General features: G+C 60.1%; 37 protein-coding genes and 1 pseudogene. 19 read left to right on the forward strand and 19 right to left on the reverse strand.

Going from position 1 to position 45,016, the window contains the following annotated elements; translation table 11 throughout:
- Positions 1–153 precede the first annotated feature (153 nt).
- The 6 genes from ACR0BK_RS18575 to ACR0BK_RS18600 form a co-directional block, all read right to left on the reverse strand.
- A complete protein-coding gene (locus ACR0BK_RS18575; RefSeq protein WP_480555872.1) occupies positions 154–1,557 on the reverse strand; it encodes an NAD(P)/FAD-dependent oxidoreductase in 1,404 nt (467 codons plus the stop codon).
- A 37-nt stretch (positions 1,558–1,594) separates the two neighbouring features.
- Entirely contained in the window at positions 1,595–1,981 is a 387-nt protein-coding gene (locus ACR0BK_RS18580) for a nuclear transport factor 2 family protein (protein ID WP_480555873.1), read from the reverse strand.
- A gap of 26 nt (positions 1,982–2,007) precedes the next feature.
- Entirely contained in the window at positions 2,008–2,502 is a 495-nt protein-coding gene (locus ACR0BK_RS18585; protein ID WP_480496051.1) for a universal stress protein, read from the reverse strand.
- A 17-nt stretch (positions 2,503–2,519) separates the two neighbouring features.
- Complete coding sequence (locus ACR0BK_RS18590) at positions 2,520–3,860, reverse strand: TRAP transporter large permease (protein WP_480496053.1); 1,341 nt, start codon at positions 3,858–3,860, stop codon at positions 2,520–2,522.
- A 17-nt stretch (positions 3,861–3,877) separates the two neighbouring features.
- Complete coding sequence (locus tag ACR0BK_RS18595) at positions 3,878–4,414, reverse strand: TRAP transporter small permease (protein ID WP_480496055.1); 537 nt, start codon at positions 4,412–4,414, stop codon at positions 3,878–3,880.
- A 67-nt stretch (positions 4,415–4,481) separates the two neighbouring features.
- Positions 4,482–5,498, reverse strand: a complete 1,017-nt coding sequence (locus ACR0BK_RS18600) for a TRAP transporter substrate-binding protein (protein WP_480496057.1) — start codon at positions 5,496–5,498, stop codon at positions 4,482–4,484.
- Between the two features lie 157 nt (positions 5,499–5,655).
- On the opposite strand from ACR0BK_RS18600, the gene ACR0BK_RS18605 reads away from it, so the two are divergent.
- From ACR0BK_RS18605 to ACR0BK_RS18615, 3 genes are all read left to right on the forward strand, one after another.
- Positions 5,656–6,582, forward strand: coding sequence for a LysR family transcriptional regulator (locus tag ACR0BK_RS18605; RefSeq protein WP_480496059.1), 927 nt, complete (start codon positions 5,656–5,658; stop codon positions 6,580–6,582).
- A 279-nt stretch (positions 6,583–6,861) separates the two neighbouring features.
- The gene (locus tag ACR0BK_RS18610; protein ID WP_480555874.1) at positions 6,862–8,901 is read left to right on the forward strand and encodes an oxidoreductase; all 2,040 of its coding nucleotides are present in this window, start codon (positions 6,862–6,864) and stop codon (positions 8,899–8,901) included.
- A gap of 73 nt (positions 8,902–8,974) precedes the next feature.
- Positions 8,975–10,993: a CocE/NonD family hydrolase gene (locus tag ACR0BK_RS18615; protein WP_480555875.1), complete on the forward strand. Its 2,019-nt coding sequence runs from the start codon at positions 8,975–8,977 to the stop codon at positions 10,991–10,993.
- A gap of 81 nt (positions 10,994–11,074) precedes the next feature.
- Here the strand turns inward: ACR0BK_RS18615 and ACR0BK_RS18620 are convergent, their stop codons facing one another.
- Positions 11,075–11,305 (reverse strand): hypothetical protein, encoded by a 231-nt coding sequence (locus tag ACR0BK_RS18620; RefSeq protein ID WP_480555876.1) that lies wholly within the window; start codon positions 11,303–11,305, stop codon positions 11,075–11,077.
- Here ACR0BK_RS18620 and ACR0BK_RS18625 point away from each other — a divergent pair.
- Positions 11,204–12,316: an amidohydrolase gene (locus tag ACR0BK_RS18625; RefSeq protein ID WP_480555891.1), complete on the forward strand. Its 1,113-nt coding sequence runs from the start codon at positions 11,204–11,206 to the stop codon at positions 12,314–12,316. The two genes, ACR0BK_RS18620 and ACR0BK_RS18625, sit on opposite strands and share 102 nt — an antisense overlap.
- A gap of 88 nt (positions 12,317–12,404) precedes the next feature.
- Here the strand turns inward: ACR0BK_RS18625 and ubiV are convergent, their stop codons facing one another.
- From ubiV to ubiT, 3 genes are read right to left on the reverse strand one after another with little or no spacing between them, the layout of a single operon-like run.
- Positions 12,405–13,325, reverse strand: coding sequence for a ubiquinone anaerobic biosynthesis protein UbiV (gene ubiV / locus ACR0BK_RS18630; RefSeq protein ID WP_480555877.1), 921 nt, complete (start codon positions 13,323–13,325; stop codon positions 12,405–12,407).
- A gap of 4 nt (positions 13,326–13,329) precedes the next feature.
- Entirely contained in the window at positions 13,330–14,307 is a 978-nt protein-coding gene (gene ubiU, locus ACR0BK_RS18635; protein WP_480496099.1) for a ubiquinone anaerobic biosynthesis protein UbiU, read from the reverse strand.
- On the reverse strand, positions 14,307–14,849 hold the full coding sequence (gene ubiT, locus ACR0BK_RS18640; protein WP_480555878.1) for a ubiquinone anaerobic biosynthesis accessory factor UbiT: 543 nt from the start codon (positions 14,847–14,849) through the stop codon (positions 14,307–14,309). Before ubiT ends, ubiU begins: the two co-directional genes overlap by 1 nt.
- Positions 14,850–14,985: 136 nt before the next feature.
- Between ubiT and ACR0BK_RS18645 the strand changes: the two genes are divergently transcribed.
- Both ACR0BK_RS18645 and ACR0BK_RS18650 read left to right on the forward strand, forming a co-directional pair.
- Positions 14,986–16,494, forward strand: a complete 1,509-nt coding sequence (locus ACR0BK_RS18645; protein WP_480555892.1) for a UbiD family decarboxylase — start codon at positions 14,986–14,988, stop codon at positions 16,492–16,494.
- Positions 16,491–17,072, forward strand: coding sequence for a UbiX family flavin prenyltransferase (locus tag ACR0BK_RS18650; protein ID WP_480477519.1), 582 nt, complete (start codon positions 16,491–16,493; stop codon positions 17,070–17,072). The genes ACR0BK_RS18645 and ACR0BK_RS18650 overlap by 4 nt, the downstream gene beginning before the upstream one ends.
- A gap of 117 nt (positions 17,073–17,189) precedes the next feature.
- Here the strand turns inward: ACR0BK_RS18650 and ACR0BK_RS18655 are convergent, their stop codons facing one another.
- From ACR0BK_RS18655 to ACR0BK_RS18690, 8 genes are all read right to left on the reverse strand, one after another.
- Positions 17,190–19,607 (reverse strand): GcvT family protein, encoded by a 2,418-nt coding sequence (locus tag ACR0BK_RS18655; RefSeq protein WP_480555879.1) that lies wholly within the window; start codon positions 19,605–19,607, stop codon positions 17,190–17,192.
- Between the two features lie 28 nt (positions 19,608–19,635).
- Positions 19,636–20,886 (reverse strand): aminotransferase class V-fold PLP-dependent enzyme, encoded by a 1,251-nt coding sequence (locus ACR0BK_RS18660; protein ID WP_480477523.1) that lies wholly within the window; start codon positions 20,884–20,886, stop codon positions 19,636–19,638.
- A 310-nt stretch (positions 20,887–21,196) separates the two neighbouring features.
- Positions 21,197–21,937 (reverse strand): maleate cis-trans isomerase family protein, encoded by a 741-nt coding sequence (locus ACR0BK_RS18665; RefSeq protein WP_480555880.1) that lies wholly within the window; start codon positions 21,935–21,937, stop codon positions 21,197–21,199.
- Entirely contained in the window at positions 21,934–23,001 is a 1,068-nt protein-coding gene (locus tag ACR0BK_RS18670) for a pyridoxal phosphate-dependent aminotransferase (RefSeq protein WP_480555881.1), read from the reverse strand. Before ACR0BK_RS18670 ends, ACR0BK_RS18665 begins: the two co-directional genes overlap by 4 nt.
- Positions 22,998–24,650 carry a hydantoinase B/oxoprolinase family protein gene (locus tag ACR0BK_RS18675; RefSeq protein WP_480555882.1) on the reverse strand — a complete coding sequence of 551 codons (1,653 nt, stop codon included), beginning with the start codon at positions 24,648–24,650 and terminating at the stop codon, positions 22,998–23,000. The genes ACR0BK_RS18670 and ACR0BK_RS18675 overlap by 4 nt, the downstream gene beginning before the upstream one ends.
- On the reverse strand, positions 24,650–26,743 hold the full coding sequence (locus ACR0BK_RS18680; protein WP_480555883.1) for a hydantoinase/oxoprolinase family protein: 2,094 nt from the start codon (positions 26,741–26,743) through the stop codon (positions 24,650–24,652). The genes ACR0BK_RS18675 and ACR0BK_RS18680 overlap by 1 nt, the downstream gene beginning before the upstream one ends.
- 243 nt (positions 26,744–26,986) lie before the next feature.
- A complete protein-coding gene (locus ACR0BK_RS18685) occupies positions 26,987–28,087 on the reverse strand; it encodes a Gfo/Idh/MocA family protein (RefSeq protein ID WP_480555884.1) in 1,101 nt (366 codons plus the stop codon).
- Between the two features lie 12 nt (positions 28,088–28,099).
- Complete coding sequence (locus tag ACR0BK_RS18690; protein ID WP_480477535.1) at positions 28,100–28,810, reverse strand: GntR family transcriptional regulator; 711 nt, start codon at positions 28,808–28,810, stop codon at positions 28,100–28,102.
- A gap of 105 nt (positions 28,811–28,915) precedes the next feature.
- Between ACR0BK_RS18690 and ACR0BK_RS18695 the strand changes: the two genes are divergently transcribed.
- From ACR0BK_RS18695 to ACR0BK_RS18720, 6 genes are read left to right on the forward strand one after another with little or no spacing between them, the layout of a single operon-like run.
- Positions 28,916–30,070 carry an LLM class flavin-dependent oxidoreductase gene (locus tag ACR0BK_RS18695; protein ID WP_480555885.1) on the forward strand — a complete coding sequence of 385 codons (1,155 nt, stop codon included), beginning with the start codon at positions 28,916–28,918 and terminating at the stop codon, positions 30,068–30,070.
- The gene (locus ACR0BK_RS18700) at positions 30,070–30,960 is read left to right on the forward strand and encodes an aldo/keto reductase (RefSeq protein ID WP_480555886.1); all 891 of its coding nucleotides are present in this window, start codon (positions 30,070–30,072) and stop codon (positions 30,958–30,960) included. The genes ACR0BK_RS18695 and ACR0BK_RS18700 overlap by 1 nt, the downstream gene beginning before the upstream one ends.
- Positions 30,960–31,475, forward strand: coding sequence for a flavin reductase family protein (locus tag ACR0BK_RS18705; RefSeq protein ID WP_480477541.1), 516 nt, complete (start codon positions 30,960–30,962; stop codon positions 31,473–31,475). Before ACR0BK_RS18700 ends, ACR0BK_RS18705 begins: the two co-directional genes overlap by 1 nt.
- A gap of 53 nt (positions 31,476–31,528) precedes the next feature.
- Entirely contained in the window at positions 31,529–32,116 is a 588-nt protein-coding gene (locus tag ACR0BK_RS18710) for a TRAP transporter small permease (RefSeq protein ID WP_480521092.1), read from the forward strand.
- On the forward strand, positions 32,117–33,406 hold the full coding sequence (locus ACR0BK_RS18715; protein WP_480477545.1) for a TRAP transporter large permease: 1,290 nt from the start codon (positions 32,117–32,119) through the stop codon (positions 33,404–33,406).
- A 24-nt stretch (positions 33,407–33,430) separates the two neighbouring features.
- Entirely contained in the window at positions 33,431–34,492 is a 1,062-nt protein-coding gene (locus tag ACR0BK_RS18720; RefSeq protein WP_480555887.1) for a TRAP transporter substrate-binding protein, read from the forward strand.
- A 30-nt stretch (positions 34,493–34,522) separates the two neighbouring features.
- Here ACR0BK_RS18720 and ACR0BK_RS18725 read toward each other — a convergent pair whose 3' ends face one another.
- Positions 34,523–34,993: a tetratricopeptide repeat protein gene (locus ACR0BK_RS18725; RefSeq protein ID WP_480477549.1), complete on the reverse strand. Its 471-nt coding sequence runs from the start codon at positions 34,991–34,993 to the stop codon at positions 34,523–34,525.
- Positions 34,994–35,026: 33 nt separating this feature from the next.
- Between ACR0BK_RS18725 and ACR0BK_RS18730 the strand changes: the two genes are divergently transcribed.
- The 7 genes and pseudogenes from ACR0BK_RS18730 to ACR0BK_RS18760 all read left to right on the forward strand — a co-directional run.
- Positions 35,027–36,280, forward strand: coding sequence for a cytochrome-c peroxidase (locus tag ACR0BK_RS18730; protein WP_480555888.1), 1,254 nt, complete (start codon positions 35,027–35,029; stop codon positions 36,278–36,280).
- Positions 36,281–36,414: 134 nt separating this feature from the next.
- A complete protein-coding gene (locus ACR0BK_RS18735; RefSeq protein ID WP_480496091.1) occupies positions 36,415–37,521 on the forward strand; it encodes a saccharopine dehydrogenase family protein in 1,107 nt (368 codons plus the stop codon).
- A gap of 3 nt (positions 37,522–37,524) precedes the next feature.
- A complete protein-coding gene (gene amaB / locus ACR0BK_RS18740; protein ID WP_480496093.1) occupies positions 37,525–39,036 on the forward strand; it encodes an L-piperidine-6-carboxylate dehydrogenase in 1,512 nt (503 codons plus the stop codon).
- Positions 39,037–39,308: 272 nt separating this feature from the next.
- Positions 39,309–40,202 carry a cyanophycinase gene (locus tag ACR0BK_RS18745; protein WP_480555889.1) on the forward strand — a complete coding sequence of 298 codons (894 nt, stop codon included), beginning with the start codon at positions 39,309–39,311 and terminating at the stop codon, positions 40,200–40,202.
- A gap of 15 nt (positions 40,203–40,217) precedes the next feature.
- Positions 40,218–43,019 carry a cyanophycin synthetase gene (gene cphA, locus ACR0BK_RS18750; RefSeq protein WP_480477559.1) on the forward strand — a complete coding sequence of 934 codons (2,802 nt, stop codon included), beginning with the start codon at positions 40,218–40,220 and terminating at the stop codon, positions 43,017–43,019.
- Positions 43,016–44,779, forward strand: coding sequence for a Mur ligase family protein (locus ACR0BK_RS18755; protein ID WP_480555890.1), 1,764 nt, complete (start codon positions 43,016–43,018; stop codon positions 44,777–44,779). The genes cphA and ACR0BK_RS18755 overlap by 4 nt, the downstream gene beginning before the upstream one ends.
- Positions 44,780–44,921: 142 nt before the next feature.
- A pseudogene (locus ACR0BK_RS18760) lies at positions 44,922–45,016 on the forward strand (dTDP-4-dehydrorhamnose 3,5-epimerase); the annotation flags it as partial.

The raw sequence follows: 45,016 nt of genomic DNA on the forward strand, positions 1-45,016 counted from the left end.
CGGAAACAGGTCCGAAATCGGCATCATCGCCGAGCCAATGATCCCAAACGCATGCTCAATACCATGCATCTGCAAAACCTTAACAAAGGCCTCTTCCGTCGTCATCTTCATCGCGGTGTTTCCTTATCTTCAAAACGCTAAAGCGTTGGTAAATTACAGTATTTCGTCTCTGAGGTAATAGCCGACATACGCCATGCGCTGACCCAGACGGCGGAAGGGTGTCAGGATGCCGTGACTCGGCAGCGGGGACGTGAAGATCGGCAGGGCAAAGGCCTTGTCTTTCTTGCCCGCGATCAGCTGTGCCATACGACGCCCGGCCTGAGCCGAGTACATCACGCCGTTGCCCCCATATCCCATCGCGTAGAACACGCGCTGTTGCGGGTCCGGCTGGAAGATACGCGGCATCATATCGTGGCTGACATCGACCCAGCCCCACCACGAGTAATCGAGGTTGATATCCGTCAGCGCCGGAAACTTTCGGGCGAGGCCCTTTTTCAGAAGCTCCAAATGTTTTTCGTTCTCGGCGTCTCGTCCTGTTACCGCGCTGCGGCTGCCGATCTGCATCCGGTTGTCAGGCAATAAACGATAATAATGGCGCAGGGTGCGCGTGTCCGTCAGGGGCGATTTGGTCTGAATGCCACACTCATCCAGCTCGGCCTGGGTCAGGGGCCGTGTCACCATCGAGTTGGACAGGATGGGCATAAGGCGGTGCTTTGTGCGCGTGTTCAGGCCCGGTGGGGTATAGCCCGCGGTTGCCAAGGCCACCGTTTTGGCGCGGACGATGCCGCCCGGTGTGCGCAGGTGATGCACGCCGTTCTTCGTCTGCCATCCCATAACCGGGCTGCCGGTGTGAATTTTCACCCCCAGACGACGCGCCATGTTGACGTAGCCGAACGCCAGTTTACCCGCATGGATGCAGGTCCCGTCAGGTTCCCACATGGCACCTGCGGCCTCCATATCGCGCACGTGCTTTTCATGCAGCTCTTCCCGAGAGAGGATGCGCGAGCCGTAGCCGAACACATCGTTGAGCAGCTTGCTCTCTTTCTTGAGGGACGGCATGACCTTGTCGCGATGCGCGATGTAGTAGTGGCCGCCTGGCTGCGGGTCGCAATCGATATCATCCGACGCAATCAGATCGTTGAACAGCTGAAACGCTTCTGTGACCTCGGCATGCATGCGCTTGGCCACGTCCGTTCCCCACCGTTCGATCCATTGCGACCGCTTGAGCCGCCCGGATGAGATCTGGGCCTGCCCGCCATTGCGGGTGGAGCAGCCCCATGAGACGGTATTTGCTTCTAAAACAACAGCTTGAATGCCGTGTTCCTTGGCAAGATGAATGGCGGTCGACAGACCGGTATACCCCGATCCGATCACCACCACATCCGCATCCATATCGCTGGACACAGGTCCATCATCGGCCGGAGGTGTTCCGGCCGTTCCAATCCAATACGTGGGCGCGTGGTCGCGATTGTGACCCGGACCCGCATCAATGATCGGGTCATATTTGGGGTCATAACTGGCCTTAGGCCAGTGACGCGGGATGCTGTTATCCACCATTCTTGTTTTTCTCCGAGGCTGCGCGCAGGGCGGCGGATCAGGCTTTGAACATTGGGCGCGCTTTGCGAAGCGCCTGTTTTACAATGATTTTACCGTCACGAACGGTGAACAGATCCGCACCTTCGGCTTCGATCCGCATTCCGTTTGCGTCGGTTCCCGTGAAGGTCCACTCGGATACAGCACGATCACCGTGGACAAAGTGGCTGTGATGGTCCCAATGGGCGTCTTTCATGCCTGCCCAGACGCCCGAAAACGCGGCGGCGATGGCTTCGGCACCTTCAACCTTGTTGCCGTATTTCTCGTCACCGGCCACGGTGTAGAACACGCAGTCGTCGGCGAAGTGGGTCATCACGCCGTCGATGTCGTGGCGGTTGAACGCGTCGAACGTGTCCGCCAGGTCCTGCGCGGTCAGGGTTTTGTTCATTTTGTACTTCCTTGTCAGTGGGGTTGTTACATTTCGTCCGGGTTCGGAACGATCAGTGTCGGGATCCTGGAGCGCCGCAAAACGCGTTTTGCGACCGTGCCCAGGAAGGTGTGCGAAAAGCCGTGATCATGCGCCCCCAATACGATCAGGTCGCAACCCAGTTCGACCGAGCGGCGCAGGATCACTTCTGCCGGATGGCCGTCAGTCACCTCGACCGAGGTGACCTGATCGCGAATTTTCCCGTCGTCGCCGTCGAACTGCGCCCAGAACTTGGCTTGCCGCTCGGCCAGAACCTTGCGCACCATCTCGTGACGACGCTCAATGGCGGTCTTGCGGGTCTCTTCGTTCATAATGAAGATTTCCATCGTGATCTTGGCGTCGTCCGACAAGGGTTCATTCACGTGCAACACGTGAATCTCCGCCCCGGTGGCCTGCGCGATGCTGGCGGCATGGCGCATGGCGTGACCCGAGTTTTCGGACAGGTCGGTGGCAAACAGGATGTTGGAGACCATCTGTTTCATGTCGTCATCCTTTCAGATCAGTAGCCAAACAGCCGTGGGAGCCACAGCGACAGTTCAGGGAAGAAGGCGATTATGAAGATCGCCACCGTGTTTGCCGCCGCAAAAGGCAGCGCGCGCAACGAGATCTGTTCGATCGAGATGTTCGAGATACCCGATGCGATGAACAGGTTCTCGCCCAGCGGCGGGGTCTGGAACCCGATGCCCAGCGTACAGACCATCACCACGCCAAAGTGGATCGGATCGATACCAACCGAATACGCTACCGGCAGCATTACCGGAACAAGGATCAGGATGGTGGCCAGTGTTTCCATGAACATGCCGACGAACAGCAGGAAGAAGATGATCAGCGCCCAAATTACATAGAGGTTGTCGGTGAAGCTGAGCATCGAATCTGCGATGATCGCCGGGATCTGGTTTTCCACCAAAAGACGTCCGAACACCGTAGCGGTGAACAGGATCAGCAGGACGCGACCGGTCAGCCATGTGGTGGCTTCAAGCGACTGGAACAGCGACTGCCAGGTCAGTTCGCGATAGATGACTACCCCCACGAACAGGGTATAGAAGATCGCGACGATTGCTGCCTCGGTCGGGGTGAAGAAGCCGGTATAGATACCACCCAAGATCACCAGCGGCGCCATCAAAGACCAGAACCCGCGATACATTTCGCAGCCCACATGGCGGATCGACCAGCCTTCGGCGACGCCTTTGTAGCCGCGCTTTTTCGACATGAAGTAGTTCAGGATCAAAAGGCTGGTGGCGATCAGGAAGGCGGGTACAAACCCGGCAATGAACAGTTTCGAAATCGAAACCGACTGGAAGGTGCCGAATTTCTCGACCGCTTCGGGTGGCGGGGCCATACCGAGCGCGGCAATGCCGAAGATCACCATCGGGATGGAGGGAGGAATGATAATCCCGAGGCCGCCAGAGGACGCAGTGATCGCCGAGGCATAGCCGCGCTCATAGCCGCGGTCGATCATTGCCGGGATCATCAGCATCCCAACAGCCGCGGTTGTTGCCGGGCCCGAGCCCGAAATTGCACCAAAGAACAGACAGGCCATGACCGTTGCGGCCGAAATACCACCGGTGAAAGGACCGGCCAGACTTTCGGCAACGTTGATCAGGCGTTTTGAGATACCGGCAGCCTCCATCAGGGCCCCGGCGAGGATAAAGGCTGGCAGCGCCATCAGCGGGAACGAGCCCACGGATGTAAAGGCGATCTGCACGAATTTTATCGGGTTATCGCCCAGATAGAGAAACGAGATCAGCGACGCGACACCCAGCGCCACCGTGATCGGCGCGCCAATGAGCAGCAAGAACAGAAATGATCCAAACAGGACCGTGACGATTTCGGATTCCATGATTTAACCCCCTGCCCTTAGGATTTCTTTGCTGCTTCGGTCGCAGCTTTGATTTCGTCGAGGTCGATCTGATCGGGATCGTGAATGTCCTCGCCTTTGACAAGGCGTAGGTAATTCACCTGAATGATGCGGACGGTCATCAGCGCAAACGCGATGGGCAGCACCATGTAGATATACTTCATCTCGACACCCAGGGTCTGGGATTTCCAGAACTTGTTCATCTTGTTGAAGACAAAATCTGTCGCCAGATAGAGGAAGTAGACATTGAAGAAGAGCCAGAAGAGATCGGCGAAGGCTTCGATGTACTTGATCGCCCCCTCAGGCAGGAACTTGAACTGGAATGTCACGCGGTTATGCGCCCCTTTCAAGGCGGCGTAACTTGCGCCGAAATAGACGAACCATACGAACATGTAGACCGAGAGTTCTTCGATCCAGCTGACCGAAAAGCCGAAGACTTCGCGCGCGATGATCTGCACGAATAAAAGGCAGACAAAGCCGGATAAGAGTATCCGGCAGATGACACTTTCTATGTTGTCCAGAAATTTCCAGAACATGTGGTTTCACTCCTCCCTGAGATGAGAAGAGCGCCGTGGCGCTCTTCCCGGTATCGCTCTGCGGCGATTATTGCTGCACCGGCTCGCGGCCAATGGCTTCCAGAACGGTGTTCAGTTTTTCGACGCCACCGATGGAGTCGTAGAACTGGGGCCATACGGCACCTGTCGCCAGTTCGATGAACTCGGCTTCGTCGTTTTCGGGATCGATGATCTCCATACCTTTGGCGGTCAGCTCTTCCTTTATGGCGGCTTCGGAATCCCGCAGGAACTGTGCGGATGCCAGGGTGGCTTCCTGTCCCGCTTCAAGGATAATTGCCTGATCTTCTGCGGACAGGTCCTGGAAGACCGCTTCTGAAACGATGAGCGGTTCGATCGAGAAGATGTAACGCAGGTTGGTGACGTGGTCCTGAACCTCGTAGAACTTCATCGCGTTGATGGTCAGGTAAGGGTTGTCCTGCCCGTCAACCACCTTGGTTTGCAGACCAGTGAAGGTTTCCGACCAGGCCATTGGCGTCGGGTTGATGCCCCATGCCTTGTAGGTTTCGATCATGATCTCGTTCTTGGGAACGCGGATGACCAGATCCTGAAGGTCGGCAACCGATTTGACCGGCTTTTTCGAGTTGGTCAAGCGACGGAAACCGGTATAGGTCCAGCCGATGATGCGCACGCCGGCATCACGGATGGTGTTTTCGACCAGTTCCTGACCGATTGGGCCCTGAGTCAGCTTTTCGGCATCTTCCAGGCTGAGGATCACGTAAGGCAGCGTGAAAACACCGACCGAGGGCGAGAACGGCGTGATGTTATTGATCGCCAGCAGCGACATATCCAGCGTGCCGATCGCCGCCTCGTTCACGGTGTCCTGTTCGGACCCCAGCTGACCGTTCAGGAACAGCGTGGCGGTGTGGGCACCGCCCGATTTCTCTTCCAGCGCCTTGACGAAGGCGATGCCCAGAGCTTCCTGTGCGCTTCCTGCGCTATCGCCCACCGCGATCTTGAAGTTCTTCGCATCAGCCGTGCCTGCAACCATCAGTGCAGCAACGGAAACGGCGGCGCTGATGGTGCCAAGCTTTTTGATAAATGACATGGATGTCCTCCCATTTGTCGTGTTTCGAGGTGCGCGATGGCCTGGGGAGAAGGTGGCCAGTCCGATTCTGCCTCGGCCACAAGAGGCTATCTTGCCAACATGGTTTCGTCGTTGTTAATATTTGCGCGAAAGGTTTCACAAATGTCGAACTTATAATATGAGACAGAACCCACTGGCCACCCGCATCGGGGACACGGACATTCGCCTTCTTCGGGTTTTCAAAACCGTTGCGGAAAGCGGAGGGTTTTCGGCAGCAGAAATTGAGCTCAACATCGGGAAATCAACAATCTCGAAACACATATCGGATCTGGAGCTTCGGCTGGATCTGAAGCTGTGCAACCGTGGCCCGGCGGGTTTTTCCCTGACTGAAGACGGCGAGAAAGTGCTGGCCGCGACAGAAGACCTGCTGATTTCGGTTTCGCAGTTCAGAACCGAAGTCAACGAGATCAAGCAGCAACTGGCAGGAAGTATCCGCGTGGCGCTGTTCGATCAATGCACCACGAACCCCGAAGCGCGCCTTGCGCGCGCCATTCACAGCTTCAACGAAGCCGCCCCTGCCATCCAGATCGAGTTGTCGATTGAACCGCCTAACGTCATTGAGACCATGGTTATCAGCGGGCAGCTGGATGTCGGGATCATCGCCCTGCACCGCCCCTCGGCAAGCCTGCATTATGCGCCGCTTTATGGGGAAAACATGTTTCTGTATTGCGGGCAGGCCAATCCGTTGTTCAGCCAGTCCGCTGACACGCTGAGCTTGCGGGACATTCAGGCGTTCAACTATGCGGGTCTGAACGTGAACTCGCCCAACCTGATCTACGGCCAGCAACTGGGGTTTCGGCGCGCCGCCAAAGTGCAGAACGAACAAGCCCTTGCAATACTTATTCTGTCGGGCAGCTATCTGGGCTTTCTTCCGGACCATCTGGCGCAGGAATTTGTTGATAAGGGGCTTATGAGGCAGGTGATGCCGCAGGAAATCAAATACAGAACGCGCTTTGCGGCGGTGACGCGGAAACAGCCGGATCCGACACGCGCGGCCAAACTGTTTCTGGAAACCCTGCTGAGCGTCCATTCCGAAGTGCCCTGAGCCCGGCCTCGTCGCCTGTTTGCGCGAGGGCACCCCGTTTATTAACCGAAGACATGCGCCAGCCGGGGGCGCACGGCCGCGCTTGTCGTGTCCACTAGGGCGAAAGGCACGGGGAAAATTGGTCGAAAACGTCTGATTGAAAACAAATTTGACTTGGCAATTCCAGTTTGATTTCAATCGGCGAAGACCATCACCTCTTGCCCCCAGATAACCGGAGAGCTGCATGTCATCCGACCCTGTTGCCGCCTTGCGCAATCAAACTGATCACGAGGCGCAATCATGAGCCGCGATGCCTTGCTGCAACCTTATCAGCTAAAGCACCTGACGCTGAAAAACCGGATCATGACAACCAGTCATGAACCCGCCTATCCCGAAGGTGGGATGCCGACGGAACGCTATCGTGCCTATCACGAGGTGCGGGCCAAAGCGGGGGTTGCGATGACCATGACGGCGGGGTCGGCCGTTGTCAGCCGCGACAGCCCGCCTGCGTTCAACAATATCCTGGCATACAAGGACGAGGTGGTCCGCTGGATGGCGGAGCTGACGGATGCCTGCCATGCCCATGGCTGTGCGGTGATGATCCAGCTGACCCATTTGGGGCGGCGCACGGGCTGGAACAAGGGTGACTGGCTGCCGTCCCTGTCGCCGTCGCACGACCGGGAACCAGCGCACCGGGCCTTTGCCAAGAAGATGGAAGATTTCGACATCGCGCGGATCGTGACCGATTACGCCGATGCCGCCGAACGGATGCAGGCCGCCGGGCTGGATGGAATTGAATTGCAGGCCTACGGTCATCTGATCGATCAGTTCTGGTCGCCGATGACCAATCGGATGGAGGCGCCCTTTGGAGGCAATCTGGACAACCGGATGCGCTTTGGTTTCATGGTTCTGGACGCAATCCGCGACCGCGTCGGGAGCGATTTCATCATAGGGGTCCGTTACACCGCCGATGAGGTGGAAAAGGGCGGCATAACCGAAGCGGAAGGGCTGGAGATTGCCCGAAGGCTGCGCGACAGCGGTCAGGTCGATTTCCTGAACATCATTCGCGGGCGTATTCATACCGACCCGGCCATGACGGACGTGATCCCGGTTCAGGGCATGAAAAGCGCACCCCATCTGGATTTTGCCGGGCGGGTTCGGGCCGAGGTTGGGATGCCGACCTTTCACGCCGCGCGCATTCCCGATGTGGCGACGGCGCGGCATGCGGTGGCCTCGGGCCTGCTGGACATGGTCGGCATGACCCGCGCGCATATGGCAGATCCGATGATCGTTGCCAAAATCCGGGCTGGACGGGAAGAGGACATCCGGCCCTGTGTCGGTGCCACTTACTGTCTTGACCGCATTTATCAGGCGGGTGAGGCGCTGTGTGTCCACAACCCGGCCACCGGGCGCGAATTGTCGATGCCGCATCTGATCCCCGCCGCTGAAACGCGCCGCCGCGCGGTGATTGTGGGCGCAGGCCCCGGCGGGCTTGAGGCGGCGCGGGTCGCGGCCGAGCGCGGGCATGACGTCACCGTTATTGAGGCCGCCCCCGCACCCGGCGGTCAGGTGCGGCTGACCGCGCAATCCCCGCGCCGGGCCGAGATGATCGGGATCATCGACTGGCGCATGGCCCAATGCGCCGCACGCGACGTGACATTTTGTTTCAACACCTTTGCGGACGCCGATGCTGTAACTGCGCTTGCGCCGGACATGGTGGTGATCGCAACCGGCGGATTGCCCGAGGTGACGGTTCTGGAAACGGGTAACGATCTGGCGGTTACTGCCTGGGATATCCTGACCGGTGATGTGCGCCCCGGCGACAATGTCCTTATCTATGACGATGCAGGGGATCACCCGGCCCTGATGGCGGCTGAGGCTATCGCGCAAGCGGGGGGGCGGGTAGAAATCATGACCCGAGACCGCAGTTTTGCCCCCGAAATCATGGGGATGAACCTGGTGCCCTACATGCGCGCCCTGCAAAAGACCGGTGCCGAGTTCACAGTCGCCCGGACGCTGAAATCATTGGTGCGATCAGGCAATCAGCTGGAGGCAGCCATTGGTACGGATTACTCGGACCTGATAGAAAAGCGCCTGTATGATCAGGTGGTTGTCAATCAGGGTGTTTTGCCGCTGGATGATCTGTACTTCGATCTGAAACCGCTGTCGCGAAACTTGGGCGCCGTGGATTATGAAGCGCTGGTCGGCGGGTCCGGCCCCGTGTTTCCGCAATCGGTCCCAGAGGCGGGGTTTGATCTGTACCGGATCGGCGATGCCATTTCATCACGCAACACGCATGCCGCCATTTATGATGCGCTGCGCTTGGGGCTTCGATGGTGAGGCCATTGAAAAACCCCCCGGCCAAGCACGCCACAAACAGCTTTTCACCTGACAGTCAGTCAAAGGACCGGACATGAGCAACACAGAGGTCATCGAAACCGTTTGGATTCCCATGCCGGACGGCGCAAAACTTGCGGCACGGCTTTGGCTGCCCGGCTCGGCCCGAGCAACGCCCGTTCCCTGTGTTTTGGAATACATCCCCTATCGCCGCCGGGATCGCACCCGGATGCGGGATGAAAGCATGCATCCGCATTTCGCCGCTGCAGGCTATGCGTCGATCCGGGTGGACATCCGCGGCTATGGCGACAGCGACGGGATCCCCGAGGATGAGTATTCGCATCAGGAGATTCAGGACGGGCACGACATCATCCAGTGGATTGCCGATCAGGACTGGTGCGACGGAAATGTCGGAATGTTTGGCAAAAGCTGGGGGGCGTATAACGCCTTTCAGGTGGCCGCTACCCGCCCGCCTGCGCTGAAGGCGATTGCGCCGGTGATGGGAACGGATGACCGCTGGCGCGAGGATATTCACTTTTACGGCGGCTGTCTGGCCAATGACAATTTCTGGTGGGGCTCGATCATGCAGCTGTACAATGCCATGCCACCCGACCCCGAGATTGTGGGCAAAGATCGCTGGATCGACATGTGGCGCGCACGGTTGGAGGGGGCTGAATTCTGGCCCGCCATGTGGCTGGAACATCAGACCCATGACGACATATGGCGGCGCGGTTCGATCTGCGAAAACTACGCGGATGTCGATGTGCCGGTGTATTTCTTTGGCGGATGGATGGACCTGTATCGCGACACTCCTTTCCGCATCGCGGAACACCTGAGCGGGCCGGTCAAGATCCTGATGGGCCCCTGGGCGCATCTGTACCCGCAAGAAGGGGTGCCGGGGCCCCGGGTCGATTTCGTCGGCGAGGTGATCCGGTTCTGGGACCATTGGCTGAAGGGGATCGACACGGGCCTGATGGACGAGCCGCCCTTGCGGTTTTTCCTGCAGGACAGTGCCGCCCCGTCCGGAACACATGTGCACCGCGACGGGCAGTGGATCGAGGAGCCAAGCTGGCCATCGCCACATGTCAAGGACCAGCCCTTGTGGCTAAATGACGGAACGCTGGACGCCTCCGCCGGGTCGGGCGGGGAGATGTCGGTTTGTTCGCCGCAGAATTTCGGGGCCGCAGCGGGCGATATGTGTTCCTTTGCAATACCCGGAGATATGGCGGCAGATTGCCGGATCGAAGCCGCAGGGGCGCTGCAGTTCAAAGCAGAGCCACTTGGAGAGCCGATCGATATTCTGGGCCAGCCCTCGGTAGACCTGACAGTTTCTGCCGATCGGGCGCAGGGTTTTGTTGCGGCCTTGCTGGTGGATGAGGCCCCGGATGGCGCGCAGACATTGATTGCACGCGGGTTCTGCAATCTGACCCACCGGATCAGCGACACTGAACCGACACCGATCACACCCGGCGAAGACATGCACGTGACTGTCCCGCTTTATGGAACCGGTTATCGGGTGTTGGCGGGTCATCGCATCGTTCTGCAAATCGCGTCCGCCTATTGGCCGGTCCTGTGGCCAGCGCCCGAGCCGGTTACGCTGACGATCCGGCCCGGCACATCGCGGCTGATCCTGCCCGTGCGCAGCCAGCGAGATGACACGCCAGCCCCACGCCCCTTGCCCGAACCTCGGGGTCCCGACGTCGCCCCGCGGAAGACGAACGTTCGCTCCGGTTCGATGGAGCGTTCGGTCCACACCGATCTGACAAATGGCGAGGTGACACACAGGTATTTCCTTGACGGGGGTGTCTTTGGGCCGGTGGGCGATATTCGCCTCGACGATATCGGCACGGTGCTGAGCGATATGTCGGATCGACGCTATACCATCCAGCCGGATGATCCGTTGTCGGCAGTAGCCACAATGGAGCAAACCGCCGGTTTCGACCGCGAGGGGTGGTCCGCCAAGATCTGGACCTGTTCCGAACAAAGGGCGACTGCGACCGAATTTCACCTGACCGCTCGCCTAAAGGCGTGGTCGGGTGACGACCTGATCTTTGAGGAAGAACAGTCTTTTGTCATCCCCCGCAACGGGATGTAGGCGCAGAATGGTTTACAGACCTGCCGTCTTGTGATGCGTGGGCTGGTGTTCCCCTCGCGGGATCGAAATTGTTCAGGGCTCTCATCCGGGGGCAACGTGCATCAATCGGAACCTATCTTTGAGCGGGATTGCAAAACCCTGTAGCAATGACGAAAGAAAGCAGGACGAAGGAGAGTTGCCATTACGAGTTTTTCTGAGAACCTGCGCGCCCTGCGGCATGAGTTTCACCGCAACCCCGAGCTTGGCTTTCAGGAGGACTGGACCAAGGCCCGGATCGCCGATCACCTGAGAAGCCTTGGCATCGAAGTGCATGAGGGTGTCGGCGTTGTTGGTGTTCTACGAGCGGGCCATGGCAACCGGTCCATCGGTCTGCGCGCGGATTTCGACGCCCTGCCCATTACCGAGGCCAACAGCTTTGCCTACAAGTCTCAGAATCCGGGCGTGATGCACGCCTGCGGCCATGACGGCCATACGGCGATGCTGCTGGGCGCGGCCGAGCTTTTGGCCAGGGAACAGGGCTTTGACGGCACCGTTGTCTTCCTGTTCCAGCCCAATGAGGAGCACGGGCTGGGTGCGCGGGCGATGATTGATGAAGGCGTCCTGCGGGATTTTCCGATTGACGAAGTCTATGGCGCGCACAATCTGCCGGGCGAACCCGTTGGGCGGGTTTCAACCCGCGCCGGTGTCATTTGTTGCAGCGAAAGCCTGTTCGAGATCACCATCACCGGTCAGGGCGGTCATGCTTCGATGCCCCATGTCGGGCGCGAGACACTTACGCCCGCAGCAGAGCTTGTTCTGGCCTTGCAAACCATCGTTTCGCGTAAGCTTGCCCCGGCGTCTGGCGCGGTCGTTTCCGTGACCGAGTTCATCACCGATGGGCAGCGCAACGTCCTGCCAAGCCGAACGGTGTTGAAAGGGGACGCACGGGCGATGTCCCCCGACGACCGCGCGCGGATTGAACATCACATGCGGCAGATTGCAGCAGGCGTGGCGGAAAGCCACGGTGTCGCGGTGACGGTGGAGTTCCAGACCGAATTCATCGAGGCAATCAACGATGCCGACGCCGCAACCCATGTGGTTTCAGCAGCAAAAACGCTGGGTTTGGAGGTTGACGGCGACCGGACCGCCATGTCGTTTTCCGAGGATTTCGCGGAATTTGCGGCAGCGGTTCCGGGGTGTTTTCTGCTGATCGGCAATGGAACCGAGGGGTCGAATGGCCGCCCCCTGCACGCGAATGACTATGATTTCAACGACGCGCTGCTGCCATTGGGAGCAAACCTGTGGGCCGAACTGGTGCGGCAACGCCTGCCTGTGACCACCTGACTGTGCAGGACGATCCATAGATTTTCCGGATCGCCCGCTCAGGTCGTGCTGAAAATTCGCTATCGGATGCCGGTCTTTTCCAGAATGATCAGCGTGCTGCTTCGGTGGGCGCGCATGCCGAACCCGACCATTCAGCGCCGGATGCGCCGGTCAGGAACCCGTCGCTTAGCTTTATACCGGGATCGGCGGCGCGCAGCGCATGTTCCAGATCGCCCCGGTCAAGTTGCCCATCCAGCCGCTGTCGGTAGAGCGCGCAGAGCCTTGGGAACCCCTGAGATTGCGGCGACAGGCGCAGGGCCGCGACGCCAGCACTTTGCAGCAACTCGATCTGATGATCCGTGCAGGCATAGCTGTCTGACAGGGTCTGCACACCGTTCATGGCCATGAACGGCTGTCCATCGCCGGTCAGCACTTCCAGCCCGTCGGGATCGTTTTCGCAGGCAAACTGGCAATTATCCTTGCTGCGCCCATGCAGGCGCGCGTGGTAACACCGGCCGGAGATGGCCAGCGGCAGGCGACCGTGGCCCCAAACCTCGACCGCGACACCCAGACCAGCGGCGGCTTGTGCCAGAACCCTGACCGAGGCGATTGGCAGTTCCGGCGGCAGGCATATGCGACGCGCCCCACGTGACGCCAGCCATGCCAATGTGCCTTCGTTATAGACATTGATCAGCGGTCCGACATCGAAATCGGTGTTTTCGGGCAGATGCGCCAGCGCAGTCAGATCGTTGATCTCGACCGTGACCCCCAGATCCGCCAGATCGGCGGTCAGCTTGCGTTCACGCTTGAGCGTCACCAGTGCAAGACTGGTCAGCGCAACCTGTTTGCCTGCCTCAACCAGCCGGGCAATCGCGTCGGGAATCCGGTCCTGATAAAACGGCAGGCGCTTGGAACAAACCAGCTCGCCCAGCACGATGCGGTCGACGGGGGTTTGGGCCAAATCCTCGTAAAAGGATGTCCAGCTATCGGCGGGCCAGAAAAACTGGTTGGGGCCAACGGTCAGTTCCATCGCGCTATCTCCAGGTTTTTTTGTATGCGCCGGTTGTCATGGCCTGCCCTTCGGACAAACGGGCCAGCATCCCCTCGGGCAGAGGGCGCCCGGCCTCAAGCGCGTCGACAGCGGCACGGAAGTTCCGAACCACCTGCGCAACGTAGGATTTCGAGCGCTGGCGCCCTTCGATTTTCAGCGCGGTGACACCGGCCTTCTGCAATTGCGGGATCAGCCGTTCCGCATTCAGGCTGACGGGGTCTTCGAACAAATGGCCCGTCTTTTCACCTGCGGAAAAGCACCCTTTGCACAATGTCGGATAGGGTGCAGGCTGATTTCGTTCGACCCGGTGGATCAGGTAACCGCCCAGGCGCGTGTTCAACGCGCCCTGATCGTTCTGGTATTCGACATGGCTGGCGGGCGAACAGACGCCGTTCATGTTCGGAGACAGCCCGGTGGCGTAAGAGGACAGTGAACAGCGACCTTCGGCCATCACGCAGAGCCCGCCGAACACAAATACCTCAGTCTCGACTTCTGTTTCGGCGTTGATGGCGGCGATTTCGGGAACCGACAGCACGCGCGGCAGGACCACACGTTTGACGCCGAAGGTTTCGGCATAGAAGTTGATCACATCGGCATTCGCCGCCGCGGCCTGCACGGACAGGTGCCTGCGCAGCCCCGGATGGTTGCGCGCGGCATAATCCAGCAGCCCAATATCGGCGAGGATCACGGCATCCGCGCCGCAGGTTTCCGCGTCGGCCACCGCGCGATGCCAGATTGCTTCGCTGCCGGCGCGGGGAAACGTGTTGATCGCAACCAGTACCTTGGCCCCGTGGTCATGGGCAAAGGCAACACCCGCGCGCATTTCGGCCCGGTCGAAGTTCAGGCCCGGAAAGTTGCGCGCGTTGGTTTCGTCATTGAAGCCGCAATAGACTGTATGCGCCCCGGCCTTGACGGCTGCGCGCAAGGCGGCGGGCGTTCCTGCCGGGCAGACGATTTCCATCACCATAGTACAGCATCTTCCGGTCGAGTCAGGTACAGGCCGGTTCGACGTTCCACCAACGCGATCAGCTGCTTCAGCGGGCGCGCAAGCGGGCCGGAGAGGGCTGCGGCCTCGTGCGCGAGGTCCAGTTCCGCGTCGTCTATTGCGTTGCGCAGGGCCAGCGCCGCGGCCGTATCGCCCTCGATCACCAGATCACGTGAGAAGAACAGTGCATCGCCGTCAAATGCACCGTGAACCAGCCCAAGAAGGGCCGCCAGAGGGCCGGAAATACGCGCAACCCCTGACCCGCTGCGCCGGGTCAGTGTCACCTTTGGGGCACCGCCATTCGGATCAAGCAGCAGGACAACAGGCAAATCCGTCGGATCAAGAACGAAAACTGATCTTCCGTATGCGCCAAGCCGTTGAAACATTTCCGGGTTTTTCTTTGCGACCCGGCGCGTGAAGACCGTCAGCGACAGCGACAAGGGGGCAAGCGGCACTATCCGAAGCATGGCCGCCAAAGCCGCCGGGCAGCGCGGTATCGTATTCTGAGGAACCGGCAATGAGACCTCCTGCTGTCTCAACATTATGACCTTGGATGCCTTCCTAGGGCGATCGCGGCTGGGGTGACTTGACGGTTGTCAATTCGACCCCTCGCTTTCGTTGCTAGAGGGTGGAAACCACCGTCGGAGCAGTCCCATTCGCACCCTGCCGCAATATCCCAGCCTTCGGCATTTTCTGAAATGGTGCGAGGACACCGGACAGTTCAGGCGCATCCCTGATCCGGTTTCCGTACGCCATCAGATGACCGCCGTTCACCGCGCCGTGCTTGAGGCGGGCGGACCGGTTCTGCAATTTGACCACCCGACAGACGTGTCCACTGATCGGTTCGATACCCCCGTCGTCGTCAACCTGTTCGGAACAGCGGAACGGGTTGCTGCCGGGCTGGGTGTCACACCCGCCGGGCTGGACGATCTGGGGGCCTTTCTGGCCGCGCTGCGGTCCCCGACGCCGCCGGACGGAGTGCGGGACGCGCTGGCCAGATGGCCGATGCTGAAGGCGGCCCTGTCGACCCGACCGAAACTGGTCAGAACCGCCCCGGTGCAAAGCCTCTGCCACAGCGGAGCGGATGTGGATCTGACCGCGCTGCCAATCCAGACCCACTGGCCCGGCGATGCGGGGCCGCTGATCACGTGGCCCGTGGTTCTTACCCGGCCCTACGGCAGCGATGCAAACGCGGCGCAAGGCTATAACGCGGGGGTTTACCGTGTTCAGGTGCTGGACCGGAACCGTGTCATCATGCGCTGGCTGCCTCATCGCGGCGGCGCGGCGCATCACAGGAGCTGGGCGAGGTGCGCCGAAAAGATGCCCGTCGCCATTGTACTGGGCGCAAACCCCGCGACTTTGTTATCGGCGGCCTTGCCCTTGCCAGAAACGGTATCCGAGCTGACATTTGCCGGTGCCCTGAACCAGAAGCGCCCACATCTGATCCCGGCCAGAACCATCCCCATGTTGGTCCCTGCTGACGCCGAGATTGTTCTGGAAGGTTGGGTTTCACCAAGCGAGACCGCCCCCGAGGGGCCTTTTGGGGATCACACCGGCTATTACAACCCGGCTGAACCCTTTCCGGTGATGCAGGTCAGCGCTGTCACCCATCGGGACGCGCCGCTGTATCTTTCGACCTATACCGGGCGGCCACCGGACGAACCGTCAATCATTGGCGAGGTGTTTAACCGCCTGGCCCTGCCGACCATCCGCGCGCAGATCCCCGAAATCCACGATCTTTGGCTGCCGCCCGCCGCCTGTTCCTATCGAATGGCAATCGTTGCCATCGACAAACGGTATCCGGGGCAGGCCCGGCGCGTGATGATGGCCCTGTGGGGAATGCTGCCGCAATTCAGCTATACGAAAATGATCATCGCGGTCGATGCCGATATCGATCCCCGAAACTGGGAGGATATTGCTTGGGCGCTTGCCACTCGCATGGACCCGGGCCGGGACGTGATGGTGCTGGACAGGACACCTATGGATTATCTGGATTTTGCATCACCCGAACCCGGTCTGGCCGGAAAAATCGGCATCGACGCGACGACGAAACTGGGCAGTGAAACGCTGCGGGAATGGGGGACTGTGATGCACACCGCGGATGGAGATCACGCCTTTGCGGAAAACCTTGTAAACCGATTGATGCCGGAGCTGAGAGCATGACAAACGCCCGTGTTGTTTTGGGGGTATCCGGTGCGTCAGGCGCGGCGTTGAGCCTTGCCGTGGCCCGGTGCCTGGCGTCATCGGATATCGAGGCCGATCTTGTGGTCAGCGCAGCCGGGATGCGGACACTTGCGCAGGAATGCGGCCCGGACGCTTTGCAAAACCTGCGGCAACTGGTGACGCGGCATCACCCGAGCGCCGATATCGGTGCCAGCATTGCGTCCGGGTCGGTTCCGGTATCCGGCATGATCGTTGCGCCCTGTTCCATGCGAACGCTTGCCGCGATTGCGCATGGGCTGGACGATAACCTGCTGACGCGCGCCGCCAGTGTTCAGCTCAAGGAACGCAGGCCGTTGGTTTTACTGACACGAGAAGCACCGCTGACCCTGGCCCATCTGCGCAACATGACGGCGGCGGCAGAAATGGGGGCCATCATCCTGCCCCCGGTTCCTGCGTTTTATCTGAAGCCTGACACCCTGATGGATATCGTGTCCCAGGTCGCTGCACGCGCGGTGGACTGCCTGCGCATTTGTGACCCGGTGGCGCAGCAATGGCGCCCGCAATGCGCAGGTGAGTGAGTTCGGACGCCTCCGGCGGGAGTATTTGGAAAAAGATGAAGTCGCCTGAAGTGCCGAGACGAGACATCTTTTGGAGCGTCTTATTGGCCTTGCCTGCCTGTAGACGGGTTTTGAGCGTTAACACCGCAGTCTGGCGCCTGTCGGGTCAAACGGTGCCTCGGCCAGTACGCGCGCCTTGTGCGGTTTGCCGATGACCTGAATGACAACCTCATCGCCCGGCAGCGCGGTGTTTGGGTTGCGGAACCCCAGCGCCAGCGATTTCCCGACCGAATAGCCGTATGCCCCTGAAGTGACACGGCCCAGGGGCGTGCCATCGGGGGTAAAGATCGGCTCACCCCCGGTTGCGTCGGCATCTTCGGTCACATCCAGCTCGAAGACGGACAGCACCTCGCGCGCGGGGTTGTCCTTGACGGACAGGTAGGCGTCTTTGTGCAGGAAATCCTTGTCCAGTTTGATCAGACCCGCCAGCCCGACCTCTTGCGGCCAGTATTCCTGAGAATACTCGCGCCCCCACGAGCCATAGCCCTTTTCGATCCGCAGCGCCCCCAGCGCGCGCCCGCCCACCGGACCGCCACCACAGTCTTTGGCGGCCTCAAGCAGGGCGGTGTAGAGCTCCACCTGATCCCCCTCGGCGCAGTGCAGTTCCCAGCCCAGATCGCCGGTAAAGCTGACCCGGATGGCCACGCATTCGACGCCAGCGACCGTGATTTTCTGCGACCGCATGAAGCGGAACGCCTCGTTCGACAGATCGGCATTGGTCAGGCGTGCCAGCGCTTCGCGTGACCTGGGGCCTGCGATGTTGAACCCTGCGATGCGGTCGGTGGCGACCTCAAGCGTGGTGCCTTTGGGCATTTCGACCATGTTGAAGAAGCGCTGATGATAGCGTTCGGCCATGCCGGAGCCGACCATCATGTATTCATCCTCGGTCAGCTTGGTGATAGTGAAATCGCCCGCCACGCCACCGCGAACCGAGATCAGCGGCGTCAGGCAGCTGCGCCCCACTTCGGTGGGCACCCGATTGGCCACCAGACGGTCCAGCCAGTCATGAGCATCGGGGCCCTTGATCACGTAATTGGCGAAGTTCGAGATGTCGATCACGCCCACGCTGTCGCGCAGCATCTGCACCTCACGGCCCACGGGCACCCACCAGTTCTGGCGGGTAAAGCCGGTGGTCTCTTCCACCTCGGGCTCATCGGCGAACCAGAGCGGATGTTCCCAGCCGCAATTGAGGCCAAAGACGCACCCCATCTGTTTCTGCATCTCATAGGTGGGGCGCACACGGGCCGGACGGCCTGCGCTGCGTTCCTCGTTGGGGAAATGGATCTTGAAGCGGTGGGTATAGGCATCCTGAACGCGGGCCTTGGTGAATTTCTTGTCGGCCCAGTCGCCAAAGCGGGCCAGATCCCAGGCGAACATGTCATATTGCGGCTCGCCCTCGATCATCCATTGCGCCGCCAGCAGACCCAACCCACCGGATTGCGAGAAACCGGGGATCAAACCACCGCAGAGGAAATAGTTCTTCAGCTCAGGCACCGGCCCCCAGAGCATGTTGGCGTCGGGCGACCAGATCATCGGCCCGTTGATCACGCGTTTAACCCCGGCTGTGGCCGCGACCGGCACGCGTTCGGTGGCGCGGATCACGTTTTCCATGATCCGGTCCAGATCGTCGGGGAACAGATCATGGGCAAAATCCAGCGGCGTGCCGTCTTCGGCCCAGAATTTCATGTCTTTCTCATAAGCCCCGATCAGCAGGCCGTTGCCTTCCTGCCGGAAGTAGTATTCGCCGTCGCGGTCAGCGATCGAGGGCAGACGGCGCCCCAGGCTGGCGACCTCGTCGATGCTTTCGGTCACGAAATACTGATGCTCGGTCGGTTGCAGCGGCAGGGTCAGACCCGCCAGCGCCGCCACCTCACGCCCCCAGAGACCGGCGGCGTTGACAACCCATTGGGTGTGAATCTCGCCTTCGGGCGTGCGCACGATCCAGCTGCCGTCGGGCTGTTGTTCGGTTCCTGTCACCGGGCAGAACCGTTCGATGGTGGCCCCCATGGCGCGGGCCCCGGCGGCATAGGCGTGCGGCACGCCCGACGGGTCGACATTGCCGCCATCGGGTTCGTACATGATGCAGCGGATGTCATCGAACTGCGCCAGCGGATGCAGTTCCTTGGCTTCTTCACGGCTGACTTCGTAGAAGTTCAGACCATAGAACCGGGCCTTGGCCTCTTGCAGGCGCAACTGTTGCTCACGCTCTTCGGTCTGGGCCAGATAGAGCGAGCCGGGCTGGAATACGCCGCAGCTTTGGCCGGTTTCCTGTTCCAGCTGTTTATACAGATTCATCGTATAGTGCTGGATGCGGGTGATGTTGTTGTTATCGTGCAGCCCGTGAATATTCGCCGCTGCGTGCCAGGTCGAACCGGAGGTCAACTCGTTCCGTTCCAGCAGGACAACGTCGGTCCAGCCAAGTTTGGCTAGATGGTACAGGATCGAACAGCCGGCAAGGCCCCCTCCGATCACTACAGCTTGTGCATGGGTTTTCATGAGTGCTTGTCCCTTGGTCCGCCGCAGCTCAGGCGGCGATTTCTTTCATGACAGCCAGAAATTTGGCGACTTCGCCGATTGAGTTGTAGTGGCACATCGAGACCCGGACGCAGGCGTCATAACCCAGCGGCGTCAATATGTTGCCAGAATAGTGGTCGGCCTTGCGCAAATGGGTGCGAATACCTTCATCGTTCAGCCGTTTGACGACATCCGCCGAGGCCACGCCCTGTACGCGCAGCGACACCAGCCCTTCGCGTGCGGGGTTGTCGGCACCGCCCAGAATGGTGACCTTCTCCATCTCGGCCAGACCGCTCAGGTTGCCGGTGCCGTGGATCATCGCGTCGGTCAGTGCCTTTTCCTGCGCGTGAATGGCGTCACCCGCTGCCAGAAATCTGGCACGCCGGTCGGTGGCGTCGCTGACCTGACTGCCAAGCCATTCGAAATAAGACACAACGTCGGACATGGTCGCATAAGCCCCGGTGTCGCGCGTGCCCATTTCCCAGTTATCTGCCGGGCCGTCCAACAGGGCATTGTGTTCAAGCCGCGTCAGCCGGTCGGAAATCCACGCCACGCCGTAGCCATGGCGCGAAAACACCTTGTAGGGCGAGATCACGTAGCCGTCGACGTCATACGCGCTGAGATCGATCCGGCCATGGGCGGCGTGCTGGATGCCATCGACAATTATGAAACAATCTGGCGCCACGGCGCGGATCGCTTGTGAAACTGCGGCCACATCAACGCCCATGCCCGTCACGGGTGAGGTGTGCAGGATTGTCGCCACTTTGGTGTCGGGTGTAACAGCTGCGGCATAGGCCCCGGCTGTCACGGTGCCGGTGTTGTCATCGTGGGGCACCAGCACATGGGTCTGCCCGGCAATACGGGCCCAGCGATCACAGGCTGAGCGTGTGGCGGGGTGTTCCAGTGTCGACCCCAGCACAATCCCCGGACCGGTTCCGAGACAGGCGTTCATGATCAGCCGGAACAGAAGTTCTGTGCCGCTTTCACCCACAAAGAACTGACCACCGGGTGCATTCATGAAATCCCGCATATCGGCCTTGGCCGCGTTGATCGTGGATACCAGAGCATGAGACCCCGGATTGTCACGCCCCTGATTGTCGGGAATTGCGGCGTGACGCGCCGAGCTGTCCAGCACGGATTTCAGTGTCAAAGCCCCACCGGCGTTTTCGAAAAATATCCGCTCGCCCTGTTCGGGGCAGTGATCGATCTGGGCAAAACGGTTGCGGATCTGGTTCAGCAGGTTTTCCGAAATTTGACTCATGAAAAGCGGCACCTTTGTGTTTTGTGAACGTATGATGTTTCAGACAAGCCTAAGATGGTTTCCCCGCAGGGCTGGCCAAATCTCCCGTAACCGTGCGGATGGTTCAACATGTGCTTCATTCCCGAGCGGCCCTTATTCCGACTATGGCGTCGAGGGCGCGGTATCTTGTTCTTTTGCGACGTAAATACAGTCACGTCTGCGACACGGCGTGTTGAGTAGGCCAGAATACCCGCCCCATGTGTCGGGGCGAACCTGCCTTTGAGGCAGGCAGCCATCCGACGTGGGTTCCATGCTTTTGCCTGATCCGCGGCTATAGCAGATCAAACAACCGCCCCGGAACATTTCTGTGCCTTGGCAGGTCAAGCGCCCGCATTAGGGCAAACATCATGGCCTGATTGGACGTCACAACAGGTTTATCAAGGGCCGCTTCGATCCGGTCTATGGCCTCGACCGCGCGCATGTCGGTGCAGCTGAGTATGATGGCCTCGGCCTTTGGGTGGTCGGCCTGCATGGCAAGGTCTAAAACCTCGTCCGGGGTCAGTTCTCCCTGCCCGTAATTGCCCAGCTCGCGGCCGATATCGGCGCATTTCACCGTTGTGATCTGGTTTTGCGTCAGAAAATCCATGGCCTGCGTGTTGATCTCGCCCAGATAGGGTGAAGAAAAACCGACGCTGGACACGCCGAGCGCATGGATCGCACCAACCAGCGCCCCTGCGGCGGTAATACACACGGCCCCCGACGCAGCCCTGATGTCCTGCGCCAGCTGGTGATCAAAGAACGGGCCATGGGTCAGCGTGGCCGAGGTACAGCCATAGAGCACCACATCGGGCCGAACGCCCGAGATCATCTTGAGGTCATGGCTGATATCCGAGGCCCCCAGACCCGCCATCTGATCCGAGCCGGGGATCTCATCCACGTCATAGCCACCCATTCGCTGAAAATGCACCGTCGTGTCCGGGCAGCGCATCAGCATCATGTCAGCTTCGAGATTGGTGTTGGTAAAGGGCACCAGCACCCCGATTTTGGCCCGTGTCCGGGTTTCAAAGGTCATGACGTCACCTCTTTCAGAACAGTCAGGCAGCGCTCCATCACTGCCGTGTCGCAGATCGTGGCGCGCAGGCAATCCGCGAGGCAATAGCCGCCCATTCCGCGCATGAGCAAACCCGCTTTGCGCAACGCGGCATCCGCTTTTTGCGCGGTGGCGGCATCGGCAAATCGGATCAGGACAAAATTGGTGTGGCTGTGCGGAACAGATAATCCCAGCGCCCGGCACCCGTCGGCAAAGCGATCCCGGATGGCGGCGGTTCTGGCAACCGTGTTGCGCATGTGGGGCTGATCTTGCACCGCTGCCGTTGCCATGGCCTGAGAGGGGGTCGATACGTTGTTGGGGTTGAGCAGTTTTCGCAGCTCAATCGCGACCTCAGACGGGAACAGACCCCAACCCACGCGCGCGCCCGCCAGACCGTAAGCCTTTGAGAAGGTGCGTATAACCGCAGTATCCCCACGTGCGACGAGGGCAAAGATCTCAGCCGGGTCGTGGTCGCGATCGGCGAATTCGGCATAGGCCTGATCGACCACCAGCAGCGCGTTCCCAGGCAGGGTGTCGCGCAGGCGGATGATCTCGGCATTCGGGATCAGGGTGCCGGTCGGGTTGCCGGGGTTGCAGACAAAGACGATCCGGGTTTCAGGCGTGACAGCCGCCAGAATGTCATCGACCGAGACGGTCAGATCAACCTCGCGGGCCTTCACATAGTCTGCCCGCACCTGCGCCGTCGCTGATGCCACATACGCATAGCCGTAATCCGTGCCCAATACATGGTCGCCCGGCCCTGAATAGGCGCGGATAAGGCAGCCGATCAACTCCATCGATCCGGCACCGCACAGGATGTTGTCGGCTGACACCCCGTGCACCTGAGCGATGGCGGCGCGTAGGTCCGACCAGTCGGGATCGGGGTAAAGCGGCATCCGGTGCAATGCCACCTTCCCCGCCGCAATTGCGGCAGGGCTGACCGGAAAGGCGCTTTCATTCTGGGCCAGAGATACAGTGTCCGGGCCGCCCAGATCGGCCAGCGCATAGGCCGCCATGGCACGAATGTGATCAACTGCGCGGATCATGAGGCACTCCCATAGGCTTTGGCCCCTTCTTCCGTGACCAGCCCGCGCCTGAGGTCCAGCGCCAGCGCCTCTGGGTCGCGCGCGGCCGGATCGCCAAAGCCGCCGCCGCCGGGGGTATCGAAGATCAGGTAGTCGCCACTTTCCACACGTAGCTCACCCTTGCCCGGAATGTCGCCACTGCCATCGCGGAACCGGATACGTCCCGGCGCGCCGGGCAGGCCGCCCATGCGGCCCAGAGCGGGGAATTTCAGACGTTCGACCGACAGGAAGACGATGAAGGGGGCATCGTTGGCGGACGTCATCTCGATCCGCTGCCCCAATCCGCCCCTGAACTGGCCTGCGCCGCCCGAGTCGGGCAATAATTCGCGTCGCCACATGATCACCGGTGCGACACTTTCGGTTATTTCGACCTGCGAGCCGAACACCCCCGAAGGGTAGGCTGTCGCAGACAGGCCATCCGCATGGGGTCGCGCCCCGGTGCCGCCGTTGTGAACGGGTTCGATGGCAAATTCACGCCCGCCATTCGCCGCCACTTCGGGCGCGTGGCGCATTGGCAGATCGAACATGCACGAGGCCCCTTCGGCGGGCACCTGATCGGGCAGCGCCTGATGCAGGCAGCCCAAAACCAGATCCGGTGTAACCTGCCCCAGCGTATGCCGCATGGCCACAGGCACCGGATGCTGGGCGTTCAGGATGCAACCTTTGGGGCCGTCCACCGTGAAAGGTTCCAGCGAGCCCGCGTTGTTCGGGATATCCGGTCCGACGATGCAACGCAGGGCAAAGACCGTATAGGCGGTCGCATAGTTCAAAGGCACGTTGATGCCCTTTTTCGAACACCCGGACGTGCCCGTGAAATCGACATGCATCCCGTCTTTGGTCACAGTGAGCGTTGCGTGCAGCTCCAGCTCTGCCTCATAACCGTCCATGCGCAGCACGTTCTTGTAAACGCCCTCGGGCACCTCGGCGATGGCCTGCAACGCACCTTTACGCGAGGTGTCGATGATATAGGTGCCAAGGCTGTCCAGATCATCGATCCCGAACTCGTCCATCATCGCAACAAGGCGGTTCACCCCGGCCTCGCAACAGGCGATCAGGGCGTAGATGTCGCCCTCATTGGCCACAGGCTCGCGCGAGTTGGCGCGGATGATATCCATCAGCAGCGCATTGGGCGTTCCGGCCTCGACCAGTTTGCAAGGCGGGATCAGCAGGCCTTCGTCATAGATGTCCGAGCCTTCAGGCCCCATACCCAGACCGCCCAGATCCACCAGATGCGAGGTGCAGGAGGTAAAGCCCACCACCCTGCCATCCTTGAACGCGGGCATCATCAGCAGGAAGTCGTTCAGATGCCCCGAGGCCAGCCATGGGTCGTTCGTCATGTAGATGTCGCCGGGGCGCATGTCCTGCACCGCGAAACGGGCGCGCAGGTGCAGCACGGCCTCGGCCATGGTGTTGATATGGCCCGGTGTTCCGGTCACGGCCTGCGCCAGCATCCGGCCATTCACGTCGAATATCCCCGCGGAAATGTCGCCGCATTCGCGCACGATGGGCGAGAAAGCCGCGCGGATCAGGGTCTGGCCCTGTTCTTCGACCACAGCCAGCAAGCGGTTCCACATCACTTGCAGGCGGGCGGGGGACAGATCAGCGGTCATCATGCGCCTCCTTTCTGGTCCTGTATCAGGACAAGGTTGCCGATTGCATCCATCTGGGCCGAGAAATCGGCGGAAACGAGTGTGGTTGTTTGCGGTTCATGGATCAGCGCGGGGCCTGCCACATGGTCACCGGGGCGCATATCGGCGCGGGCGAGAAAGGCGGCCTGTTTTACCGTGCCATCCAGATCACAGGTGATGGGGCGTGTCTGCGTGACCTGAAATGCGGTTTTGCCCGGCGTTTCTGACACCGTGGGCACCGCTTTGTCCGGGGTGGCAACGCGAACGGCCCAATTGAGGATCTCGATCTTCATCCCCGGCACAGGGCGTGAGAATTGTTTGCGGTATTCCCTTTCGAATGCGGCTGTCAGCGGGGCGATATCCTGGCGCGTCAGGGCGCGATCCGGCAAGGTAATCTCGATCTCATGCCCTTGCCCGCTATAGCGCATGAAGGCGGTGCGCAGGGTTTCGGTGGGTGCATCCCCTGCCCCTTGGGCGACGACCTCTTTTGCTTCGGCAATCATCGTATCGAACAGGGCGTTCACCCCGTCCATGTCCATGCTGTCGAGCAGGGAATAGCGCGAGCGGACGATTTCGAAGGACACCGGGGCAAACAGGAACCCAACCGCCGAACCGACGCCGGGATTGGGCGGGATCACGATATGCGAAACACCGGCGGACCGGGCGACGCGTGTGGCATGCAGCGGCCCGTTGCCACCAAAGGCAATCATGGTACGCGGGCCAAGGTCTTTGCCGCTTTCGACCGCGTGCATCCGCCCGGCGCTGGCCATGCTTTCGACAACGATGCGGCTGACCCCATCTGCCGCACCTGTCGCATCCAGCCCCAGTTTTCCCCCGATCACACGTCTCAGGGCGGCCTTGGCGCCAGCAGGGTCCAGCTGGATATGCCCCTCGGCAAAGGTGTCGGGCACGATATAGCCCAGAGTGATGTCACTGTCGGTCACGGTCGGATCGATGCCGCCGCGCATGAAGGCGACCGGTCCGGGTTCCGAGCCTGCCGATTTCGGCCCGACCGTCAGACGCCCGAGACGGTCAACACCCGCGATCGAACCGCCGCCAGCACCGATTTCAATCATCTCGATCACCGGAATGCGCACCGGCATTCCCGACCCCTTGATGAACCGTGCCGCGCGGGCGATTTCGAAAGAGCGGGATGTCTGAGGGCGCGCCTTGTCGATCAGGCAGAGCTTGGCCGTGGTGCCACCGACGTCAAAGGACAGGACCTGATCCAACCCGGCACGCGCGGCGATGCGGGCGGACAGAATAGCCCCACCGGCAGGGCCGGATTCCACCAGACGAATGGGGAAACGCGTGGCGGTGTCGATCGTGCACATACCACCGCCTGCCGTCATCATCAGGATCGGACAGGTTACGCCCTCGGCCGTGAACTGATCCGCGAACCGGGTCAGATAGCTATCCATCAGCGGTTGAATATAGGCGTTGGCCACAGTGGTGCAGAGCCGATCAAACTCACGCGCTTCGGGGCTGACATCGGACGAGATCGAGACGGTCAAACCGGGGCGGTGTCGCGCCAGAAGATCGCGCAAACGCCATTCGTGGGTCGGGTTGGCGTAGGAGTGCATCAGGCAGATGGCCACCGCCTCGGCCCCGCTGGCGTCAATCTCGGCCAGCAACCGGTCTACTTGCGCTTCATCCAGTTCAATCAGCACCTCGCCTTCTGCCGACATGCGTTCGCGTATGGTCAACGAGCGTTCGCGCGGCACCAGCATGTCCGGCTTTTCAAGATTGATGTCGTATTGGGAATACCGACGTTCGTACCCGATATCGAGAATATCGCGGAACCCTTCGGTGCAAACCGTGGTCACGACCGCCCCGCGCCGTTCGATCAGCGCGTTGGTCGCCAAAGTTGTTCCGTGAATAAATCCGGTGACATCCTTCAGCGACCGGCCAGTCTGCGCCATGACGCGCCGCGCGCCTTCCAGTGCGCCTTCTGCCGGGTTCTGGTGGGTGGTCAGGGTTTTGGTGGAGGCAAGTATCGTCTCATCACCCGAGACGAGGGCCGTGTCGGTAAAAGTGCCGCCAATATCGATGGCGAGGCGCAGAGCGGTTGTCATGAGGTATTCCGTTGTCGTCTGAAAGCAGGCAGGCAGAACGGCCCCGAAGGGCGGTTACCGGCGCGTCGCGACCAGATCACAGCCGGTCGCACGGCGATCAAGACGGGTGGGGATACACTGACAGGTCATACAGTTTTGTCCCCTACTGCGCCCCGCGTCACTAGCAGATTTACGACAGATTGGCCCACAAGCGACACATTTGTCGCCGCAGAGGGTTCTGCCCTGAACCTGCCTGGTGTCAGTCTAACGGTGCTTAAGGTGAACCGTTTCGCCGGTTTGCAGGGCCTGCTGCGCCGCCAATCCCATTCGCACCGCCCACAAACCGTCATGCACTGTCACATCCGGTTCGGCCTTGTGCCCGCGCACCAGATCCAGAAACCCCTTGTGCTGATAATAGGTCGAGCCGTTGTGATCTCCGGCAGCCAGCAAACGGGGATCGACAGGGATATCCTGCGACATTGGCCCCTTGGGGTCCCGCGGGCTGACGATGACCTGCGGCACGGGCGGCGTTCCCAGATGGTCGGGCCAGAACCGTCCCGGCCCCGGCACCAGAGCCTCGACCTTGGCCTTGGGTCCGATGGCCGAAATCTCCTCCTGATAGCGGGCGCCTTCGGCGAACATGCACAGCTCGAGCATCGCGCGCGCGCCATTGGCGAAATCGACCAGAACATAGCCATGATCCAGTATATCGGGTGTTTCACCCCCGTAGGTTTCGTCCAGATGATTCACCGCCTGCCCACCGCTTGCGGTGATCCGCACAGGGTCGGATTGCAGGATCAGCCGCATCAGATCGAAGAAGTGGCAGCATTTCTCGACAAAGGTGCCGCCGGTGTTGCGGTTGAACCGGTTCCAGTCGCCGACTTTCCGCAGAAACGGAAAGCGATGTTCCCGGATCGACAGCATCCTGACCCCGCCTGTGTCCCCGATCTTGTCGATCAGGGTCGCGATGGGCGGCATATAACGGTATTCCATCGCAACCCAGATCGGGTGTGGATAGTCACGCTGTACCTTCGCTAGCCTTGCGGCGTCCTGGGGGTTGGTGAACAGGGGCTTTTCCACCAATAGCGGCAAGGGGCGCGTTTGCGCGATTTCACAGATCTGGTCGACATGCAGGTGATTTGGGCTGGCTATGACAAGGCAGTCCAGGTCTTCGATATCCAACACCTCTTGCACCGAGCGTGCCATAACCGCCCCCGGCGCAATCGCCTGCGCGGCTTTTGCCATCCCGGGATCGGGTTCGAATATCGCCGCAACACGCGTGCCGTCCAGCAGGGCGATGTTGTGCAGGTGTTCCTGCCCCATCATGCCACATCCGATCAGCCCGTAATTGATGGTCTGGGTCATGCGCGTTTCCTTTTACTTCAGACGTTGGACATAGGTGGCCCGGTCCGGGTCGAACCAGGTCTTTGAAAATTCGACAGGTTCGGCCTTGTCCGACCAGCTGAACCGTTCGATATAGCCCACCGTTTCACCGGCGGCTTTGGTGAACGCCGCGGGCGTCCAATCGGGCAGCTGGCCAATCGATACGCGATCTTCGGCCCGTGATATCCAGAAACCCAGCTGGTGCTGATAATAGCGGTAGAGCGAGTCCGACAGCAGGCTTCGCTTGATCAGGCCGGCTGATTCGTCCAGCCAGATTTCCTCGACCGCGATGATTGTGTCATTCAGATAGCGCATCCGACGTACGCGCGATCCGGTGTCTGAAGTGCCAAAATCCGGCAGATCGGAAGGTTTCTTCAGATGATCGACGGACAGGATATCCGCACGCGGCAACCCGCCCCCTTGGGGCAATTCCAGCCGGAACATCGCGTAGACGCTGTTCTGAGTTCCGGTCTCGCGGATGTAATTTCCTGACCCCTGAATACGCTCCAACATGCCTTTTTTCTCAAGCTCTGCGAGAGATTTTCGCAGCGTGCCGACCGACACGTTCAGCTCGGCCGCCATATCGCGTTCCGGGGGCAGACGCTCACCATCGATCAAGCGGCCCGCAGCGACATCGCGGATCAGCAGCTCGGCAATCTGAACGTAGATAGGCAGGGCATTGGGGTTTCGGGTGTTGGGGGGCATTTCAGGCGCTTCATTCGGTCGCAGGAAAAATTGATACACTATTGATCTACATCAATGTGATTGCTACGCAAGAGGAAAGTAAAAGATGCACGGAGCGTGAATCAAATGACCATCGTCCCCATCACATCCCCTGATCTGGATGCGGCCGAGGTTTCGTGGTTCGCCGCCTTATGTTCGGACGATTATCAGTTCCTGGGTGTGCCTGATGGTGATCTGCGGTCCAGCTGGGAGCATTGCTCGGCCATCGTGAAGGAGGCCGAGGCGCAGGGGTTCCGCAACATCCTGTGCCCGTCATCGTATCAGGTTGGGCAGGACACGCTGAGCTTTGTCGCCGGTTGCGCGCCGATCACGCAGAAGATCAACCTGTTGGCCGCTGTGCGCTGCGGCGAGATGCAGCCGATCATGCTGGCCCGCACGATCGCGACTTTGGATCACATGTTGAAGGGGCGGCTGACCGTCAACATCATTTCATCCGATTTTCCCGGCGAAAAGGCCGACAGTGCCTATCGTTATCAACGGTCGCGCGAAGTGGTCGAGATCCTGAAACAGGCCTGGACGCAGGAGGAAATCAACCATGCGGGCGAGGTCTACAACTTTACAGGTCTGACAACCGACCCGGCGCGACCCTATCAGACTGGCGGGCCGCTGCTGTATTTCGGCGGTTATTCGCCCTCGGCGCTGGAGCTGTGCGGCGAGCATTGCGATGTGTACCTGATGTGGCCGGAAACCAAGGATCAACTGGCCGAGCGGATGAAAGCTGTTCATGCAGTGGCCGAAAATTATGACCGTACGCTCGACTATGGCTTGCGGGTTCACATGATCGTTCGCGATACCGAAGCCGAGGCGCAGGAATACGCGGATTACATCGTTTCAAAACTGGATGACGACTATGGCCGCGCGATCCGCGAACGGGCGTTGGATGCAACGTCGCTTGGCGTAGCGCATCAGGCCAGGAATCGTGATCTGGCGGATAAGTACGGGTATGTGGAACCCGGTCTGTGGACCGGCGTCGGCCGCGCCCGCTCGGGCTGTGGTGCGGCACTGGTTGGATCAACCGATCAGGTCATGTCAAAGATCGAAGATTACCGGAAGATGGGCATTCGCGCGTTCATCTTCTCAGGCTATCCGCACATGGATGAGGCCAAGCATTTCGGTGCTCGTGTGATGCCGCATCTGAAAACCTGCTCGCTTCCCGAAGCCTACGGGCGTGTGCCCAAGACACCCCCGGCCACACCGCTGGGCAACGGAGTGCGCCGCTGATGCAACGCGTGAAACTATCCCCGACGCTGGAAATGAGCCGCCTTGTCTATGGCATGTGGCGGCTGGGTGACGATAGCGACACCTCGGCAGGGCATGTCGAGGCCAAGATTCAGGCCTGTCTTGATCAGGGCATCACCACCTTCGATCAGGCCGATATTTATGGCGGTTACGCGGCCGAAGCCGTTCTGGGCAACGCCTTGCGCGCCAATCCCGGCCTGCGCCAGAAGATGGAGATCGTCACCAAATGTGACATCGTCGCACCTGTGGGGCGGCATTCCGATGCGAAGGTCAAATACTATGACACCTCACGCGCGCATATCCTGAAATCCATCGACATGTCCCTGTTGGAAATGGCCATCGACCACATCGATCTGCTGCTGATCCACCGTCCTGATCCGTTCATGGACCACCACGAAACCGGGGCTGCGCTGGATGAGGCTGTCGCCAGTGGCAAGGTGGGCGCGGTTGGTGTTTCGAACTTCCGCCCGTGGGACTGGACCCTGCTGCAATCGGCGATGAAAACCCGGCTGGTCACCAACCAGATCGAGATCTCACTGGGCGCGATCGCCCCTTTCACCAATGGCGATCTGGCGTTTCACCAGCAGCATGGGCACCACCTTATGGCGTGGTCGCCGCTGGGGGGTGGGCTGCTGATGGCCGGAAACCCGCCCGTCGGGGTTGTCGCTGATGAAATCGCGGAGGAGTTCGGTGTAGACCGGGCCGCTGTGGCCGTCGCCTTCCTGCTGGCTCATCCGGCGGGCATTCTGCCGGTTCTGGGCACCAACAACCTGAACCGTATCAAACGCATCTCAGACGCGTTGAACGTCACCATAGACCGCGAAACCTGGTTCCGCCTGTACGAGGCGGCGCTGGGGCATGAGGTAGCATGATGAACGCAATCTCAAGGAATATGACCCACACCTTTGTGCCACATAAGGACGACACCCGGACCCTGCGGGATGCTTTTGGTCGGTTTGCAACCGGCGTTACCATCGTGACATGCGACAGCGGTGATGGCCCTATCTGCATCACGGCCAACAGCTTTTCGTCACTGTCGCTGGACCCGCCACTGATCATGTGGGCTGGCGACCGCAACTCGCGACGGTTCCCCTATTTTCGCGCGGCACGGCATTTCACGGTGCATGTGTTATCGTCGGCGCAGGCCGAGCTGTGTTTTGGATGCTCGAAAGATGCCCATGCACTGCGCGACATCCGGCATGAGCGCTGTGCAAACGGCACCCCGCTGCTGTCGGATTGTCTGGCACGTTTCGAATGCGAACAACATGCCTATCACGACGCGGGCGATCACGTGATCGTGGTGGGCAAAGTCCTGAAGGCCAGCATGAGCGACGGCGACGCGCTGACGTTCTACGCCGGGAAAATGGGCCAATTCGCGCAGCACTAAGCGCGATCTGACGACCGCGGGACACACCTGCGGCTGAACAAGGGAGGATCCGCATGGGCGGACTGGCATCGGTGCTTGCGCCGGTTGCATTCGTGAACGAAACCGCGCTGCGTCTGGGCCGCGCGGTTGGCGTCGTTGCGATTGCTTTCATGGTCATCGCAATCCTGATTCAGGTGTTCTTCCGATACGTTCTGGGCAACGCCCTGCCCTGGCCGGATGAGGCCGCGCGGTTCTGCATGTTGTGGATGACCGGGTTGATGGCACCGACGGCCTTTCGGCGCGGCGGTTTTGTAGCTATCGACATGCTGCAACGGTTTCTGCCGCGTATGCTCGGCCTGTCACTCAATCTGTTCCTCCTACTGATCTCGCTGGCCGTGCTTTTGGTTGCGGTCAAAATCGGCTGGTCCGAGGTCACGGGCTTTGGCGGCAGGTTTGCAACCGCCGCCCTTTACCTGCCGACATCGCTTGGGTTTGACGAGTGGTACCGCATTCCGCGCAGCTGGATGATGGCCTCGCTGCTGGTGGGGATCATTCTGCTGATCTCGGTCAATATCGAGCTTATCCTGCGTTCCGTGGTCACCCTGCTTGGCGGCGCGCATCTGTTGCCGGACATTCCCGACGCAGCCGTGGGGGCCGAATAGATGCTGATCTGGTTCCTGCCTACGTTCCTGATTTTCCTGCTGATTGGCCTGCCGGTCTTTTTCGCGCTTCTGGCGGCACCCGGCATCTTGCTGTGGCTGAACGGACAGACGAACGACATCACCCTGCTTTATCGTAATGTCTACAACGGCATGGACAGTTTCCCGCTGATGGCCATCCCGTTCTTCATGCTGGCCGGTGAAATGATGAACCGCGGCGGCATCACCATCCGCCTTGTCGAATTCAGCCAGGCGCTGATGGGCCATCTGCGCGGCGGGCTGGCGCATGTAAACGTTCTGAGCTCGATCCTGTTCGCGGGCCTTTCGGGATCAGCGGTGGCTGATACATCCGCCCTGGGTTCGATGCTGATCCCGGCGATGGAAAAACAGGGCTACACCCGCAAATTCGCCGCCGCCATTACGGCCGCGAGTTCGGTCATCGGGCCAATCATCCCGCCCTCGGGCATCATGATCATCTATGCCTATGTCATGGGCGAAAGTGTGGCCGCCTTGTTCCTTGCGGGGATCGTGCCCGGGATCATGGTGGGTGTCGGCCTGATGGTGATGATCAAGTTCATGGCCGACAAGTACGATTTTCCCGTCGCCAGCCGGAAATACACATGGGATGAGCGGCGCAAAGCCAGCCTCAAGGCGTTCTTCCCACTGATGACGCCCGTGATCATTCTGGGCGGCATTCTGGGGGGCATCTTTACTCCGACCGAGGCCGCCGCTGTTGCTGTGGGCTACGCCTTTATCATCGGATTTTTCGTTCTGCGTACACTGACCCTGAGGGAAATTCCGGATGTTCTGAGCAATGCAGGTATGACGTCGGCTGTGGTGCTGCTGCTGGTTGGCGCAGCAATGGCGTTCAAGACCGTAGTCAGCCTGAGCCATGCCCCGGAACAATTGGCCTCGTTGATCCTCAGCCTGTCGGAAAATCCGCTGATCCTGTTGTTTCTGATCAACCTGTTGTTGTTTATCGTCGGTATGTTTCTGGACGCAGGCCCCGCGATCATCATCCTTGGCCCGATCCTTGGTCCCATTTTCACTGGCCTCGGCGTAGACCCGATCCATTTCGCCATCATCATGAGCGTCAATCTGACCGTCGGCCTTGCAACGCCCCCCATGGGGTTGGTGCTGTTCGTGGCCGCCGCCGTGTCGCGGGAGCGGGTCGAGACGATCGCCAAGGCGATCCTGCCGTTTCTGGCTGTCGAAATCATCGTGATCTTTCTGATCACCTACATCCCCGCACTATCCATGACGATCCCGAGGATAACGGGATTTGCAAACTGACTGAGTATCACAGGGAGGAAACGCATGCTCGGAAACTTCATCAAAACAGCGGCGATTGCCACATCGCTTGTGGCCGCGTCTGCGGTCGCTGCGGTGGCTGCGGACTATACGCTGCGCGCCACTGCCAATTCGAACGAAAATGACGAGGATTACGACGGTCTGATCGTTTTCAAGAACTATGTCGAGGCGGCGTCGAACGGCGCCATCGAGGTTGAGCTGTTCATCGGCACCCAGCTGTGTTCGAACGGTGCAGAATGCCTGCAAGGCGTGGCGGATGGCACCATCGATATCTATATCTCTACCTCGGGCGGGGCCTCGGGCATCTTCCCCTATGTGCAGGTTCTGGACCTGCCCTATCTGATGGCCGATGACCGGATCGCCGAGCATGTTCTGTCGGGCGATTTCACCCGTAAGATGCGCGACATGGCGCTGGAGGATTCAGGTGGCGCGATCCGCCTGATGACCATCGGCAACACCGGCGGCTGGCGCAACTTCGCCAACACAAAGCACCGCGTCGCCGAGCCTGCCGACATGGAAGGTCTGAAAATCCGTACCGTCGTCGCCGACCTGCCACAGGAACTGGTCAAGGCACTGGGCGCGTCACCTACACCGATCCCGTGGCCGGAACTTTTCACCAGCTTCCAGACCGGCGTCGTCGAGGGGTCCAAGAACGGCATCACCGACATCATGGGCATGAAGTTCCCGGATGCGGGTCTGCAATATGTCACGCTGGACGGGCACGCCTATATGGGTGCGCTGTGGTGGATGAACAACGCCAAGTTCCAGGCGATGCCCGAAGATATGCGCCGGGTCGTTGTCGATGGGTTCTACGCCCTGCAACAGGCCACTTTTGCCTCGCCCAAGCGCAAATCGATTCAGGCCTATGAGGACTTCGTCGCAGGTGGCGGTGACCTGTATGTCCCGACACCCGAGCAGAAGGCTGCGTTCAAAGCCGCGGCTTCACCTGTCTATGACTGGTTCCAGACCAATGTTGCCCGTGGTGATGAGATCTTTGCCGCGCTGACCGATGCGGTCACGGCGGCTGAGGCGGACGTGAACGCCTCGCGCAATGCAGACCTGAACTAAACGGACGGGTCGGGCCTTGTGGCCCGGCCCTTATCGAAACGGGTACATCCACCCTTTGTAGTCGTTGACCAGAACATGCGCCTTCTCGATCTGCTCCGGCGACATTTTCTTGATCACTTCCTCAAGGCTGATCGCCGCATCGGGATCGCCGCCAATGGCGCTGAGCGTGTACCACATATAGGCCCGCACCAGATCGGGGGCGGGCAATCCCAGACCCAGTTCGTAGTACCAGCCGACCCCCGACTGCGCCCCCGGATGCCCCTTCATCGAGGCACGCAGATACCATTCAAACGCCCTTTCATGGTCCTGCTCGACCCCAAGACCCAGCCCGTACATCACACCAATCAGTTCCTCGGCCTCGGCATTGCCCGACCGGGCGGCGGGCAGCAGTTCCGCGCGCGCGGCTTCAAACTCTCCGGCCTCCATCATGTCACGGGCCTGTTCCAGCTCAGCCAGAGCCGGGGTCGCAAGAAAACAAAGGGTAAAGAGAAACTGGCGCATTGGGCGATTGTCCTCGTTTGGGCGGGGGCCGCGGTGGCGCAGGACCTGCCGCGCCCGCTGACAGATGATGACTTTATCCCATTTGATATGGAACAGGCCACTATCGGTCATCAACTGTTTTACGATCCGATCCTGTCAGGCAATCAGAACATTTCGTGCGCCCATTGCCACCACCCCGATTTCGGCACCTCCGACGGGTTGTCCCTGGGGATCGGCGAAGGCGGACAGGGTCTTGGACCGGAGCGCACACCGGGTACCGGGGCGGACAAGATCCGCAAACGCATTCCCCGAAATGCGCCGGGGTTGTGGAACCTCGGGGCCAAGGACATCCGTACCGTTTTCCACGATGGCCGCCTGAGCATCTCGGACCTCTATGGCAACGGGTTCAATTCGCCTGCACAGGAATGGCTGCCCGGGGGATTGAACTCGCTTCTGGCGGCGCAGGCCTTGTTCCCGCTGACCGCGCAATTCGAGATGGCCGGTAATGTCGCTGAAAATCAGGTGACCGGCGCGGTTCACGACAGGATCGACAAGGGCTGGCCGATCCTTGCCAAACGCGTGCGGACCGATCCGCGCTATGGCCCTGCCATAGTCGCGGCTTTTGACAACATCGAGACCACCGAAGACATCACGATCACCCAGATCGCCAACGCGCTGGCGGCCTTCATGGCCATCGAGTGGCGCAGCACCGACAGCCCATTCGACCAGTACTTGGCCGGGGACAAGGATGCGCTGTCAGACATCCAGAAAGACGGGATGAACCTGTTTTATGGCAATGCGCGATGCGCGACCTGCCATGCGGGTCCGTTGATGTCGGACCAAGAGTTTCACGCGCTAGGTTTGCCCCCTTTCGGGCCGGGCCGGACCCGGCAATGGGACCCATATGCGCGGGACGTTGGACGGATGGCGGAAAGCAACCGTCTGGAAGACGCCTATCGCTTTCGCACGCCGATGCTGCGCAATGTCGCCCTGACCGCGCCCTACGGGCATAACGGTGCTTTTGCGGACCTCGAAAGCATGATCCGTCACCATCTTGACCCACAGACCAGCCTTGCCAAATGGAAACCCGACATGGCTGCGTTGCCCAAGGTCCCCTGGTTGCAAGAGGCGGATTTCGCGGTGTGGGAAGACCGGTTCGAAATGGAACGCCAGCGCAGCAGGATCGACATTGTGCCAGTGACACTTTCGGATGCGGAAATCGGCGCCCTTGTCGCATTTCTGCATTCCCTGACGGGCACTGGTGTTGGCTCTCCTCCTTTCGGGGTGCCTGCCGATTTCAACCCCTGAAGGCGGTTGCGCCATAATGCCAATTGATCCGACATAATGTCGGCATATCCGATCACTTCGTCAAATTGCGGTCTATGAAATGTCTGGCCAGCCCTGCACCATAATATCAGGAACAGAAATTTACGGAGACGTTGATGTCCTGGAATATTTGCGTAATCGGGGCAGGCAAGATCGGTCAGATGATCGCGACGCTGCTGAGGGCCTCGCCAAACTATACAGTGACTGTGGCCGACCATGACCTGAAAGCACTGGGTGATATCACAAGGCTTGGTATTGGCACGAAACAGATTGATGCCCGGGATGCGGACAGTCTGGCAAAGGAACTGACCGGGTTTAACGCCGTGGTTTCAGCGGCACCGTTCTTTTTGACCCCGAACATTGCCAAGGCCGCCAAAGAGGCGGGCGCGCATTATTTCGACCTGACCGAAGACGTTGCGGCCACCGAGGCCGTACGCCAGCTGGCCGAAGGCAGTGAGACAGCTTTCATGCCGCAATGTGGTCTGGCACCTGGTTTTGTGGGTATCTCCGGAGCCGCGCTTGCAGCGGAGTTCGATGAGCTGGACAGCCTGCATATGCGGGTGGGGGCACTGCCGCTTTATCCGACCAATGCGCTGAAGTACAATCTGACCTGGTCGACCGATGGGTTGATCAACGAGTACTGCAATCCATGCGACGCCATTGTGAACGGCAAACTGGTCAAGACAGCACCACTGGAAGATTACGAGATTCTGGGTCACGATGGTGTGGAATACGAGTGTTTCAACACCTCGGGCGGGTTGGGCACGCTGCCGGAAACGCTGGAAGGCAAGGCGCGGGCCGTGTCTTATCGCACGATCCGGTATCCCGGCCATTGTGAAATCCTGAAGCTGCTGCTGCACGATCTGGGGCTGGAACGCCGCCGCGATCTGCTGAAAGAGATCTTCGAGACCGCCCTGCCCCGCACCGATCAGGACGTGGTGCTGGTCTATTGCACGGCCAAGGGTATGATCAATGGCGTTCTGCGCGAGAAATCCCTGATCAACAAGAGCTTTGCCCGTACCATCAACGGACAGGTCTGGAGTGCCATTCAGGTCACCACAGCTGCGGGTATTCTGGGCGTCGTTGACCTGATGCGTACCGGCACGCTGCCTTCGAAAGGGTTTGTCCGGCAGGAACAGGTCAAACTGAACGACTTCCTGAAAACAGAATTTGGCCAGCTGTATCGTGCTGGTGACGTGACCCGGCAAAACAAGGCGGCCTGAGATATGAAAGACATCGTAATGACAGCCCAAACCACGCTTGCAAATCTGGATCTGACGGGTGCCGCATTGAAGGGCGGCACCCTGAAAGTGACGTCGCCGATTGACGGCAGCCTGCTGGCCGACGTGCATGAAACTCCGGCCACCGAAATGGACGCGATCATTGCCCGCGCCAAAACCGCGTTCAAGGCGTGGCGCGTTGTGCCGGCCCCGCGTCGGGGCGAGCTGATCCGCCTGTTGGGCGAAGAGCTGCGCGCCGCCAAGGACGATCTGGGCGCGCTTGTCAGCTGGGAGGCCGGCAAGATCACGTCCGAAGGTCTGGGCGAAGTGCAGGAGATGATCGACATCTGCGACTTTGCCGTTGGTCTGTCGCGTCAGCTTTACGGTCTGACCATCGCATCGGAACGTCCGGGGCACCGGATGATGGAAACCTGGCATCCGGCGGGCCCAGTCGGGGTGATCTCGGCCTTCAATTTCCCGGTTGCCGTCTGGTCGTGGAACGCCGCTTTGGCACTGGTTTGTGGCGATCCGGTGGTCTGGAAACCGTCCGAGAAGACCCCGCTGACAGCGATGGCCTGCCAGAAGATCTTTGAACGCGCGCTGGTGCGGTTTGGCGATGCCCCCGAAGGGTTACTTCAGGTCCTGATCGGTGGCGCGGAGTTGGGCGAGGCGCTGGTGGCCAGCGAAGATGTTCCGATCATCTCGGCCACGGGTTCGACACGTATGGGTCGTGCAGTTGCGCCCATTGTAGCGGCACGCTTTGGCAAGTGCATTCTGGAACTGGGTGGCAACAACGCGATGATCGTTGGCCCTTCGGCGGATCTGGAAATGGCCGTGCGCGCCATTGTCTTCTCGGCCGTTGGGACCGCCGGTCAGCGCTGTACCACGCTGCGCCGTCTGATCGTGCACAACTCGATCCGCGAGGAACTGGTGGGCCGCCTGAAAAAGGCTTATGCCGGTTTGCCCATCGGCAATCCGCTGTCTGAGGGCACGTTGATCGGGCCACTGGTAGATGAGGCATCGGGTGCCGCCATGACAGCCGCACTGGAAACCGCAAGGGCCGAAGGCGGCACCGTGTTTGGCGGCGCGCGCGTGACCGCAGGGCTTCCTGCGGGTGTCTATATGCAGCCCGCAATCGTCGAAATGCCCGGCCAAAGTGCGGTCGTGAAAACCGAGACATTCGCACCGATCCTTTATGTCATGGGCTATGACGATTTTGACGATGCGATCCAGATTCAAAACGATGTGCCGCAAGGGCTGTCATCCTGTGTGTTCACGCTGAACATGCGCGAGGCCGAGCAATTCCTGACTGCGGCGGGGTCGGATTGCGGTATTGCCAACGTCAACATCGGCCCCTCGGGCGCCGAGATTGGTGGCGCATTCGGAGGCGAGAAAGAAACCGGTGGCGGACGCGAAAGCGGCTCGGACGCGTGGAAGGCCTATATGCGCCGCCAGACCAACACCGTGAACTACTCGGCAGAGCTCCCGCTGGCGCAGGGTGTCAAATTCGACATCTGAACCAGCGCGCAAACTGACGGACATTCTGATCCCCCCGGAGCTTTGATGTTTCGGGGGGATTGCTTTTGTCGCGCAGGGTTTGGCACTGGCCGGCTGAAGCAGGCACAAAACCGGTGGTTCTTGACGAAATCCCTGCCGTGCGGCATGTGATGTCGCTGGGGGGAACGGCATGTCCGATAAGGTCAGATGGCCCGACACGGCATGTATGAACAGATTAAGCGTCCGAGTGGCCCCGATGGCTGGCTGCTTTTATACCGGAAGGTAAGTAAGATATGTGCCCTGCACCCATTGATGCAGAGACCCCGCGCGGGTTCATCATCCCGATCGGCGGCGGCGAAGACCGCGTCAAGGAAATGCAGATCCACCGTAAGTTCGTAGAGCTTTCAGGTGGTGAGAATGCCGATATTGTCGTGATCCCGACAGCCTCGATGCTGGAAGAGACCGGACCGGATTACAATCGCATCTTTTCCGAACTGGGTGCGGGCAAGGTCGAATTTCTGCCCATCTCACGTCGTGCCGATTGCGATAATCCCGATTATGCCGAGATGCTAGACCGCGCCACAGGGGTTTTCATGACCGGTGGCAATCAGCTGCGACTGTCGGCGATTCTGGGTGGCACGCTTGTTGCGCAGAAAATTCGCCGTCGGAATGCGGCCGGTGTGCCGGTTGCCGGCACTTCAGCCGGGGCATCAATCATGTCCGAACACATGGTGGCCGGGGGCAGCAGCAACTCGGCCCCGGCTGAGGGCAATATCACGCTGGCTCCGGGCATGGGCTTGACCAACGCCGTCATCATCGACCAGCATTTCACACAGCGCAATCGGCTGGGACGTTTGTTAACTGCTTCATCTTTCAACCCTTTTTTGATCGGACTGGGTATCGACGAAGACACGGCAGCCTTCATCGGACCCGATAATGTCCTTGAAGTCGTGGGCAGTGGATCGGTTACCGTCGTTGACGCCAGTCATCTGACTCATTCGTCGATGTGGGACGCGCGCCGCGGTGAAGCACTGAGCCTGCTTGGACTTCGGCTTGACGTTCTGGGCGAAGGGTGCCGTTATGATCTGACGGCTCGCCAGGCTTTTCCGCCGGATGAGCATATGGCGTTCTGCACATTGCCGGACATGTCCGGTCAAGAGGCCGCCAGCGGGGGGAATAATAGCTAACCAACGGGGAGCCTCATGAAAATAATCTCGACCAATGTCTTTGTCGGCCCAAATGTCTGGGCAAGTTTTCCGGTCATTCGCCACGTCATCGATCTGGGTGTTCTGGAAGAGTGGCCCTCGGCAAAAATTGGTTCCGAGTTTATTGACGCCTTGATCAAGGCGCTTCCCGGTCTGGCGGAACATGGCTGCTCCTATCGCGAACCCGGCGGCTTCATCCGCCGCCTGCGCGAGGATGAAGGCACCTGGTTGGGGCATGTGCTGGAACATTGCGCCATCGAAGTGCAGAACGTGGCCGGGTCCGACGTGACCTTTGGCCGTACGCGCGGCACAGGTGAGCCGGGCCAGTACAATATGGTCTATGAATACCGCCAGCGTGACGTCGGTCTGGATGCGGGCAATTTGGCGATGCGGTTGCTGATGCACCTGCTGCCGCAATCCCTGAAAGATCAGGTGGATTACGAATTCGACCCGGACTTCAACTGGGATGAAGAACTGCGCAGCTTTGTGCTGAGGGCGCAACGCAAGGAATTTGGCCCGTCGACCGGATCGCTGGTCAAGGCGGCGCAGGAACGCGACATCCCGTGGATCAGGCTGAATTCCGGCTCGCTTGTGCAATTCGGACACGGCAAGTTTCAGAAACGCATTCAGGCGACAATTACGTCCGAGACCAAGCATATCTCGGTCGAGATTTCCTGCGACAAGGAAGACACCCATAATCTGCTGAACGATCTTGGCCTGCCGGTACCGCAGCAGCGCATGGTCTATTCGGCCCGCGAGGCCGTGCGTGCGGCAGCGCGGATCGGGTTTCCGGTGGTGGTCAAACCGTTGGACGCCAACCATGGGCGCGGCGTGTCGATCAATCTGAATTCCGATGCCGAGGTCGAGGCGGGCTTTGCCGAGGCCAAGGAGCATTCACGCAGCCGCGCCATTCTGGTTGAAAGCTTCATCACCGGCTTTGATCACCGGATGCTGGTCGTGAACGACAAACTGGTTGCGGTGGCCAAACGCGTCCCCGGCCATGTAATAGGCGACGGCACCCATACGATTGCCGAACTGGTCGACATCGTGAACCAAGACCCGCGTCGGGGCATCGGGCATGAAAAAGTGCTGACCAGGCTCGAGCTGGACAATCAGGCTAACCGCCTGATGGAGAATGCGGGCGTGACGGAAGACACTGTCTTGCCCGAGGGCGAGGTTTTCTATCTGCGCTCGACCGCGAACCTGTCAACGGGTGGCACCGCCATCGACCTGACCGACGTGGTGCATCCCGACAACCGCGACATGGCCGAACGCGCCATCATGGCCGTCGGGCTGGATGTGGGCGGTGTCGATTTCCTGATCGACGATATCACTAAATCCTACAAGGATATCGGTGGCGCGATTGTCGAAGTAAACGCCGCCCCCGGTTTCCGGATGCATGTGGCCCCGTCCGAAGGTCAGCCGCGCGATGTGGCAGGCAAGGTCATCGACATGCTGTTCCCCCCCAATGAACAGACCCGCATCCCGATTGCGGCCATAACCGGCACCAACGGCAAGACGACCACGTCGCGGATGCTGGGTCATATCATGAAAACCAGCGGCAAAATCGTTGGCATGACCTCGACCGACGGCGTCTATGTGGATGGCAAGCTGAGCGTCAAGGGGGATATGACCGGCCCGAAATCGGCACAGATCGTCCTGCGTGATCCGATGGTCGATTTTGCGGTGATGGAAACCGCGCGGGGCGGGCTGGTGCGCTCGGGTCTGGGCTATCAACGCTCGAACGTGGCGGCCTGTCTGAACGTCTCGGCAGATCATCTGGGTCTGGGCGGGATCAACACGGTAGAGGAGCTGGCCGTCGTCAAACGGGTGGTGGTGGAAAGCGCGACCGATACGGCCGTGCTGAACGCCGACGACATCAATTGTCTGAAAATGGCCGATTATGCCGGGGCGGATCAGATCTTCTATGTCACGACCAACCCCGGTCACAGTCTGGTCAAGGAACATATCAAGACAGGGGGCAAAGCCATCGTGCTGGAAAAAGGCATGAATGGCGACATGCTGACCATCTATGACAAAGGGCTTCACATCCCGGTTCTGTGGTCGCATCTGATCCCCGCCACCCTTGAGGGCAAGGCGATCTTCAACGTGCAAAACGCCATGGTCGCGGCGGCAATGGCCTATAGTTTTGGGGTCGATCTGGACAATATCCGGCATGGTCTGCGCACTTTCGACACCAGTTATTTCCAAGCGCCGGGGCGGATGAACGTCTATGATGAACATCCCTTCAAAGTGATTCTTGATTACGGCCACAACCCAGCCGCGCTGAAAGCGATGGCCGCATTGGCCGATCAGTTGGACGTCAAGGGCCGCAGGCTGTGCGTTGTTGCGATGCCCGGCGACCGCCGCGATGAAGACATCGTTGATGGAGCCGCAGCGCTCGCCGGGCATTTTGATCATTTCATCTGCAAGGCCGATGACCGCCGCCGGGGTCGCGGGCATGACGAAGTGCCGCAAATGATGCGGCAGGCCCTGATCGATTGCGGGACGCCAGATGAGGCGATCACGATCATCCCGGATGAGGTTGAGGCCGTGACCGCCGCGCTGGAAATGGCGGCACCGGGCGATCTGCTGGTGATCTTTGGCGATGACACCACACGGTGCTGGAAACAGATCATCTACTTCAATTCCGATGGCGAAACCTCTGAAACCGAGGCGGCACCCAGGACCAGCCCCGCCGACACCACGTTCGAGGACATGTTCGACAGCGACCAGAACCTGATCCGGGACGAACGCGGCGTAAGACTGGCGCGTGAAGTCAGCGAAGACGCGGATTGAGCGAGGGCACCGGAATGGACCGGATCGAAGAGCTTGAAACCGCGCTGACCATCGAATGCGCGACCGCTGATCATATTCAGGTGGATGACGCGCGGCGTCTGACCGGCCCCGGCCTGTTATGGGATCACCCCGGCGCGGTGATGGATGTGTTTTTCACGGATATCGACCCCGCGCAGGTCATTGCACTGTGGGAAAAACATGCCCGGCGCGTTCTTGATGCGCTTGGCTGGCAGGATCAGGCACTGACCCACCGTACCTTCACCGGTGGTGTCAATCTGGCAATCTCGGCACCGATGGATCAGCTTTATTCCGCGATCTTTGCAGCGCAGACCGCCTGGCATTTCTGTGCGGCAGAGTTGTTGGCGACGACGCCGGGAGATTTTGATCAGATGATCCGGGACGTCAAAGGCGTCATGGCGAAGGAGGCCAATCCTGCGCTGATCGCCCTGATCACGGCAGCCGAGGCGCATGGCGTGGATATCCTGTGCGACGATGACGAAATTTCCATCGGGCATGGCACCGGCAGTCAAACCTGGCCTGTCGACGCATTGCCCGCCCCGGATGACGTGGACTGGCCCGCCCTTCACAACATCCCCGTCGCCTTCATCACCGGAACAAATGGCAAGACCACGACGACCCGGTTGCTGGAGGCCATCGCCCGCGCCTCGGGCAAGGTCGCGGGACTGACCTCGACCGAGTTTGTGCGGGTGGGTGATGATATTCTGGATCGCGGCGATTATTCCGGCCCCGGCGGAGGGCGGATGTTGCTACGCGACAAGCGGCTTGAAATCGGCTGCCTCGAAGTGGCCCGTGGGGGTATCCTGCGCCGCGGCCTGCCGACACGTGCCGCCATGGCCGCCACTGTCACCAACGTGGCGAACGATCATCTGGGGCAATACGGCGTCAACACGGTGCCCGAGCTGGCTCAGGCGAAATTCGCCGTGCACCGGACACTGACCAAGGGCGGCGTTCTGGCCCTGAATGCCGATGATCCTTTTGTCCGTGCCGAGGCCGAAAACACTACGGCAAATATCTGGTGGTTTTCTCTGGATGCCGGGAGTGATCTGATCCGTCGGGCGCGGGACGCGGGAACATGCTGCGCTTATGTTTCGCAGGGCAATATCGTCTTTTTCGACGGCCGGTCCGAGCAGGTGGTCATAGCTGTGTCCGACGTGCCCCTGACCATGGGCGGGGCCGCGAAATACAACATCCTGAACGCTCTGGCGGCTATGTGCCTTGCGCTGGCTTTGAAGCTGACGCTTGAGGCGGTGCGGCATGGGTTGGCCGGGTTCAAACCGGATGCCAGGGACAATCCGGGTCGCTGTAACGAATTCCTATACAACGGCGCTCAGGTTTTCGTGGATTTCGCGCATAACCCGCATTCGATTTCTGCCGTGTGCGATGCGCTGTCGGCCCTGCCAGCAAAACGGCGGTTCATCATGCTCAGCCATGCCGGAGATCGCTCGGATCAGGACATTCGGGACGTCACTGCAACCGCGTTGAATTTCCAACCCGACGTGGTCGTTGCTGCTGAACTGGAAGGGTATCTACGGGGCCGCTCATTGGGAGAGATACCGGACCTGATCGAAAAGTCTGCCCTGGAACAGGGATATGACAAGACCCAGATCCAAAGGGCCGCATCCCCGTCGGAGGCCGCCGCGATGATCCTGAAACAGATGGAACCGGGCGATCTAGCCTTGCTGCTGGTTCTGTCGGAACGCGACGCCGTGCTTGAGATGCTGAACCAGCAGGCGACCTAGCGGTTTGAGGGATCAGTAAAGCAACGAACCGCCATTTCCGTCTGCGATCATCTGAGCAGCAATTCGCGCATCACCCTTGCATTGACACCCAGCCTGACAATACTCGCCTAACACAGGCAACAGACAGTTGAGGTTAGGTGTTATGGAGATTGAGCGGACGGGGTTGTCGGGTGTGTTGGTTATTCGCCCGCAGCGGCATGGGGATTTGCGGGGGTTTTTTTCTGAAAGCTGGAACAA

It is taken from the genome of Ruegeria sp. AF1 (assembly GCF_056542125.1).

Bases quoted from the DNA above. Each gene is read 5' to 3' on its own strand.
- ACR0BK_RS18575 (WP_480555872.1), bottom strand. From the start codon at position 1,557: ATGGTGGATAACAGCATCCCGCGTCACTGGCCTAAGGCCAGTTATGAC.
- ACR0BK_RS18580 (WP_480555873.1), bottom strand. From the start codon at position 1,981: ATGAACAAAACCCTGACCGCGCAGGACCTGGCGGACACGTTCGACGCG.
- ACR0BK_RS18585 (WP_480496051.1), bottom strand. From the start codon at position 2,502: ATGAAACAGATGGTCTCCAACATCCTGTTTGCCACCGACCTGTCCGAA.
- ACR0BK_RS18590 (WP_480496053.1), bottom strand. From the start codon at position 3,860: ATGGAATCCGAAATCGTCACGGTCCTGTTTGGATCATTTCTGTTCTTG.
- ACR0BK_RS18595 (WP_480496055.1), bottom strand. From the start codon at position 4,414: ATGTTCTGGAAATTTCTGGACAACATAGAAAGTGTCATCTGCCGGATA.
- ACR0BK_RS18600 (WP_480496057.1), bottom strand. From the start codon at position 5,498: ATGTCATTTATCAAAAAGCTTGGCACCATCAGCGCCGCCGTTTCCGTT.
- ACR0BK_RS18605 (WP_480496059.1), top strand. From the start codon at position 5,656: ATGAGACAGAACCCACTGGCCACCCGCATCGGGGACACGGACATTCGC.
- ACR0BK_RS18610 (WP_480555874.1), top strand. From the start codon at position 6,862: ATGAGCCGCGATGCCTTGCTGCAACCTTATCAGCTAAAGCACCTGACG.
- ACR0BK_RS18615 (WP_480555875.1), top strand. From the start codon at position 8,975: ATGAGCAACACAGAGGTCATCGAAACCGTTTGGATTCCCATGCCGGAC.
- ACR0BK_RS18620 (WP_480555876.1), bottom strand. From the start codon at position 11,305: ATGCACTTCGATGCCAAGGCTTCTCAGGTGATCGGCGATCCGGGCCTT.
- ubiV (WP_480555877.1), bottom strand. From the start codon at position 13,325: ATGGAACTGACCGTTGGCCCCAACCAGTTTTTCTGGCCCGCCGATAGC.
- ubiU (WP_480496099.1), bottom strand. From the start codon at position 14,307: ATGGAAATCGTCTGCCCGGCAGGAACGCCCGCCGCCTTGCGCGCAGCC.
- ACR0BK_RS18650 (WP_480477519.1), top strand. From the start codon at position 16,491: ATGACAAACGCCCGTGTTGTTTTGGGGGTATCCGGTGCGTCAGGCGCG.
- ACR0BK_RS18655 (WP_480555879.1), bottom strand. From the start codon at position 19,607: ATGAAAACCCATGCACAAGCTGTAGTGATCGGAGGGGGCCTTGCCGGC.
- ACR0BK_RS18660 (WP_480477523.1), bottom strand. From the start codon at position 20,886: ATGAGTCAAATTTCGGAAAACCTGCTGAACCAGATCCGCAACCGTTTT.
- ACR0BK_RS18665 (WP_480555880.1), bottom strand. From the start codon at position 21,937: ATGACCTTTGAAACCCGGACACGGGCCAAAATCGGGGTGCTGGTGCCC.
- ACR0BK_RS18670 (WP_480555881.1), bottom strand. From the start codon at position 23,001: ATGATCCGCGCAGTTGATCACATTCGTGCCATGGCGGCCTATGCGCTG.
- ACR0BK_RS18675 (WP_480555882.1), bottom strand. From the start codon at position 24,650: ATGACCGCTGATCTGTCCCCCGCCCGCCTGCAAGTGATGTGGAACCGC.
- ACR0BK_RS18680 (WP_480555883.1), bottom strand. From the start codon at position 26,743: ATGACAACCGCTCTGCGCCTCGCCATCGATATTGGCGGCACTTTTACC.
- ACR0BK_RS18685 (WP_480555884.1), bottom strand. From the start codon at position 28,087: ATGACCCAGACCATCAATTACGGGCTGATCGGATGTGGCATGATGGGG.
- ACR0BK_RS18690 (WP_480477535.1), bottom strand. From the start codon at position 28,810: ATGCCCCCCAACACCCGAAACCCCAATGCCCTGCCTATCTACGTTCAG.
- ACR0BK_RS18695 (WP_480555885.1), top strand. From the start codon at position 28,916: ATGACCATCGTCCCCATCACATCCCCTGATCTGGATGCGGCCGAGGTT.
- ACR0BK_RS18700 (WP_480555886.1), top strand. From the start codon at position 30,070: ATGCAACGCGTGAAACTATCCCCGACGCTGGAAATGAGCCGCCTTGTC.
- ACR0BK_RS18705 (WP_480477541.1), top strand. From the start codon at position 30,960: ATGAACGCAATCTCAAGGAATATGACCCACACCTTTGTGCCACATAAG.
- ACR0BK_RS18710 (WP_480521092.1), top strand. From the start codon at position 31,529: ATGGGCGGACTGGCATCGGTGCTTGCGCCGGTTGCATTCGTGAACGAA.
- ACR0BK_RS18715 (WP_480477545.1), top strand. From the start codon at position 32,117: ATGCTGATCTGGTTCCTGCCTACGTTCCTGATTTTCCTGCTGATTGGC.
- ACR0BK_RS18720 (WP_480555887.1), top strand. From the start codon at position 33,431: ATGCTCGGAAACTTCATCAAAACAGCGGCGATTGCCACATCGCTTGTG.
- ACR0BK_RS18725 (WP_480477549.1), bottom strand. From the start codon at position 34,993: ATGCGCCAGTTTCTCTTTACCCTTTGTTTTCTTGCGACCCCGGCTCTG.
- ACR0BK_RS18735 (WP_480496091.1), top strand. From the start codon at position 36,415: ATGTCCTGGAATATTTGCGTAATCGGGGCAGGCAAGATCGGTCAGATG.
- amaB (WP_480496093.1), top strand. From the start codon at position 37,525: ATGAAAGACATCGTAATGACAGCCCAAACCACGCTTGCAAATCTGGAT.
- ACR0BK_RS18745 (WP_480555889.1), top strand. From the start codon at position 39,309: ATGTGCCCTGCACCCATTGATGCAGAGACCCCGCGCGGGTTCATCATC.
- cphA (WP_480477559.1), top strand. From the start codon at position 40,218: ATGAAAATAATCTCGACCAATGTCTTTGTCGGCCCAAATGTCTGGGCA.